Genomic DNA, 55,903 nt, shown 5'->3' with positions numbered 1-55,903 from the left:
ACCGCTGCGCATCTAGTGCTGACGCCGCGGCTCGGCGCCTTCGCCGCCGCCTATCCCGACATCGTGCTGGAGATCGTCATCGAGGATCGCTTCACCGATGTGGTCGAAGGCGGCTTCGACGCCGGCGTCAGGCTCGGCGAAAGCCTGCAGCGCGACATGATCGCGGTGCGGATCGGGCCTGACATCCGCGGCGCGGCGGTCGCAGCGCCCTCTTATTTCGCTTCCATGCCGAAGCCCGGTCATCCGCGCGATCTCGCAGGCCATCGCTGCATCCGCTTCCGTTTCTCCAGCGGCATTCTCTACCGCTGGGAGTTCGAGAAAGACGGCGAGGAAATCGAGATCGCGGTGGAAGGGCCGCTGATCCTCGACGAGGACCATCTTATCGCCCAGGCGGCAGTCGACGGCGCCGGGCTTGCCTTCGTCTTCGAGGATTATGTCAAGGCGCCGCTCGCCGAGGGCAGGTTGATCCGCGTGCTGGAGGATTGGTGCCCGTCCTTCGACGGCTTCTTCGTCTATTATCCGAGCCGCCGGCAGATGCGGCCAGCGCTCAGGGCGTTCGTGGATTTCTTCAAGGTGAGCGGGTAGCCACCCCCAAGTGGGCGGGCGGCAGCGCCAGCCCCATTCCGGCCGCTACGGTAGCGCAAACAACCGTCCGCCGGCCGGCACGACGTCATCGATGCCGGCAAGCCGCAGGCAGTGCCAGGCCATGGCGTGGTTGGAGGAGGTGACGGGAACGCCGATGCGCCGCTCCAGCTCGGCCACCGCTTCAGCCACGCGCAGGCTGGTGCAGGAGATGAAGATCGCTTCCACCCCCGGCACGGCGGCCATGGTCTCAGCCGCCGCCTCGATCGAGGCCAGCGAGATGCGGGCCGCCTCGCGGTCGTCGCGCCGGTCGAAAGTGGCGACGGCTGATATTTCGAGGCCGCGGCCGGTGAAATAGCGGACCAGGCCCTGGTTGATCTCCGGTGCATACGGCGTGAGCAGGCCGATGCCCCTGGCGCCGAGCGCCTTGAAGGCGGCCAAAGCGCCGGTGACCGGGGTGGTGCAGGCGACGCTCGGCCGCGCCTTCCTGATCTCGGCGAAGACGGCCTCCTCGCCGAGCGTCATGGTGGCCGAGGTGCAGCCGAAGCCGACGACATCGAGCGGGATGCTGGGCAGGATGAGGTCGACGGTGGGCGCGATGCGCGGGCCGATGGCGCGCAAAGTATCGGGCGTGATGTCGTTGTCATTGAACAGGCGCGCCTCGTAGAAGGCGACGCCCGGAATGCGGATCAGGGCGCGGAACTCATGCTCCAGCGTCTGGTCGGTGGCGAGGATCGCGAGCCCGATCGCCGCGCGCGAGGCGAGGCCGCCGTCGATCTTCGACGGCAGCACACCCAAATCGATCGGCCCTGGCGATTGAGGGCGGGTAGCGGCCGCGCTGACTGACATGGCATTCCCTTTCCTGGTCGATCCCCTCCGGGATCATGCTCTCAGTTCAAAATTCCGTCCATCGAGATCGCCGGCTTGCGGCCGGCGATCAGGTCGGCAGTGATGCGGGCCGAACCGTGCGACATGGTCCAGCCGATATGGCCGTGCCCGGTGTTGAGATAGAGATTGCTGAGGCGGCGCCGGCCGAATTCGGGCAGATTGTTGGGCGTCATCGGCCGCAGGCCCGCCCACATCTCGGCGCGGTCGTAGTCGGCGCCTTCGGGATAGAGTTCCTCGGTCACGCCCTTCATGAAGGCAAAGTCGGCCGGTTTGTGGCTGGTGTCGTAGCCGGCGAACTCGGCCGTAGCGGTGACGCGCAGCCGGTCGCCGAAGCGCGACACGGCGACCAGATTGTGCTCGTCGATCGCGGCGATGGTGGGCGGCGCCGGACGGTTGCCGATCGGAATGGTCAGCGAATAGCCCTTGATCGGATAGATCGGCAGGCTAATGCCGACCGTCTTCGCGATCAGCGGGCTGTAGGAGCCGAGCGCCAGCACATAGGCGTCGCCCTTGACGCTTCCCTTGTCGGTCAGCACCCGGGAGACATCGTCGCCGGACGTCTCGATGCCGGTGATGGTCGTGCCGGTGCGGATCTCGCCACCGCGCTCGGCCACCTTCGCGGCAAGCGCGCGGGTGAACTTCGCCGGGTCGCCGGTCTCGTCGGTCGGGCAATGAATGCCGCCGGCGATTTTTTCCTTGGCGGAAGTCAGCGCCGGGTCGAGGGCGACGATGGCGTCATGGTCGAGCACCTTGATCAGTTGGCCGTCGGATTCGAGCAGCTTCATATGCTCGACGCCTTTGTCGAGCGCCTGCTGGCTGCGATAGAAATAAAGGATGCCGCGATCATTGCGGTCATAGTCTATCGCCTCGTCGGCGACGACCTCGTGCAGCACGGATTGCGAATAGGCGGCGAGCCGATGCTTGAGCAGCGTGTTGCGCCTGGCCTTCCCGGCCGTGCATTCCATCAGGAACAGCCATGACCAGCTGTAGAGCCGCGGATCGGTCGAAAGCTTGAAGCGCAGCGCCTGGTCCTTCAGCACCAGCGATTTCAAGAGGATCATCGGCGCCTTGGGCGACGACCAGACAAAAGAATGCCCCGGCGCGATCATGCCGGCATTGCCCCAGCTGGTCTCCGCAGCGACCTGTTGCTGGCGCTCGAGGATGACGACCTGGTGCCCGTCCTTCTGCAGCTGATAGGCCGTGGTGACGCCGACCACGCCGCCACCCAACACGACCACGCGCATGGCGCCTCCAGGGATCGCAAAATGCCTACACTTTGGAGTGTAATCTGAAATTGCAAAGCCGGGAATTGTGTTCGTTGGCTTCCCAGGGGTGTCAGCTTAGGCGGCGGTGTTCTCGCAATGGTGATACTTTCGATCACGCGCTCCAGCGGGATTTCGTATCCGTGGTAAACTGAATAGTAAAAGTGATGGAGGGAGCATCCTGTGTTGGGGGTGATTGAATGGTTTCGTTACGAGCGCGACGTGAGACGCGCGGTCAGCATTCTGCTCGGCAAACGAACGGAAAGCACTGCTCTGATCGAAAAAGAGAATGAAGAGCTAAGGCATGACTTGAATAAAATATACGCTTCTGAAAGCGACATGCTTGACGTCTTGGCTGATGCTAGGAGAATGCGACACAAGTCGGCGGTAGATTACTTGGAAGAACAGGTAACTCTGTTAAAAAGAAATTTATCTGCTTTGCACACAACCTACCTAATTAAGCAATCTTCGCTCCTCGGAGTTCCTCTACCCAGCCCTGAGGACGCACCTATGTGGCTCCCGTTCTATCGGTATTGGCACTCGGGAGCCGAATCTGAGGTCGATTCGCGAACATTGTTGTCCGACATCGGAATTCACACAGTACGGGCTGCGATCCGGAAGGAAAAGAAAGAACGGTTTGAGCCCTGGAAAGATCGAGCAGGATTCCTTTTTGGCGCGGGCGGGTTCGCTGTGGCCGCGCTCGCACTTTTATTGCGCATTATTGAAGTAACTAAACAATAACGCTGCCCGAAGGTCGCTCACCCGCCCAACGCCTGCTCGAGATCCGCGATCAGATCATCGCCGTCCTCGATCCCACACGACAGCCGCACCAGCGAATCGGTGATGCCTATCGCCCCACGCTTCTCCGCCGGGATCGATCCGTGCGTCATCAGCGCCGGGTGCTCGATCAGGCTTTCGACGCCGCCGAGGCTTTCGGCCAGCGTGAAGAGCTGGGTGCGTTCGAGGAAGCGTTTTGTTCCCGCCAGATCGCGGTCGAGATCGACCGAGATCATCCCACCGAAGGCGTGCATCTGCTGGACGGCGATGGAATGCTGCGGGTGGCTGGCGAGGCCGGGATAGATGACCCGGCGGACATCTTTTCGCGTTTCCAGCCATTGCGCTATTTTCAGGCCGTTGGACGAGTGACGCTCCATCCTGAGCGCCAGCGTTTTTATGCCGCGCAGCGCCAGAAAACTATCGAACGGGCCGGAAATGGCGCCGATGGCGTTCTGCAGGAATTTCAGCTGGGCGGCGAGGTCCTTGTTGTCGCCGACGACCGCCACGCCGCCGACCATGTCGGAATGGCCGTTGAGATATTTCGTCGTCGAATGCACGACGATGTCGATGCCGAGTTCCAGCGGGCGCTGGATATAGGGACTGCAGAAGGTGTTGTCGGCGACGGTGAGCAGCCCCTTGCGCCTGGCAAGTGCTGCGATCGCTTCGAGGTCGACGATGCGCAGCAGCGGGTTGGTCGGCGTCTCGACCCAGAGCAGTTTTGTTTCCGGGCGGATCGCGGCTTCGACCGCGGCGAGGTCGGTGAAGTCGGCAAAACTCACCTCAAGGCCGGCGGAGCGCTTGCGCACCCGCTCCATCAAGCGGAACGAGCCGCCGTAGATGTCGTCGGTGGCGACGATATGGGCGCCGGCATCGAGGAGCTCGAGCACCGTGCCGATCGCCGCCAGGCCGGAGGCGAAGGCGAAGGCGGCCGAGCCGCTTTCGAGGTCGGCGACCGCACGCTCGAAGGCGAAGCGCGTCGGGTTCTGGCTGCGGGCATACTCGAAGCCCTTGTGCACGCCGGGCGACTGCTGGCCGTAGGTGGAGGTAGCGTAGATCGGCACCATCACGGCGCCGGTCAGCGGATCGTGGCTCTGGCCGCCATGGATGGCGCGGGTGGAAAAGGCCAGGCGGTTCTTGCCGTTTGAAGTCATTTTGCGCGGCGCCTCAGATGGTTGATCAGGTCGATACGGGTTATCAGGCCGATGAACTCTTCGCCATCGAAGACGATGGCGACCTCGTTGCGATCGAAGACCGGCAGCAGCGCGTCGAGCGTCTGATTGGCCTGCAGCGTGTGCAGGTTGGAGGTCATGGCCGTGCGCACCGGCGCGTTGAAACGGTCCCAGCGGCCGTCATAGGGTCCATCGACCTTGGCTAAAATATCGCTCTCGTCGACGATGCCGACCAGCCTGCCTTCGTCCAGCACCGGCAGCTGCGAAACGTCGGAGCGGCGCATGCGGCCATAGGCGTTGAGCAGGGTTTCCTCCGGGCCAACGGTCACAATGTCGCCGGTGCGCGGCGAGCGCATGACCAGGTCGCGCAAATCGCCATGCTGTTCCTGATCGGCAAGGCCCTGCTCGGCCAGCCAGATGTCGTCGAAGACCTTCGACAGATACTTGTTGCCGCTGTCGCAGACCAAGGTGACGACGCGTTTTGGCGTCGTCTGCTCGCGGCAATAGCGAAGTGCTGCCGACAGCAGCGTGCCCGAGGACGAGCCGGCCAGGATGCCTTCCCTGGACAACAGATCGCGCACCGCCAGCATGCTCTGCTTGTCGGGAATCGAATAGGCCTTTTTCACCAGCGACAGGTCGGCATTGGGCGGCACGAAATCCTCGCCGATGCCTTCGACGGTCCAGCTGCCGGCCTCCTCCATCTTGCCGGTCTTGATCAGCGGCGCCAGCACCGAGCCGACCGGATCAGCCAGCACCATCTCGGTCTTGGGCGAGTGTTTCGCAAAAAAGCGGCCGAGGCCGGTGAGCGTGCCGCCGGAGCCGACGCCGACCACTACCGCGTCGACATCGCCATCGAGCTGCGAAAAGATCTCCGGGCCGGTCGTCGTCTCATGCGCCAGGGGATTGGCCGGATTGGCGAACTGGTTGGCATAGAAGGCACCGGGGGTCTCGGCGGCGATCTTCTCGGCCATGTCCTGGTAATATTCGGGATGGCCCTTGCCGACATCGGAGCGGGTCATGCGCACCTCGGCGCCCAAAGCGCGCAGATGCTGGATCTTCTCGCGCGACATCTTGTCGGGCACGACGAGGACGATGCGGTAGCCTTTCGGGATGCCCACCTGGGCGAGGCCGAGGCCGGTATTGCCGGCGGTCGCCTCGACGATAGTGCCGCCGCGCTTCAGCGCGCCCGATGTCTCGGCCGCCGCGATCATCGACAGCGCGATGCGGTCCTTGATCGAGCCGCCGGGATTCTGGCTTTCGAGCTTGATGAACAGGCGGCATTTGCCGGTGTCGAATTTGGTCAGCTCGACGACCGGTGTCTGGCCGATCAGGTCGAGCACCGAAGCATAAGGCGGACGCAATCTCGACATGTTGATGCGCGCGCGCTGCGGCGCCACTTTTGTCTGCTCGCTCATCTTGAGTGCTCCATCGAAGCAGTTCGAGAGGGATGTCGGCAATCTCGCGCGTGGGGCCGCGGGAAACCATTCCGGTTTCGCGGATCGCGCGCCCTGTCTTGTCCAGCCCTTTTCATCAGGAAAGAAGATAGATCGTGCCAATCCGGCGGCGAGTGGAGGAATGGAATTTCACGGACGCGTAGTGTGTCCCTTCAAGCAGGAGTCTACGCAATCGCCGCCTGGCCCTCGATCTCGATCAGGAAGTCCGGATTGCCGAGGCCGACAACACGCAGTGCCTTGATGATGGGCGGCGGAGCACGGTTGGCCCAGAACGCCATCCAGGCGCCAAAGCCCGGAGCGATATCCTGGTCGCCAACGATATAGACCGACAGGCTGACGAGATTCTCCAGCGTCGCTCCGCCAGCTTCCAGAACCTTGGCGAGATTGGCCAGCGCCTGCGTCGTCTGCGCCGCGAGATCGCCCTTGCCGACGATGTTGCCTTCGACATCGACGCCGTTCTGCCCTCCGACCAGCACGATGCGCGCGGAAGCAGGCAGCGACACGCCTTGCGAATAGGCGGGGTTGCTGTGCATGCCTCGCGGGTTCAACCTTTCGATGGTCATCCTCGTTCCTCCATGCCGGCAATGACCGGCCGCATTTTGCCTCAATGAAGCGACACGGAGGCCCAGCTCGAGAGCCTGTTCAACGCACCATGTCGTTCGTTGCCGATGCCTTTTCCATCATGCTAGCCGAACGAAGCGCGAGGGTGGACAGCAAGTGCCAAGGAGCGGCCGATGAAGATTCTTGCCTATGACAATTTCAAGCCTGGCGTCACGCTCGACGATCTCAGGCCCTATCTGCGCGACGAAGTCTCGAATGTATGGCGGCTGTGGAAGCAAGGCATCGTGCGCGAGAACTATGCGCGCGCCGATGTCGGCGGCGTCATCATCGTCTTCGAGCTCGACAGCGTCGAGCAGGCCATGCGCTATACCGATGATTTCCCGCTCTCCAAGGCCGGGCTGCTGGAATGGCATTTCATCGCTTTCGACGCGCCGCTGCCGCTGGAATTCCTGTTCGACCCGACAGTCGACATCGCCAAACCCTGGGATCGGACGGCGGCATGATCCGCTCTGGCGAAGGCATCGAGATTCCGCAGCGCCTGGCCGAATGGTGCGATCCGCGCCGCATGGCGCTGGTCGTGTACGACATGCAGATCGGCATCTGCCGCCAGGTCGAAGGCGCCGCGGCGATCATCGAACGCACCGGCACGGCATTGGAAGCGGCGCGCTCGGCCGGCATGCGGGTGGCATTCACGCGTCATTTGTCGCTGCCGAAAAAATGGATGGGCGCCACGCAGCTGCGCACCGCCATGGCCTGGCAGCGGCGCGATAGCCCCGACGCGGTCCAGCCATGGTTCCCGCGCGATGCCGAAGCGACGCGGATCGTGCCGGAACTCGCCCCGCGCGCGGACGAGGCGGTGTTCGACAAGCTGACCCTGTCGGCCTTCGATTCCACCTCGCTCGGCTTTGCGCTGCGTGACTGCGGCGTTCGCGCGGTGGCGCTCGCTGGCATCGCCATGGAGATCGGCATCGAGCCGACCGCGCGCCAGGCGACCGACAACGGTTTCGTCGCCGTCGTAATCGAGGACGCCTGCGGCTTCGGCAACAGCGAAGCGCGCGACCGCTCGATGGCGACGCTGCGCTTTCTTGGCGAAGCCGTCGTCACCGATGTCGCGGGCTTCTGCGGCGCGCTTGCCGATGCCGCTTGATCTCAGGCCAGAGGCCTTGTTTCTACGCAATTGCGGACGGAAGGCTACGGCGAAGTCGCCGAGCCTAACCGCTACGCGCTTTCCTGGAATTGCGCTAGGCCGCTGCTTCGATGTCGGTGCGGAAGCGCACGCCCTCGGCGCGGCCATGCAGGATGCCCCAGTCGTAGAGTGCCTGCAGCGCCGCTGCGAGGTCGCGGCCGCGCTCGGTCAGCGCGTAGCGCGCCTTGCCATCCGGCGAGGTTTCGAGCGTGACGAAGCCGATCTCGACAAGATCGGCCAGGCGCTGCGTCAGCATCTTGTCGGAAAGCGAAGGGATCAGCCGGCGCAATTCGGAATAGCGCAGCGGACCTTGCTTGATCCGCGCGATGATCACCGTCTTCCATTTGCCGCCGAGCGCGTCGAGCGCGAACTCGACCGGACAGCCATAGAGTCTACCACGTTGTGTCATGCGCCGATCCTAGGCAAGGGCCGCGCGCGGCAAAAGCGGAATTTACCCCGCCATATGGCCAGATTGCCGTGCCCGGCTTTGTCGGCGACGACTTCATAAAAGGGAGAGCAAAATGAGTGTTCGGGACCCCAATCCGGTCAATGTACGCGAGCCGAAGCGGGTGGCGATCGTGATCGCCAATCCGTCCGTCTCCACCGTAACGGGCTGGCCGGTCGGCTTCTGGTGGAGCGAGCTCACCCACCCCTGGTTCGCTTTCACCGAGCGCGGCTACGAGGTCGAGATCTTTTCGCCCGACGGCGGCAAGTGCGAAGCTGATGCGCTGAGCGATCCGCGCGATCCGTCGGGCTATTCGGAGACTGATCTCATCTCGCTCGGTTTCATTTCAAACCCGAAGCTCCAGGCGCTGGTCGACGACACGCGGCCGGTGGCCGAGATCGATGTCGCTCGCTTCGACGCCATCGTCGTCGCCGGCGGCCAGTCGCCGATGTTCACCTATGAAAGCGCGACCGGTCTCCAGCAAACCTTCGTCGCTTTCCACGAGGCCGGCAAGGTGGCCGCCGCGCTCTGCCACGGCACCGCCATCCTGCGCTATGCCAGACGCGCCGATGGATCGCAGCTTGCCGCGGGCAAGACGGTGACCGGCTTTGCCAATGTCGAGGAGGATTTTGCCGACAACGCGACCTGGGCGATGCGGGCACTCGAACGCGGCAAGCATTTGATGCCGTGGCGGATCGAGGACGAGCTCAAGGCGATCGGCGCCAATTATATCCAGGCCGGGTTGTGGCGCGGCTTTGCCGTGCGCGATGGCAACCTGATCACCGGGCAGCAGAATTTTTCCGGCGCCGAAACCGCCCGCCTCGTCTGTGAGGCGCTTGGCGGTTAAAGCCTTATCCGAGCAGCTGCTTGCCCAGCTTCGCGCACTGCACGCGGATGTCGGGAATGGCGTCGATCTCGAAGAAGGTGCCGCGCGTCAGCGGTCCGACGGCGAGCAGCTTCGACGACACCGTGCCGTCGGCCGCGATCAGCTCGCATTTCGCGGTGACATCGAGACCGAGGCGCAGCGGATCGGGACGCGCCAGGCCGCGCTCGACCAGCGAGCGCACCACGCCGTTCGACGTCCGCGATATGTCGCGGGCGATGCCCATGCAATCATAGAGGCGGGCGACGTCCACGGTTTCGACGTCCTGCGTGCCGCGCGGCTGGATTTTTACGACGAAGCCGCCGTTCGGTTCTATGTCCACCACCCTGCCGGCGACGAGACGGATGCGGCCCGAGGCGACCGCCTCGGTGACGCGCGCAGAGACTTCCGGCGCCATGCGGTGGCGGTGGATGTCCCACCAGGCCTTGGTGTGCTCGACGAAGCGGCGCTTGGCCGAGGACGGCCAATTCTGCCAGATCGTCTGGTTGAAGGGTCTGAGACCATCGACGACGTCGCGCCAGTCGCCGCCGGCTTTCTGGGTCTCGCGGATCAGGTTGCGGAACCAGCCGACGAAATAGGAAAGCTGGGTGCCGAGCGGAATATCGGCGATATCGAGCTTGATCGGATTACCCTTGCGGTGCGGCGACGGCAGCAGGCCGCGCCGCGACACCGCGACGATCGAACCGCGATGGCCGCGCTGCTCCAGCGACAGGAAAGCGTCGACCATGCTCAGGCCGGTGCCGAGCAGCAGCACCTGGGCTTCAGGATCGAGCGCGGTGTCGGCCTCCGTCCCCATCCGGACGGCGTGGCCCTGGAAGGCGCCGGGCTGCTCGTCATGACCGGTGGCCAGGACGGCAAGATGCGCCACGACGCTGGTGCCGTTGGCAAGCGCGACCTCGACGCCCGACGAGGTCGGCGCGATCGACAGGCTCTCCTCGCGGATCAACCTGAGACGCCCGGTGTCGCGCTCGCGCTCCTCGAGGCCCTCGAGCACATCCTGCAGATAGCGGGCGTAGAGGCTGCGCGGCGCATAGAATGGTCCCTGGTCCGGCTTGGCGAGGCCGCGTTCCAGCACCCAGCGCGCGAAATGCGTCGGGTCGTCGGCATAGGCGCTCATGCCGGAGGCGTTGACGTTGAGCACATGCGCCGAAAGCAGAGTCGAATAGGCCATGCCCTGGCCGAAATGCGGCCGCTTCTCAATCAGCGTGACGCGCAGGTCCGGATTGGGCGACTTCAACAGATGCGCGGCCAGCACGACGCCACTTGCGCCGCCCCCGACAATGATGATGGAGTTGCCGCGTCCCACCATGATTGCTAGCCGAAACGTCACTTGAGCGATCAGCGCGGGGCGAGCGCCGCGGGCGGCCTCGGCCGCGAGCCACGAACGATCGCCGGAACGGTCTTTTGAAGGTCGCGCATCGTTCTCTCACTCCCAATGTTGATAAGATTACTATACTAACCGTGCCAAGCACGAAATCGCAGTCCCAATTGCCACGCCCTTTGGAGCATGGGTTTGCCGAGATGAGATGACAGGCGGATTTTTCGTTCGCTGGGGTGCTTGTGGGAGGGCGGCGACCATCTTCCTTCGTCATTCTAGGGCGGAGCGACGCGAAGCGGAGCGAAGACCCTGGAATCCATGCCGTTACATCCATGATAGGCACCCCGGTGCAGACGAAGGCCTCGCGACACCGGATAGTCTGCACCGCCGCATCGCTTCTATATCACGGAATGGATTCTAGGGTCTGCGCGCGTCGCTTCGCTCCTTGCTCCGCCCTAGAATGACGAAGAGACGCTCAGCCAATGCGCAAGGATGCTGCTTTCCGGCGAATGTGACCGCCAGCCGTCTCCGCCCGTCCGGCAAGGTCAGATGCGCGAGCGGGTCGCCCAACGGAGGCCGACCACGCCGACCAGCATGGTGACGAGGCCGATATAGAGCCATTGCGTCTGCCCGGTCATGAAACTGCCCTTGACCAGACCGAGGCCTTGCAGCGACCACAGCGCACCCAGCCCCAGCACAATCAGCGCCAGCACAAACCTGATCAATCGCATCGGCTGGACCCTCTCCGGAAGTCGATCCTGAACAGCAATGGAGACGCAACAAAAGACGTCGAGGAACCGAAGCAGTTCCGTCCCTCAGTACCTCAAATCTTGTGGGCCGATCTTGTCCAGAATGTCCCGTATGCCGGCCCGATATTCATTGAGAATACGCCTTAACGGGGCTGTGAATATCATGACAAACTGTTTCGCGGCGACTCCAAACGTGTGCTGTCGCCATGGAACCGCCAGATCAATGCCGCATTTCCCGCCTCATTCGGCACATATCGGCGGGGCATATCTCTAACGGAGCCATCCCCAAAGCATGAAGAAAACCAACCAGACTGCGCTTGTCGCGGTAACGATCGCGGCTGGCCTGATGGCCGGCGCCTCATCCGCCTCCTCCGCCGCCGCGCAATGCGGCCGCGCTTCCTGGTATGCGCTGCATTCCAGAACCGCTTCAGGGGAACGCATGAACCCCTCGGCACTGACTGCAGCCCATCGCTCCTTGCCCTTCGGCACCAAGCTTCGGGTCACCAACAAGAACAACGGCCGCAGCGTCGTCGTGCGCATCAACGATCGCGGTCCGTTCGTGAAGGGGCGCATGCTCGATCTTTCCCGCGGCGCCGCCGGCCAACTGGGCTTCATCGGTTCGGGCCATACCGCCGTCTGCATGGCGCGCGTCTGAGCCGCTCTTCGTCATTCCAGGGCGGAGCAGGAGCGAAGCTCCGCCATAGAATGACGAGATTGGACGGTTTCGACCAATCCCCGGCATGAGGGAGCCGGACACATATCCTTCACATTTCGGCAGCGCACATTGAGCCGGCTCGGCCGCTTAATGCCGGTTTTCAACAGGTTGAATGAAAGATGCATTCGTCAGACAAAATGACGTATTGCATCGCAACAATATCTTGTTAACCTCGCCAGGAGACATTCAAGGCTCGGCGCAGTTCGTCGTCCTTTTGGTCGTCGGACGGCAGCGGGGTTCGCGATGTTCTACCAGCTCTACGAAATGAACCATGCGGCGTTGCAGCCGGCCCGCTTCTATGCCGACGCGGTGCGGCTCTTCTACTCCAACCCGCTCAATCCGGTTTCCCACACCCCCTTCGGCCGCTCGGTCGCGGCGACCGCGGAGCTCTTCGAGCGGACCACCCGTCGCTACGGCAAACCGCAGTTCGGCCTGGACAAGGCCGTGGTCGACTGGAAAAGCGTCGGCGTCACCGAAAAGACGGTCTGGTCGAAGCCCTTCTGCGACCTGATCCGTTTCGAGCGCGCGCTGCCCGCCGGCCGCAAGCCCGACCCGAAGCTTTTGATCGTGGCGCCGATGTCGGGCCATTACGCGACGCTGCTGCGCGGCACGGTCGAGGCGATGCTGCCCCATGCCGACGTGCACATCACCGATTGGGTCGATGCCCGCATGGTGCCGGCAGCGCAAGGCAGCTTCGATCTCGACGACTATGTCGACTACATCATCGAGATGTTCCACGCGCTCGGCCCCGACACGCATGTGATGGCGGTATGCCAGCCTTCCGTGCCGGTGCTGGCGGCGGTGGCGCTGATGGAAAAGCGCGGCGATCCCTTCGTGCCCTCCACCATGACGCTGATGGGCGGACCGGTCGATACGCGCCGCAACCCGACCGCGGTCAATCTTCTGGCCAAGGAAAAGGGAATCGACTGGTTCCGCGACAATGTCGTCATGCCGGCGCCGTGGCCGGTGCCGGGCTTCGGCCGCCCGGTCTATCCCGGCTTCCTGCAGCTCTCGGGCTTCATGAGCATGAACCTCGACCGCCACATCATCGCGCACAAGGACTTCTTCATGCACCTTGTGAAGCATGACGGCGACAGCGCCGAAAAGCACCGCGACTTCTATGACGAGTATCTGGCGGTGATGGACCTGACGGCGGAGTTCTACCTGCAGACGGTCGACACCGTGTTCGTGCGCCACGCTCTGCCGAAGGGCGAGATGACGCATCGCGGCGAGCCGGTCGATCCGAAGGCGATCCGCAACGTCGCGCTGCTGACTATCGAGGGCGAGAACGACGATATTTCCGGTCTCGGCCAGACCCAGGCCGCGCATGATTTGTGCATCAACATCCCGGTCGACAGGCATGCGCATTACGTGCAGCCGGCCGTCGGCCATTACGGTGTCTTCAACGGCTCGCGCTTCCGCTCCGAGATCGTGCCGCGCATCGTCGACTTCATTTCCAGCTATGGCCGCCAGCACCGGGTGGCGGCGAAGCCGAAACTGGTTCGTTCCGCCAAAAGCTGAACTCCGGAGCCCGGCATCAGCCTAGCCGCCACCTGGCGGCCAGCGGTGTTGCATCCGCGCTTCTGTTGCGAAAGTGCCGCTACGGGATCGCGCAGGTAACCATCCCGCCACACTGACCGTCGTCTCCAATTGACACGGACTGTAAATCGCCTTTAACGTTTCGTTAATAAAGAACAGGGCGGGGACAATGACTTCCTCAGCGATGACGCGGCTTCTGCGCTTGTGTGCAGTCGCAGGACTGGCGATCTCTGCGCATTGGGCGGTGCCGGCCTGGGCGGCGGGCGCGATGGCCACGGGCGGCCTGACGTCGCAGCCGATCGGCCATTATGATTTCTGCAAATCGCATCCCAGCGAATGCAACATCCGCCCGGTCAATCTCGGGCCGGCCACGATGACGGACGGCCTGTGGCGCAGGCTGGTCAGCGTCAGCGCCAAGGTCAACGCCGCCGTCAAGCCGCTGAGCGATCTCGATCACTACGGCAAGGACGAAGTCTGGGCCTATCCGGACGACGGCTACGGCGACTGCGAGGACTATGTGCTGGAAAAGCGCCGCCAGCTCTACCGCCTGGGCATGTCGCTGGCCGACCTTTTGATCACTGTCGTGCGCAAGCCCGACGGCGAAGGCCATTCGGTGCTGACGGTGCGCACCGACAAGGGCGACTATGTGCTCGACAACCTGACCGACAAGGTCAAAGCCTGGGACGCGACCGGCTATCGCTTCCTCAAGCGGCAGGCGATCGACAACACCGGACGCTGGGTCTCGATCCGCGACGGCCAGCCTGTGCTTGTGGGCTCGGTGCAGTAGGCCTCGAACACCCGCTTTTCTTGGCGAGGCGCTCCACCCCCTCCGCTGTGGGTAGGAAGCGCCCCGCGCGGCGCATGCAAGGCTGGTTTCGACGCTCGGCGAAAAGGCTCTGTGGCTGGAGGTGGCGGTGGGTTGAGCGGGGCGCTTCTGGCGCCAACCTTGGAGATTGGCCGAGACCCCCGTGACGTCGTCATACTCGGGCTTGACCCGAGTATCCATGCCGTGACCCTTGCCGCAGAGTGCAACGGTGCAGAATTCTGTAACTGTTGGAACGCCTTGGCGTAACGGCATGGATTCCAGGTCTGCGCGCGTCGCTCCGCTCCTTGCTCCGCCCTGGAATGACGACCGAGCAGTCGTAGCCGCACATCGCAACGGGCGATTACAACAAAAAAGCCGGGCCGATCGCCTTGCCGAATATTTTCACGCAACTCCATGAACCGTTTCCGTCCGGCCGGCGACACATAGCCGTGGACGACAAACCGAACCATGGAGAATTTCAATGACTGCTTTCCTGCGAAACACCTTGCTTGCCGCCGCCGCGGTGTCGGCCTTGACCGGATCGGCCCTGGCGGACGAGACCACCAAAAGCTGCGCCAAGACAAATCTCAACGACCTGTGGAGCGGCCGCTGCTGCGGCGTCGACTCTTCGGCTTGTCTGGGCGGTGGTAACGGTGGCCGCGATCATCAGGGCCATCAAGGCAACGGCGGCCGGGGCAGCACCAATGGCGGCAGCGCCAACGGCGCCGGCAAGCTCTGATCTCACTGTGTGAGTGTCCGGATGTGACGGGTCGGCGCCGCCTTCATTGACCGCAGCCTCGGCGCTGTTCCAGCAACTGGTGATTGGCGAAGGCGGCGGCACAGCGCCTTTCTCCCCGTTCACCGCAGGGCAATCGCATATGGAGTTTGTTGGCGAAGGCCAACGCAACGCCGTCATCCTCGGGCTTGTCACGAGGATCCGCCGTCGCACGCGGCGACCAGTTCGGGGAGCCGGTAGATCCTCGTGACAAGCCCGAGGATGACGCCGATCAAGGCAGGCCAGCTATCCGAACTCCCATAGCTATATGCGATTGCCCCGCCGTTCACGATGATGGCGGCAGCCAGATGAGGGGCGGTGCCGACCTCGCCCGTTGACGCTTGTCAGCCACTTCGTCCGAGCGCGGCACGGATCGACGCGCTGAGGCGGCGCAGTTGCTCTTCCTCCAGCCGCTCGATGCTCTCGGCCAAAAGGTTGGCCAGCTCGGTGGCCGCCGGCGACAGGCCGGATGTGTCGATCCTGACCCTCGGACGCGAGCTTTCGGCGAGGCGGGCAAGATCTTCGGCGTCGTCCCAGATGATGTTGAAATAGCCGATGATCTTCTGGATCAGCGTCCAGGTCGGCGCGCCGCGGCGGCCGTGCTCGAGCGCCGAAAGATAGGCGGCGCTGACGCCGATGGCCTTGGCCATCGCCTTCTGGCTGACGCCGCGCTCGGTGCGCAGCGTCCTGAGCTTCTCGCCGAACGGGGTCATGTCGGCTGGCTCATTGCCGTATCCGCCGCAGCCGCACATAGAGCGCGCCCGAGCCGCCATGATTGCGGGCAGCATGATCGTGGCTGGACACCAGATGCCGGAAGGCCGGCGTCGACAGCCAGGCCGGCACGGCGCGGCGCAATATGCCGTCGCCGCCCGACGACGAACCCTTGCCGGTGATGATCAGCACGTAACGGATGCCGCCGGCATGCGCGCGGTTGAGGAAGGTGAGCAGCAGCGAATAGGCCTCGCCCTGCGTCATGCCGTGCAGGTCGACGCGGCCTTCGATCGGCAGCCGGCCTTTTTTCAGCTTGTGCAGCGTCTGGTCGTCGAGCGAGTGCGCGACATGCGGCGGCTTCGGCTTGGCGGCCACGGCCGCTACGCCATTGGCGGCGGGCCGGGGCGTCTCGGCCTTGGGCTCGACGATGTCGGGGATCTCGACGGCGGTTTTGCCCTTCAGCGGCCGCGCCGAACGCGCCACCAGGTTCCACAGGATGCGGTCGTCGTCGCTGAGATGATCGTCGCGGCGGCTCACGGGGTCGCTCCATCCAGAAGCGCACGCGGCACCAGCGCATAGAAATCGGCCGCGTTGCGGACCACGCCGGCGACCTCGCCGGCGCCGTCGCCCGAGCCGGCGAAGAGATCGCCGCGCACCGGACCGGTGATGGCCGAGCCGGTGTCCTGCGCGATCATCAGCCGCTGGAACGGTTTTTCGTCGAAGGCGGTGAGCGTCGGCGCATCGATATAGAAGGGCGTGCCGAATGTGTGAAGCAGCCGGTCGACCGCGACCGAGCGACCCGGCGTCAGCGGCACCTTGGCGGCGGCGATCGGGCCGAGCGCGGCATCATCGACCGCGGCTTCGCGGAAGAAGATATAGGAGCGGTTCCGCCACAGGATCTCGTCGACCCGATCGGGATGCGCCTTGAACCAGGCGCGGATCGACTGCATCGTTACCTTTTCCAGCGGGATCTCGCCGAGATCGCTCAAGATCTTGCCTGGGCCGGTGAAGCGCTGGCCGGACTTTGCGGCATAGGTGACGCGGGCGAGCCTGCCGTCGGTCATCTTCAGACGTGCCGCGCCCTGCACGTGGATGAAAAACGCATCGACCTTCTCGGCGAGCCAGGCGATTTCGAGATTTCGGCCGGCGAGCGCGCCGCGCTCGATTTCGCCACGATCGAAATATTCAACCGGAACACCATCGGTCCGGCGGGCGAACGCCAGATAGGAATCCATGCCGGCCGGACGGTTGCCGTCGTCGATGTCGATGAGGTCGGCGGGGCGCGACAGCAGCGGCACGGTGAACCGCCCGGTCCTGACCGGCGAGGCTTCGACCTCGGGTTCGTAGAAGCCGGTGACGAGACCCGAGCCGTTTTCGGGCTGCACCAGCATCGGCACGAAATGCCGTTCGAAGAAGGATCGCGCCTCGGACGTGCTCGGCGCCGAAACGGCACGCGCCTCGGCATAGGCATCGGCAAAAGCATTGAAATCGACGCCGAGCGATCCGGTGCGGTAAGATTTTATCGGCGCGTGGCAGGCCGAGCGGCGAAATGCGGCGAAGGCCGCAGCATGGTCATCTTCGCCCCAGCCCGGAAGGTCGCTGAAGGATTTTATGCCGAATGCGGAAGAGAGCGGCACGACTGGGGCCCCGCCGCTTGATCTCAATCTTCTTCTTCGGTGGCGACAAGCTTCCAATTCGGGTCGCGCGAGCGGGTGTCGCGGGCGAAGGTCCAGACATCCTTGACCTCGGCCACCGTTTCAGGGTCGCCGTCGATGACGGCGCCGGCCTTGTCGCGGGTCGCCGAGATCAGCTCGGAGACGACGCGCAGCGTGATATGCGCTTCCGAGCCCTTCATTTCGGCGGCGACGATGTCGGCCTTGTCGATGCCGACGAAGGAGGACTGGATCTTCTCCGATTTGGCCTCGCGGTCGCCGATCGCGGCGACGAAACCGTCATAGACTTCGCGCGACAAAAGGTTCTTCAGCGTCTTACGGTCGCCGTCGGCATAGGCCATGACGATCATCTCATAGGCCATCTTGGCGCCGTCGACGAAGCCCTTCGGCTCGAAGGACGCATCATTGTCCTTGATGGAGCGCAGGCCCTTGTTGAGATCGGTGTCGGGTTTGGCGAAGGCGTCGATATCGGCATAGATCTCGGGCGCGGTTTCGCCCGGCGCGCGCTTGCGCGGCAGCGACACCACATTTTCAGGTTTTTGCGCCGCATCGGCCTCGCGCGTGCGGCTCGCCGAATAAGGATCGAAGGGCGGGCGCTCGTTTCCGGTGCGACGTCCAAGCACGTTGCGCAGCTGAAAAAAGATCACAACCGCCGCAATCAGAAAGAAAATCGTGCCGAAGTCGAAGAAACCCATATTTTCCGCCAACTCGATCCCTGTCCGTGCCGGACCGGCGTAACCCCTGGGGACCGCGGTCGCATAGCGTTCAACACCCAAAGCATATAGAACGGCAGGCGCAATCATTCAAATCAAAGGCAGCCATACCTATCTAAAGGCGCCAAGGCCAGCGGCGATTGTCCGCCAGCGCCGCAAAAGAAGAAAGCGATCGGTCAAGACTTGCGCATTTCGTTCATCCCGCTGTTCCTGCTCCTGCTGCCGCTTCTGGAGATCGCCGGCTTCGTCGTCGTCGGCCGCGAGATCGGGGCTTTGGCGACGGTCGGGCTGGTCATCCTTTCCAGCGTCGCGGGCAGCCTGCTGCTGAGGCTTCAGGGTTTTGGCGTCATGGCGCGGGTGCGCACGGAGATGGATGCCGGGCGCGACCCCAGCCGGCAGCTCGCGCATGGAGCGATGATCGTGCTGGCGGCGATCCTTTTGATCATCCCGGGCTTCATCACCGATTTCTTCGCCATTCTACTCCTGTTGCCGCCGGTGCGCGACTTCGCCTGGCGCCTGCTCAAGAACCGCATCGTCATGGCGACCAGCTTCAGCCGCGGCTTTTCGGCGCGCCGCCGCGATCACGTCATCGACCTCGACGACAGCGACTATTCTCGCGACGATTATCCGGACCGGCCGGACCACAATTCGCCCTGGCGGCGGCTGAAGAACGATTAGTCCCGGACGGGGATTTTGCCCGGTCGGCTCTGGCAGGCGGCATGCCTTGGAGATTGGCCGAAACGCCCCATCGCGATCGTCATTCCAGGGCGGAGCAGGAGCGAAGCTCCGTCGCGAAGACCCTGGAATCCATGCCGTTACCTTCGCCAAGGCGTGCAGCGGAGCAGAATTCTGCACCGAGGCGGCGCTTCGAAGTCACGGCATGGATTCTATGGTCTGCGCGCGTCGCTTCGCTCCTTGCTCCGCCCTGGAATGACGAGGTTAGTGTAGCTTCGAACAATCCCCGGCGGTTTGTGCCGGTTTCACGGACATGAACGGAAACCTTGCACAAGACCAACGGCAATCTTTCAAAATCCCTGTGACGGGGAACCAGTCCCGGACCTATCGCCCGACAGAGGCGGCAAAACTTGTTTTGTCCGGCCGAGCATGGTAGCGAACCCGCGATTTCAATCCGGTCAGCAATGCTGCCCAGGCAAAAGGACTTAAAGGCTCATGGCCAGCAACGATGACGCCGCGACCGGCGCCGCCAACGGTAACGGCACCCAAAACCAGCCCTCGCTCAATGTGCTTGCGCAATATGTGAAGGACCTGTCCTTCGAAAGCCCCGGCGCGCCGAATTCGCTGCGCGGCCGCGACAAGGCTCCGGGCATCGCGATCAATGTCAACGTCAACGCCAACCCGCTCTCGGACAAGCAGTTCGACGTCAATTTGACGCTGAACGCCAAGGCCTCCTTCGACCAGGAAGTGCTGTTCAATGTGGAGCTGGTCTATGGCGGCGTCTTCGCCATCAGCGGCTTCCCGCAGGAGCATATGCTGCCGCTGCTGTTCATCGAATGTCCGCGGCTTCTGTTCCCCTTCGCCCGCCAGATCGTCGCCGACGCCACCCGCAATGGCGGCTTCCCGCCGCTGATGCTCGATCCGATCGATTTCGCGCAGATGTTCCAGCAGCGCATCGCCGAGGACCAGGCTGCGGCTGACAAGGTCCAGGTGAGCTGAGGCGAACCAGCGCTACACCCTGTCGAAAGCCCGGCTTCGTGCCGGGCTTTTTTCGATGCTTGCTCCGCACTGGAATGACACCTAGAACATGGCCACGGCCAATCTCGAAGGTTTGACCGCTGCTCGCTGAGCCTGATCAACAAAAACCCCGGACAAACGATGCCGGGGTTTTTTTCGTCTTAGCAGTTCAGGAGCCGTCTATTCCGCCGGCGATGGTTTCTTGCGGAAAATCGATGTCAGATTGTCCCACAATTCGATCTTGGCGCCCTGGCGCTTCATGATCACGCCCTGCTGCAGGATCGACAGCGTGTTGTTCCAGGCCCAGTAGATGACGAGGCCGGCCGGGAAGCTGCCCATCATGAAGGTGAAGATCACCGGCATCCAGGTGAAGATCGCCGCCTGCGTCGGGTCCGGCGGCGCCGGGTTCATGCGCATCTGCAGGAACATGGTGATGCCCATCACCACCGCCCAGGCGCCCATATGCGGCAGGAAGGCGGGCGCCGCGAAGGGCAGCAGGCCGAACAGGTTGAAGATCGATGTCGGATCGGGCGCCGCGAGGTCGTGGATCCAGCCGAAGAACGGCGCGTGCCGCATCTCGATGGTGATGTAGAGCACCTTGTAGAGCGAGAAGAAGACCGGGATCTGCAGCGCCACCGGCCAGCAGCCGGCCAGCGGATTGATCTTCTCGGTCTTGTAGAGCTCCATCATCGCCTGCTGCTGCTTCATCTTGTCGTCCGCGTATTTCTCGCGGATCTCGACCATCTTCGGCTGCACCTTCTTCATGTTCGCCATCGAGGCATAGGACTTGTTGGCCAGGGGGAAGAAGATGGCCTTGACGACGACGGTGGTGGCGAGGATCGCCAAGCCGAAATTGCCGAAGAATTTGTAGAGCGTGTCGATGAGCCAGAACATCGGCTTGGTGATGAAATAGAACCAGCCCCAGTCGATCAAAAGGTCGAACTGGCGAATCTGCCGGTCCTTGGCATAGGCATTGATGGTCGAGACTTCCTTGGCGCCGGCGAAGATTTCGGATTCGACCGTCGTCGACTGGCCGGGCGCGACGCTGATCGCGTCGGACAGGTAGTCGGACTGGTAGCTGTGGCTGTGCGGCCCGTCCTTGAACTCGAAATAGGAGAATTTCGGCTGGAAGGGCTGCTTCTCCGTCGGGATGAGCGTCACGGCCCAGTATTTGTCGGTGATGCCGAGCCAGCCGTTGGTCGACTTGCTGGGCGTGTATTCCTTGTCCTTCTCGATCTTGGCGTATTTGTATTCCTGCAGCCCCTCGCTGCCGGTCACGCCGATCAGGCCCTCATGCAGCACATAGGTGCTGGCGACGGCCGGCTTGTCGAAACGGGTGACGCGTCCGTAATTGTAGAGCGAGACGGCGGCCGTTCCCGAATTCTGCACCGTGTCGGAAACGGTGAACATGTATTCGTTGTCGATCGAGATGGTGCGCTTGAACGTCAGGCCCTTGTCGTTGGTGAAGGTCAGCGTCACCGGCGTCGTGGGCGTCAGCGTCGGATTGCCGTCGACGCTCCACACCGTATCCGCGCCGGGCACAGTGCCGGTGGTGTCGTTGCCGACGAAGCCGATCTCGGCGAAATAGCCATTGGGCAGCGACGACGGGTTGAGCAGCTCGATCTCGGGCGAGTTCTTGTCGACCGTCTCGGTGTAGTGCTTGAGCCTCAGGTCGTCGAGGCGCGCGCCGCTCAGGTTGATCGAGCCCTCGAGGCTGGGCGTGTCGATCTTGACGCGCTTGGTGGCGGCAATCGCCTGGTCGCGGCTGGCCGCGGTCGCGCTATCGCTACCGGGCGCGCTGGGGATGGCGCCGGCGGTCGGGGCCGGCGTTCCGGCCGCGCTTGGATTGGTGCCCTGCGCTTCCTTCTTTTGCGCCTCGGCGCGCTGTTGCTCGACGCGGGCCTGCTCGCGCTGCTGTTCCATGCGCGGGTTCATGTAGAACACCTGCCAGAGCGTCAGGATCAGCACCGACAGCGCGATGGTGATGAAGAAATTGCGGTTGTTTTCCATCGAAGCCCTTGGCCTATCGTGTTCCGCGCAGCCGGCGGGAGAGCTCGGCCTTCAACTGGCCGAACGGAATGGCAAGCACGTCTTCACGCCCGACGATGACATAGTCATTGCCGGGCGCCATGTCATCGGCGGCATGAACGCGCACGGCTTCCCTCAGCCGCCGCCGGACGCGGTTGCGCACCACGGCGTTGCCGACCTTCTTGGTGACGGTGTAGCCGACGCGCGGCGCAAGGTCATCGCCGCGGTCGAGAACTTCAACGAGAAAAAGCCGTCCGCGGCGTTTCTCGCCGACGCGCACAGCAAGGAATTCCGCGCGTTTCAGAAGCCGCCCGGGAGTTTTCCCCTGTGGCTTGCCGGGTGCGGGCAACGATCTCGTCTTTCGTTCAGGCGCTGAGCCGCTTGCGGCCGCGGTTGCGGCGGGCGGCAACGACGCCACGGCCACCCTTGGTGGCCATGCGGGCACGGAAACCATGCCGGCGCTTACGCACGAGCTTGGACGGTTGGTAGGTACGCTTCATTTGTTTTAATACCGCGGGGTGCGGCCCTTCTTGATTCTGTCACCGTGTAACAGGAGCTTTGCCGGGCCGGCCTAGGCGCGATCGAAACCGCGCCGGGACGAATGGCCCGAGCGTGAGCGGGCTTATAGAAAGAAGGTCTTTGGAAGTCAATCCGCCCCGCCGCGAGGCATTTTTCGCCGAGCCGACGATGAAATTGGCAAAAAAGCCGCAAATCGCATAATCTTGGCCGATCAAGCCTTTGTGAACGCGCGTCAATGACGAGTGAAACTCTGCCCATGAACGAGAAGGCACAGCCGGCGGCGGCGAATTCGTCGCGCCGGGTGCCGTTGTCGCGCGGTCTGTCGACCAAGCTGCTTTTACTCACCATCGCCTTCGTGCTGCTGGCTGAAATCCTGATCTTCCTCCCCTGGATCGCCAGCTACCGGGTCAACTGGCTGAAGGAGCGCCTCAGCACGGCCGCCGCCGTGTCGATCGTGCTGTTGCAGGGCGAGCCCAACTCGCTGTCGCACAACGCCCAGAACGATGTGCTGATGGCGATCGGCGCCAAGGCGATCGCCGTGCGCGATGGCGGCGTCTCGCGGCTTCTGGTGGTCGCCGACATGCCGCCACAGGTCGACGCGCACATCGACATCGCCAATGTCGGCCTGATCAACGGCATGACTGGCGCGCTCGACACGCTGTTCTTCGGCGGCAAGCGCATGCTGCGCGTCTTCGGCCCGGTCGGCGACAGCGACAAGGAATTCGAGCTGATCATGCCGGACTACCGTTTGCGCGACGCCATGCTGAGATACTCGCGCAACGTCGCCGTCGTCTCGCTGCTCATCTCGCTGTTCACCGCTATGCTGGTCTATGCGGCGATCGACCTGATCATGATCGGGCCGATCCGCACCATGACGCGTTCGATCCTGGCCTTCTCCGAGGCGCCCGACGATCCCGGCCGCGTCATCCGCCCCGCCGACCGCGCCGACGAGATCGGGGTCGCCGAACGCGAGCTGTCGCAGATGCAGGACCGGCTGCAGAAGATGCTGTCGGAGCAGAAGCATCTCGCGGACCTCGGCCTGGCCGTCTCCAAGATCAACCACGACATGCGCAACATCCTGGCGTCCGCGCAGCTGATGTCGGATCGCCTGCGCCAGGTGAAGGACCCGACCGTGCAGGCCTTCGCGCCGAAACTTCTGCGCGCCCTCGACCGCGCCGTCTCCTATTCCGAAGGTGTGCTTCACTACGGCCGCACGCAGGAGCCGGCGCCGTCGCGCCGCCGCGTGCGGCTGCGCCAACTGGTCGACGACGTGCACGGCCTGCTTGACATCGAGGACGGCATCGAGTTCATCAACGCCATCGAGCACGCCTTCGAGGTCGATGCCGATTCCGACCAGCTGTTCCGGGTGCTCACCAATCTCTGCCGCAACTCCGTTCAGGCGATGGCCGCCGACACCGAAAGCGCGGTGGTGCGCCGGCTGGCGGTCGCGGCCGAGCGCCAGGGCAGCGTCAGCCGCATCACCGTCACCGACACCGGCCCCGGCCTGCCGCCCAAGGCGCGCGAGAACCTGTTCGCCGCCTTCCGCGGCTCGGCGCGCAGCGGCGGCACCGGGCTTGGCCTGGCGATCGCGCACGAGCTGATCCGCGCGCATGGCGGCACGGTTGAATTGGTCGAATCGATCGGCGGCCGCACCGTCTTCGCCGTCACCATTCCCGACCAGCCGGTGCGGCTCGACCAGGCCCGCAACGGTTTGCGCCGCCCGGCTTGAGCCCACCACCGCCTGCGGAGCCGCTTGTCGGTAGCGCGCCTCGATCAAAGCCGGCAAAACCACCTGCGACAAAACTTTTGCCGGATCGGCTTGCTTTTCGCAAATTCAGTCGTTAGGGAACACTCCACATCGCGGCCGGCCTTCTCGACCGGATCGCGGGGCCTGTGTCATGCACGGCCTGTTGCGCGCCCGTAGCTCAGCTGGATAGAGCACCAGACTACGAATCTGGGGGTCAGGAGTTCGAATCTCTTCGGGCGCGCCATTCCTATCAAGTTTCATCTCCCGCTTCCCGGATGTGTTGCCGAACGACCGGCTCTTGATCGCAGCTGGATGAATTTCCCGATTTATCCGCAGCTTGGCCATAGATTGTCTTAGACGGGCAACGCTCGATCACTGCCTGGGTGCGCCAGCGCCATACCTCTCGGCATGACAAGCCACAAATCTATCCTTTCCCATCCGGCGGCACGGACGATCCATCGCTGGCCAGGTTCTCGACATTGAGGGGACAGTTGACGATCTTCAACGAGTCATCGGCGTTGCGCGGCCATTCCTTCTCGGGCCTATCCCAGTAGAGCTCGACGCCGTTATCGTCCGGATCGCGGAGATAGATCGCCTCCGCACCACCGTGATCGCTGGCGCCGATGAGTTGCACGCCCGCGGCGCGAAGGCGGCGGAGCGCGCGGCTCGCGTCGGATAGACGAAGGCAATGTGATGGAGGCCGGGTCGATCCTTCGGGCGGTGGCGAACCGCCCCGGCTTTCCCAAGTGTTGATCGCGAGGTGATGGTGATAGCCGCCGGCCGCGAGGAGGGCGGCAGATCGCGAGGTGCGCGACACAGGCGGAAAGCGGAAATACAACCACACCGCACGGGCGATGACGTCAGGCAGGCGACGCTGCGAAGGCAGAGCGGATCACGATGAAGACCCTTCACGCCGCATGCTCAGATATTCTGTCAGCAGCCGGTCAATTTTGCGATTCCCCGGGAACACCTACGCGTCTGCCCCGTTTGCTTTGAGCAATGTTGCCCCCAAACAGGAGTGACAGCCATGGCCTATCGGGAACACATCCACACGCCCATGACACCACGCGACATGCGTTGGGGCCTTCGGCAGGGCGCAATCGCAGGCGTGGTCGCAGGTATCGTGTTTGCTGCCTTCGAAATGATCGTCACCGCGATGATGATGGGGGCAGGGGCGTTCTTCATGCCTTTGCGCATGATCGGTGCTATCGCGCTGGGACCGGGCGCGCTCGATCCCGGCTATTCGCTCGTGACGGCAAGTGTCGCCGGCGTCATTGTCCATATGGTGCTCGCGATCATCTACGGGATGATCTTCGGTGAAATTGCAGCAATGTTGCGAGGGCCGGTCGCCATTATCGGCGCAGCCAGCCTCTTCGGCCTCGCCCTCTGGCTGATCAACTTCTATGTGATAGCGCCGACCTTATTCCCCTGGTTCCTGCAATCGAGTCCGCTGGTGCAGTTCATCGCACATACTTTCTTTTTCGGTTCAGTGCTCGGCTATTATCTTTGGAAGTCGCACCAGAGAAGCGGGTTGGAAGAACCTGCGGTTTAGCGGGTCGCCTTGGGCTGGACTAGGCCCCGGGAGGGTCTCTTGAGCAACGGCATATATCTCGGCCGCCGGCGCGAAATAACGGCAGTCCCAGTCATTTCGGTGCCGGGCGCTGACTTTCCGGTATTTTCCGATCCGGTGAACGCGCCGCGTCTCCCGAGTGAATATGCTGGTTAGCTCCTCCATCCGCTGGGGCATCCAAAGCTGGAAGTCGCCGATGTTGACCAGTCCCGCTCACGGACGTGACACGATCAGGCACTCGCCTGCAGGAGTGGCCTCAAACTTGCGCCCGGCGTATCACGGCTTTCGATGGAGATGATGGACAGCCATCTCCGGCGCGCCGTGCTGATCGTGGCGCTCCTCAATCTTGCGTATTTCGGAGTCGAGTTCGCAGTTGCGCTGTCGATCGGTTCCGTCTCCCTGTTCGCCGACAGCATCGATTTCCTTGAGGATACGTCGGTCAACCTCCTGATCTTCCTCGGCATGGCCTGGAGCCTCAGGTCCCGCGCGCGCCTTGGCATGGGTCTGGCCATCGTGCTGATGATACCCGCGCTGGCGACGCTCTGGGCGATCTGGCTCAAATTCTCGCATCCCGTTCCGCCCGAGCCCGTGCCCCTCTCGCTTGCCGGCTCGGGCGCTCTTATCGTCAATCTGGCATGCGCGTTCATTCTTGTCCGTTTCCGCCATCACAAGGGGAGTCTCACCAAGGCGGCGTTCCTTTCCGCCCGCAACGACGCGGTCGCCAATGTCGCTATCATCATCACCGGGTTTGTTACGGCGTGGACGGGCTCCGTCTGGCCCGACGCGATCGTCGGGCTCGCGATCGGCGTCATGAACGCGGATGCCGCCCGCGAGGTCTGGGAGGCTGCGCGCGAGGAACACGCGGCCGAGGCCTAGCGATGGCTGAGCAGGTTCTGCAACTCGCATCAGGGCGACGCGTGGGAGTTTTCGAGACAGGGAAGCCCAACGGTTCAGCCGTGTTCTACATGCACGGGTTTCCCTCGAGTCGCCTGGAAGTGAAGCTGATCGAGGATCAGGCCGCCGAAGCAGGCGTGCGGCTCATCGCGCTCGACCGGCCCGGTATCGGCAAGTCCTCGCCTGTGCACCGCTTCGGGATCATGCAATGGCCGGCAACAGTCGACGAGGTTGCCGATATGATGGCGATCCGGCGCTATTCGGTTCTTGGGTTTTCCGCCGGCGCGGCATTTGCACTCGCTTGCGCCGCAGCGACACCCGACCAGGTGGTCCGCTGTGTGCTGATCTCGCCGGTGGCGCCGGCGACCGTTCTTGCAACTGCCAATACCGGCATCACGCGGCTCGCATGGCAGATCCTTCAGATTACGCCTGATGCTCTCTTGTGCCCGCTTCTTTCGTTCAGCCTGCGTGGCATCGCTCATGCGCGTCCTGCTCAACTGGCGGACATGCTCGCCCACAATGCCGAGCGACTCGGCGTCGGCGAACGCGCTGCGCTGCAGGATGAGGCGGTGCGCCGGGCCTTTGCCGCTGCCGTCGCCGAAGGCTACATTCAGGGGCCACGCGCCAACCAGGACCAGGCCATCGCCCTGGCGCATCCGTGGGGCTTTGACCTGGACCAAATCGACCTTCCCGTCCGCATTTATCACGGCGCGCACGACCAGATTATGCCTGCCGAGGCCGCGCGGGCTCTTGCCGCGGGCCTACGTCACGGAACATTGTTCATGCAGCCCGAAGGACACATATCCGCGCTCGTCCGGTGTGCTGCACCTGCGTTGGAGAGCCTGAGAGCCGAGTTACGATAACCGCTCGTGGCGGCGCAAAGCGGACCTTCGTTGCGCCAGCGCCATACCTCTCGGCACGACAAGCCGCAGACTTATCTTTCCCCATCCGGCGGCACGGACGATCCCTCGCTGGCCAGATTCTCGACATCGAGGGAATTGCTGACGATCTTCAACGAGCCATCGGCGTTGCGCGGCCATTCCTTCTCGGGTCTATCCCAGTAGAGCTCGACGCCGTTATCGTCCGGATCGCGGAGATAGATCGCCTCCGTGCCACCGTGGTCGCTGGCGCCGATGAGTTGCACGCCCGCGGCGCGAAGGCGGCGGAACGCGCGGCCGAGCGCGGCTCGCGTCGGATAGACGAAGGCAATGTGATGGAGGCCGGTCGATCCTTCGGGCGGCGGCGAACCGCCCCGGCTTTCCCAAGTGTTGATCGCGAGGTGATGGTGATAGCCGCCGGCCGCGAGGAACGCGGCCTCGTCTTCAAGCAGCCCTTGCAGGCCAAAGCCAAGCACACCGCAATAGGAAGCGAGCGATCGCTCAAGATCGGCGACCTTCAGATGAACATGCCCGACGCGGACGCGCGGGTCGATCGGTTCGCTGTCGGCATTGATCGGCGGTCTCATTGTTCAGCTCCCTGGCGCTGTCTTCCGATATCGAAAGCAGATTGCGGAAACTGTTTCGCCACAAGACGGTACAATCTAGAATCATCATGCATGATTCTGCATAATAGTTGGCATGCGCGTCGACGAGATCAGCGTCTTTGTCCAGGTGCTGGAGGCAGGCAGTTTTGCCGCGGCTGCCCGAAGGCTCCGCATGCCCGCTAGCACCGTGAGCGCGAAGGTGGCGGCGCTGGAACAGCGCCTCGGCACCGGCCTGATCCAGCGGACGACCCGTAAGCTCCGCGTCACGCCTGCGGGCCAGGCCTATTTTGAACGATGCCGCGCCGGGCTTCGTGAGATCGAGGCAGCCGAGGCCGCGATCATGTCGGGGGCAAGAAGCCTGAACGGCCTGCTTCGGCTCACGGCGGCCGTCGACATCGCGCAAAGCCTGCTGCCGCCCATCATCGGCGCGTTTCGCGAAACGTTCCCGATGGTGAAAATCGAGCTGATCGTGACGGACCGGATCGTCGACATGATCGCGGAAGGCGTCGACCTCGCCATCCGCGTCGGCCCGCTGCGCGATTCGAGTCTGGTGACCAGGTCTTTCGTCACGGGGCCGTCGGGATTGTTCGCAAGCCAGCACTATCTCGACCGGCGCGGCGTCCCCGTTCATGTCGACGATCTCAAGCACCACGACCTGATTGGATTCGGCAAGCCTTGGGCCCACCCGCTGCCGCTGCTGATGGGCAGCCGGAAGATCGGCGTTGATCTATCGGGCGAGCTGACCTGCGATGACCTGTTGACGGTCAGAACCTTTGTCGCCATGGGGCTCGGCATCGGGTTCCTGCCGGCTTTTTTCGCGGACCAGCAACGGCTGGTGCGCGTGTTGCCGGCCCTGCATTCGCCCCTGACCGGACTCTATTTCGCCTACCCCGCCCAGAAGTTCGTGGCGGCGCGTGTCAAAAAGTTCATCACCTTCGCGGCAGCCAGCGTGAAGCGCCTGCACCTGCATCCGTGATCTTGGCGTCGTTCGGGCTCGGCGCGCCTATGCCGGGTAAGCCAGCGCCAGGATTCTGGGCGAGATGGTGAAGCGCACGGTCAACCGATTGCCGGATGGAGTGACCGCCTCGCCGGAGGTGAGATCGACGGCGATGTCCTCAAAGCCCAGCACCCGGCCGTCGAGCGGAAACGAGGCCTTGTAGACCGCCTCCTTGATCGCAAACAGAATGCGGCTGCCTATACCGGAATCAAGATCGCCCAGGCGGTCTTGCGGCGTTGCCACCATGTCTCGGAGGTCGTGCGGCAGGGGCAGGGCAGGCTCGATGTCGACGCCCACGCTTCTCATCGCGTCGGATCGCGCGGCGACCGCCACGGCAAGCTCGTCGTCATGCGCGATTGAACCGACGATACCTCCAGGCCAGATCGGGTTTCCCAATTGGCCCCGCAAGACGGCGAGATCCGCACATCTCAGCCGCCGCAGCAATTCGTGCGCGACCCGACGGCCCGCTCCAGTGGCGGCACGCGCCCTTTGTTCGCGCGTGGCGATGGAAGCGCCTTCCGCCGGCAGTAGGTATTGTTCGTCGCCGGCACGAACGAGACGGCAGCCGGTGACGAGGCCGGGCGGCGCGAGGCCGGCCAGCACCTGCTCGACGGCGCTCTCGATGTCCGGTCGCGCGTCGTCCGGCCGTGTGATCACTTGCTGCTCAATTCGAGCACGGCAATCATCTCGCCATCCTCGTCCAGTCCCGTCTCGACGAAACCGAAGCCGGCATAGAGCCGGCGCGCCGCCTCGTTGTCCGGTTCGTAGCAGATCGAGACGCGGCGTATGTGGCCGAGCTGCGCGATCTCCTCCAGTGCCCCGGCAACCGCGGCACTGCCGAGGCCCTTGCCCTGTTCGCGGCGGTCGATCATGAAACGATAGATGATCGCCTCGTCATCGTCCTCCGGAGCGCTGTACATCAGGAATCCGACGACGCGCCCGGCCGCGACTACAGCGCGTGCGAGAGCCTCGTCATCCTCCCCGGCCTCTTGCAGCGAGTCTGCATTCGAGGCGACGAGGCCCTGCTGCTCGGGCGTCAGCTCGAGCGCCAGGATCGCCGCCCGGTTATCTTCGCCGACGGGCCGCAGGACAACCAGGCGGTCGCCAGTCCACGCTTGGGCGGAACGTTTCACTGTTTCTGCCCGATCTTGATTGCGCGCGCGTCGATCGGCGTCACCACGCCATAGAGCTTCGCCGGGTTGCCGCGCCACACGGTGTTGGGCTCCAGCACTTCGCCCTTCATGACGAAGCAATCGAGGTCCGCCACGGATCCCTCGCCCATTGCCACGGCGTAGTGGACGAAGGCGGCGGGGGCGAGCGTGCAGCCATTGCCGATGCGGATGTAGTCGGACTTGAACGCGCCTTCCTCCAGCGAATGCGCTTGGATGACGCAGCCCTCGTTGAGCGTCGCATCGTCGCCGATCTCCACCAGCGACCGCTCGGTGATGATGCTTCCCCCATCATAGACGCGCCGCCCGACCTTCACGCCCACCAGACGCAGGATCAGCGGCCTGAACGGGGTGCCGGTGAACAGGCCCATGATCGGCGAATCGGACAGTTTCCAATGGCGTTCGTGCCGCCAGAAGACCGGGTCGTAGATCGTGGCCATCCTGGGCTTCAGCCGGCGGAAACCGAGGCTGACACGCTCCAGGAAGACGTAGAACGGAATGCCGATCGCCGTGGTCAGCACCACCGCCACGAACAGCGCCGTCTGCTCCCAATCGTTATAGTAGTTGAGCGCCCTGTCCCAGATGGCGAGCGTCAGGAACAGGATCAGCCACTGCGCAGCCAAGAACAGCAATGCGGTGACCAGATTGTGGAGGTTCTTCAGCGGCAGCCGGCGGTGGCGCTCCTTGTCGGAGATCAATCCGAGAAGCTCCTTGTCGCGGTTGACCATGCGCGGGATTTCGAAGGGCGGCGACCCAAGCAGCCCGACATTCTCGCGCACGGGACCATCGACCGGTACATGCACCTTGGTTCCGAGCAGGCAATTGTCGCCGGTGCGGGAATCCGGCGAATAGATGATGTTGTTGCCGAAGAAGTTGCGCTCGCCGATCCGCGTGTGCTCGAGGCGGAAGGAATTGGCGGACTTCTGCATGTTGACCATGAACAGGCCGTCGGACACCATCGTTTCCGAACCGATCTCGCTGAGCTGCGGGTTTTCATGCCGCTGGTTGGTGCCGAAATTCGACCCGGTCTGGTTCACCTTGTTTAGCCGCCAGCCGATGGCGCGCAGATAGTAGACGATGGCCGAGCTGTCGCCGAACAGCACGTTCAGCAGTCGCACGTTGCTGACCAGCTCCAGCATCGATTGCAGCCAGTAGTGGAAGCCGTAGAGCGAATAGTCTCGGCCGGGCTTCAGCATGAGGTTGAACAGCCGCGGCACGATGGCCGCCAGCAGCACGCCGCCGATGATGAAGCCCGCCAGCGTCACCGTGGTGCCGATCGCCACGATGCCGATGGTCTCCTGATAGTCGTCGCCGACATTCTCCCAGTAGGTGTGGAACAGAAGCGGGAACGGCGTGACGATGGCGAAGAGGATGAAGAGCTGGATCGCCTCGTAGATGATCCGGCGCGCGTGCGACAGCGGCACGTTGGGAACCGTGCAATAGTCCGCCTCGGTCGGAATCGCCGGCGATCCGTGCCAGCGCTCGCCGGCAGGGATCGCCTGTCCGCGATGCAGCGACGAAGCGTGGCCCAGCTGGGCGCCGTCGCCGATGCGGGTGTCGATGTCCAACGTTGAGCCGACGCCGACGAAAGCGTTGTGGCCGATGTCGAGCGGACCGGTGTGGATGTAGCCCGCCTGGGCGCGGAAGCCCAGGATCATGGTATCCTTGCGCAGGATCGAGTTGTCGCCGATGCTGATCAGGTCGGTGCAGACCGGAACGGAGCGGCACTCGATGACGGTGCGGTTGCCGAGCCGGGCACCGAGCAGGCGCAAATAGAGGCTGTATAGCGGGCTGCCGCGGAACAGCACCACCGGTGCGCTGCGGACCAGCGTCTTGACGACCCAGAAGCGATAATAACGCCAGCCCCAGATCGGGAACGTCTCGGCCTTCCAGCGGCCGACCAGCAGCCATTTGGCGATGATGGCAAAGCCGCTGAGCCCGAAGAAGACGCTGGCGGACAAGAGAACGCAGCGCAGATAGAGCTGCACCGGGTCGTCCAGCGCGTCATAGACCCAGTTGAGCCCGTCATTGATCGCCCAGAGCGAGCCATAGCTGTAGAGCGCGTAGAACATGAGCTGCCCAAATCCCGTGCTCCAATAGGCAAAGCTGGAAGCCCGATGCGTCAGCATCGGCTCGCTCGCCGCAACCGCGGCCATATGCGGCGCACGCAGGTGCTCGGCGAGCTTCGCGACCGTGGGATGCAGGTAGACGTCGCGCATCGAGGTCGTCGACCAGGCCTTACGGGAGCGGATGCGCGCGCAGAACCTCGCCATCAACAGCGAGTTCGCGCCGAGGTCGTCGAAGAAGTGGTCTTCGATGGAGATGTCCTCGAATTTCAGCACATCCTGCAGCGTGTCGACCAGGAACCTCTCGTCCTCGTTGCGCGGGTCGATCATCGCATGGCCGGCCGCGACGCGCGCGCTGGTCGGCTTTGGCAGCTTCCTCAGGTCGACCTTGTTGGAGACGGTCATCGGGATCGCGGGCAGCTGCTCCAGATAGGCCGGAACCATATAGTCGGGCAGCCGCTGCTTGAGTTCGCGCACGAGCATGGTGCGATCCACACTGTCGCCTCCGCTCCTGGGGGCGTAATAGGCGACCAGTTCCGTGCGCTCGGGCTCGATCTCCCACGTCGTGACCGCCGCCTGCGCGATGCCCGGCTGTTCCAGCAGCACGGCCTCGATCTCGCCCAGCTCGATGCGGTAGCCGCGGATTTTCACCTGCGTGTCGATGCGGCCGTGATATTCGATCTCGCCCTTGTCGTTGATGCGGCCGAGGTCGCCCGTCCGGTAGATGCGGCCGCCGGGATTGTTCGGCAGGCCGATGAAATCCTTGATGAATCGCTGCTCGGTGAGCTCCGGCCGGTTGAGATAGCCTACTGCCACGCCCATGCCGCCGATGCAGACCTCGCCCAGCTGGTCGCCGGTCAGCACCTTCGGCTTTTCGGGGTCGAGAATGGCTATCGAATAGGTGGGCAGCGGCCTGCCGATGGTCACCGGTTCGTCCGGTGTCAGCAAGCCCATGGTGGCGGTGACCGTCGCCTCGGTCGGGCCATAGGTGTTCAGGATCTGGCGGCCGGGCTTCGCCCAGCGCACCACGAGCTTTTGCGAGCAGGCTTCGCCGCCGACCAGGATCGTGCGCAGGCTGGGCGCGTCGCTCTCGATCGACGACAAAAGCGTCGGGCTGCAGGCCATGCAGGTGATGTGATGCTCGCGCAGGAAGCTGGCCAGCTCCTCGCCCACGAGGGGCTGCTGGCCGGGCGCCGGCACGACGGTGGCGCCGGCGGCAAAGGGCACCCAGATCTCCTCCGAGGAGAAGTCGAAGGCGATGGTCATGCCCTGGTACACGCGGTCGCCCGGCTGATAGCCGTAGGATGCCGCGGCGACGCGGATGAAGTTGCAGAAGCTCTGATGCGTGATGACCACGCCTTTCGGCTTGCCCGTGGTGCCGGAGGTGTAGAGAATGTAGCAGGTCTGGTCCTGGCTGCCTTCCGGCAGGGGCGCCGTTTCCGGCTTGAGAGCGATTTCGGATTCCGCCGAGTCGATCGAGATATGCGGAACCGGCAGGCGCGCCACGCGCGCGGCATAACCGGAGACGCTGATCACCATCGTGACATTGGCGTCCTCGATAATCATCACCATGCGATCTTCGGGGAAGGCGGTGGCTAAAGGGACGAAGGCCGCCCCGGCCTTCATCACGGCAAGGATAGCGATATAGGTCTCGGCCGAGCGGTCCAGCAAAAGGCCCACCCTGTCGCCTGGCCTCACGCCGCGCTCGATCAGCAGATGCGCGAACTGGTTGGCCCGGCTGTTCAGCTCGCGGTACGACCAGGGCCGGCCGCCGGAAATCACCGCCGGTGCTGCGTCGAAGCGGCTCGCCAGATCGCCGAAGAAGCGGTCGAGCCTCTCATGCGGCTCGCCCTTATGGATGAAATCGGGGCCGATCAGGATCTGGTCGCGCGGTGGCGGTTCCGTCACTGTTTTGGCTTTGGGCGCGTTTTTCTTGGCGGGCTTGCTTGCTTCATTCAGAGACATTGGAGGACCCACGAGCTCGTGACGGCTCGCACTATGCCGTGATTGGCGAAAAGACAATTGGCTGACGATGATGGGCCAGTTGATTTGCCTTTGCGGCGGATTTGAGATGCGCCGCACTTTGATGCCGCCGCTTGGAGGCGTGCCGCCTTTTTCAAGGCGCCGCTGCCGTGACAAGCCCGAACGTTCTCGCTAGCCGATGATTGGCGCCGCGCCTGCCGAACTGAGCGATGTCAGCGCGCATGGCTCCAGGCCGTTGCATAAAGATCGCGTAGTGCTGACGGGTCGCCTCGTCGAATTCTGCCGGCGTCCCCGCGAATCCGTTCCAGAATCTGTCGAGGTCAACGCGTTCGCCGCCAAGCACGGGGATCGCCTGACAGACGTGAGCTCTCGTTCCGCCACTCGAAGTCATGGTTCTTGGCGTGAGAGATTGTGATGATCTCCGTAAAAATGGCCCTCCCCTGGCCTGCTATTGTTACGCCTGTGTTGCCGATCTTGGCGGAGACAGCAGCACAACTCCTGTTCTCAGGCTGGGGCCGGCGCGTATCTTGCCGGCCTGAGCCTGATGCTTTGTCTCGGCATTAAAATCGACTACTTACTCGCGCGATGCGGTTCAACGATCCGTGTCCTCTTCTCGGGTTGAAGTCTTGGTGGACACTAGGAAATCTTTAAAGACTCCCTGATAGCTATACGCTCTATAGAATCGTTACGGACCTGGACCTCGGCATGTGCCGCCACATCTGCAGTCCAGCCAGGTCTTGGAGGATTGCATGCGGCGCGCCCCGTTACCGATGCATTTCAAGGTCTTGCTGAACATTTCAGCATTCGTCGCGTTGCTTGCAATCCTAGGCACGGTCACCATCTGGCGTCTGGTCCATCATTGGAAGGACTGCCCGTGAACGATCCGGCCGGAGCAGAAAGGCGGCGATGGGCCAGGCGGAGCATCAGTCTCGCGGTCCGGATGGTTTTCCCGACACACGGGCTAAAGGAGGTGACGGAAGCGACTTTCGATTTGCGCGATATTTCCGAGGGCGGGGCATCCCTCTTTGTGGGTAGTATCGCGACGCCGGATTTTTTTTACCTCCAGTTGGGACAAGATGCGGCGGAACTAATCGGTTGTTACACCGTGAATCGTACGTCGGACACTGTCAGCTGTCGCTTCAATCGGCTTCTCGACGCGCGGGAAATCGAGCGCTTGATCGAGGAAAGCCGTATGGTTCGTGAAACGCTTGATACACTGTTCGATTCGCAGGCGTCGGACGAGCTCGATTCGCTGTTCGAGAAGGCCGGCGAACTCTTCTCGTGAGATCGGCACCTGTCCGATCCAAACGCGGATGGGCAAGCTTGCGCACAATGCGTAACGCGGCCTCGCTTCCTGCTTCTCAGCTCTTGGCGAGGCCCGCCCCTCCGTTCGCTCCGTCAAGCAAGGCGATCAATCCCTTGAGGATATCGATCGGCGGCGGCGGGCAGCCTGGAATGTGCAGGTCGACAGGCACCACGTCCGACACGCCGCCGACGACCGCGTAGCTGCCGGCAAAACAGCCGCCGTCCTTGGCGCAGCCGCCCAGCGCTACCACCCATTTCGGGCTCGGCATTGCGTCGAAGGTCCGCTTCAGCGCCTCGCGCATGTTCTTGGTGACCGGCCCGGTAACCATCAGCACGTCGGCATGGCGCGGCGAGGCGACGAAGCGGAAGCCGAAGCGCTCGATGTCGTAGAAGGCATTGTTGAGCGCATGCATCTCGAGCTCGCAGCCATTGCAGGAACCGGCGTCGACCGCGCGGATCGACAGGCTCCGGCCGAGCCGCCTGCGGGCAACTGCATCGAGCGAGCGCGCCAGTTCGTCCACCGCCGCGTCGCTGACTTGCGGCGGTCGCTCAGTCAGGGGCGGACGGATCAGGCTTTCGAAAAGCAGCTTGCGCATGGTTCTAGAGGTCGTGGCCGGAATAGGAGCAGTTGAACGATTTGTTGCAGATCGGGAAGTCGGCGACGATGTTGCCCTCGATCGCCGCTTCAAGCAGCGGCCACTGGAACCAAGAAGGGTCGCGCAGGTGGCAGCGCTCGACCAAGCCGCCCTCGCCGATGCGCAGCCAGACCAGGATATCGCCGCGGAAACCCTCGACCAGCGTCATGCCCTCGCGCGGCCCATCCGCAACATCGCCCGCTGTGGCGACGCCGATCGGCCCGGCGGGCAGGCGCGCCAGGATTTGCTCGACCAGCGACACGCTCTGCTCGACTTCGCGCACGCGGATCCAGACGCGCGCGTTGACGTCGCCCTCCTGCAGCACCGGCACATCGAAGGCGAGTTGGTCGTAGGGCGCATAGCCCGGCGTGCGCCGTGCATCGAAATCGCGGCCGGAGGCGCGCCCGACATAGCCGCCGGCGGCATATTGGCGGGCAAGCTCGACCGTGAGCCGGCCGGTCGCCACCGTGCGGTCCTGCAGCGAGGCGGTGTTGTCGTAGAGCTCGACCAGATGCGGGAAGCGCTGCCCGATCTCCGCGACCAGCGACCGGATGGCGCTCGCTCCCGCCTCGCTCAGATCGCTTGCCGTGCCGCCGGGCAGGATGCGGTCGCGCATCAGGCGATGGCCGAAGGCGGCGTCGGCGGCGCGCAGCACGCGTTCGCGCAGCAAGCCGCAATGCGCATGCATGATCGCGAAGGCGGCGTCGTTGCAGATCGCGCCGATGTCGCCGAGATGGTTGGCAAGGCGCTCCAGCTCGGCCATCAGCGCGCGCAGCCATATCGCGCGCGGCGGCGGCGTGATGCCGAGCGCGGCTTCGACGGCCCGGGCGAAGGCCAGCGAGTAGGCCACCGTGCTGTCGCCCGAGGTCCGGCCCGCCAGCCCGGCCGCGCGATCCGCCGATGCGCCGGCCATCAGGCCTTCGATGCCCTTGTGCGCATAGCCCAGCCGCTCCTCCAGCCGCACCACCGTTTCGCCGCCGGCCGTGAAGCGGAAATGCCCCGGCTCGATGATGCCGGCATGCACCGGGCCGACCGCGATCTGGTGCAGGCTCTCGCCTTCCGCCGCGAGGAACCGGTAGGAGGCGGCGGCTGCCGGCCCGCCGGGCTGCGCAGCCAGCGGATGCGAGACTCCCCATTGGCCGTGGTCGAGCCAGCGGCGGGTATCGGGCAGGCCCTGCGGCGCCAGCCCGAACAGGTCCGCGGCGGCGCGTTCCAGCCGCAAGGCGGGCGGATGATATTGGCCGACCGACGGGTAGCGGCCGCCGCGGCAATCCAGGCTGATGACGCCGACGTCGAGTGCCTCGTCGAGAAGCGCCATGTGCATCTTCTCCGGCTCTCCCCACAGGCCGAGCAGGCTCCAGTGGCCATTGGCGAGTTGCTCGACGGCAAGGTTCCAGACTTTCGGGGCAACCACGGCGCGCGGCCAGGGGACGTGATGCTCGATCAGGCGGCCGGCTCCGATGAGATCGGCGAGCGCGGGCATGTTCTTCCTCGCCATGCGCATCACCCCAATATCCCGGCGACGTGCTGGAACCATGCCACCAGCGGCCCCGGCAGATAGATGCCGGCAGCGAACACCAGGGCGAGGTGCGAGTACATCGGCACGTAGGATGCCTCGACCGGTGCCATGCCCCCGCGCGGCTCGCCGAAGGCAAGCCCTGTCAGCCGCAGCAGCAGCGCCCCGAAGGCGATCAGCAGCCCGAACACCAGCGGGATAGCCAGCCACGGATGCCTGGCGAAGGTCGAGCTGACGACCAGGAACTCGCTCATGAAGATGCCGAGCGGCGGCAGGCCGGCTATCGCTACGACGCCGATGACGAGCGCCCAGCCAAGCCCCGGATGGCTTTCGGTCAAGCCCCTGATCTCGGAGATACGCTGCGTGCCCTTGACCTGCGCGATATGGCCGACGGCGAAGAAGATCGCCGACTTGGTCAGGCTGTGCATGACCATGTGCAGCAGGCCGGCGAAGTTGGCGAGCGGGCCGCCCATGCCGAAGGCGAAGACGATGATGCCCATATGCTCGATCGAGGAATAGGCGAACAGGCGTTTGATGTCGCGGCGGCGGTAGAGCATGAAGGCCGCGAAGATCAGCGAGGTCAGCCCCATCGTGACCATCAGCGGTCCGGGGCCGATCGCCTGCGGGCTCGCCGCGAGCAGGAGCTTGAAGCGCAGCACGGCATAGAGCGCGACGTTGAGCAGCAGGCCCGACAGCACCGCCGAGATCGGCGTCGGGCCCTCGGCATGCGCGTCGGGCAGCCAGGCATGCAAGGGGGCAAGGCCGACCTTGGTGCCGTAGCCGAGCAGCAGGAAGATGAAGGCGACGCTGAGCAGGGCCGGATCGAAATGCGCCGCCTTTTCGATCAGCACCGACCAGCCCATGGCGTTGGTGCCCTCGCCGACGACCGGCTGGGCGGCCATGTAGACGAGGATGGTGCCGAACAGCGCAAGCGCGATGCCGACGCTGCCGAGGATGAAATATTTCCACGCCGCTTCCAGCGCCTCATGCGTGCGATAGATGCCGACCATCAGCACGGTGGTCAGCGTGGCGAGCTCCACCGCGACCCACATCAGGCCGATATTGTTCGACACGAAGGCGAGATTCATGCCGAACATCATGATCTGGTACATCGCGTGGTAGAATCTGAGGTTCGGCGCGGTCAGCCGGCCGGTCTCCAGCTCATGCGCGATATAGGACGCGCTGAACACGCTGGTGGTGAAGCCGACGAATGTGTTGAGCACGATGAAGACGATGTTGAGATCGTCGACGATAAGATATTGCCCCGGCGCCGGCCGGTCGGTGACGAACAGCGACAGCGCGGCGAGCAAGGTGAGCAGGCTCGCGATCACGTTGACGATCGCCGCCATTCGGTAGTTCGGAAATGCCGCCAGAATGGCCGCGGCGCCCGCCGGAATGAAAAGGATCGCGGCCACGGCGTCGAAGGAAAACCCGCTCACCGGCGTTCTCCCCGGTAGTCGTCGAGCGCGCCGACATCGACCGTATCGAACCGCTCGCGGATGCGGAACAGGAAGACGCCGATGACGATGAAGGCGATCAGGATCGAGAAAGCGACGCTGATCTCGACCACCAGCGGCATGCCCTTGGCGCCGGTGGCGGCCAGCACCAGACCGTTCTCCAGCGACATGAAGCCGACGACCTGGCTGACGGCGTTGCGCCTCGTCACCATCACCAGCAGCCCCAGCAGGATGATCGACAGCGCGAAGGCGAGATCCTCGCGGGCGAGCGGGTCGGCCTCGGGCGTCACCCTCAGCATCAGCACCATGGAAAGCGTCACCAGCCCGATGCCGGCGAGCATGGTCGGGCCGATGCCGACGGCGGTCTCGATGTCGCGATGGATGCCGAGCCGCTGGATGATGCGATGCAGACCGACGGGAATGACAATCGCCTTGAAGACCAGCGCGATCGCCGCGGTGATGTAGAGGTGGTGCGCGTCCTGGATATAGGCCTGCCATGCCACCGACAGCGCGAGCACGACCGCGTGCAGGGCAAAGACGTTGATCAGCGCGAACAACCGGTCCTGGTAGAGCATCATGAAAGAGATCAGCACCAGGCTGCCGGCGAGCAGATGGGCGATGTCGAAGGTGATCCCGTTCATCACAGGCTCCGCGAGACGAACAGCAGGAGCGTGCCGAGCAGCGCCAGCATCAGTGCTGCGCCCAGGAAATCCGGCACGCGGAAGACGCGCATCTTGGCGACGGCCGTCTCGAACACGGCAAGCAGGACGGCGAGCACGGCGAGCTTGCCGAGATAGGCGGCGGCGCCGATGGCCAGCGATTGCGGCCCCGCCCCGGCGCTCGCCAACCCCCAGGGCAGGAAGACGCAGGAGATCAGCGACATGTAGAGCAGCAGCTTGATGAAGCTGGCGAGCTCGATCATCGCCAGATGGCGGCCGGAATATTCCAGGATCATCGCCTCATGCACCATGGTGAGCTCCAGATGCGTGGCGGGATTGTCGACCGGTATGCGCGCATTCTCGGCGATCGCCACCATCACCAGTGCGATCAGCGACATGCCGAGCGACACCCGCAGTCCGACCTCAGGCGAACCCATGAAGGCGGCGACCGTCGAAAGCTGCGTGGCGCCGGCCACCAGCGCCAGGCTGAACACGATGAGCAGCATCGCCGGTTCGGCGAGCGAGGCGATCATCACCTCGCGACTCGCGCCGATGCCGCCGAAGCTGGTGCCGACATCCATTCCAGCCAGCGCCTGGAAGAAGCGCGCGCTGCCGAGCAGCGCCACGATGACGATGAGATCGGCGGCCCAGCTGAACTCAAGGCCGGAGGCGAAGGTTGGAACCAGCGCCGCCGCGACCCAGGTGGCGGCGAAGATCAGATAGGGCGTCACGCGAAACAGCCAGGACGCGTTGTCGGCCAGCACGACCTCCTTGCGCATCAGCCTGACGAGATCGCGATAGGGCTGGACCACCGGCGGCCCCTGCCGCCGCACAAGCCTCGCCTTCACCTTGCGCACGAAGCCGATCAGCAGCGGCGCCAGCAACAGCACCGAAAACATCTGCACGCCCTGCACGGCCAGCTCGAGCATCAAGGCCATAGCGCAAGCACCAGGAGCAGAATGACGAGGTAGAGGAAGACCAGCGTCAGGTAGCGGCGGATGGTCAGGAACTGCAGGTGGTTCAGCCGCTCGGTGGCGAAATCGATCGCGCCGGCGATCGGCTGGTAGAATATCTCCCAGGCCACGTCATGCATATCCACCTTGAGGCGCGCCGGATCGAGCGAGCCCGGCGCCGGCATGTCCACCGTCTCGCGGGCGCGGAACGCGAAGCTGCCGAAGACGCGGCGAATAGGCTGCGCGAAGCTGACGGCGGTGTATTGTGCCGCCGGCACCGCGTCCGCGAAACCGCACCCCCATGCAATGCCCCGGCGCAGCGCATGCGAGGCGAAGCGGTGAACGAAGAAGGCCGCGAGTGACGCCGACATGGCGATGAAGCCGAACACCAGCAGGCCGTTATAGGAGCTGCGGCTCTCGGCGATCGGCACGATCGACAGCCAGGGCTCAGCCATCTGCACCGGCATGCGGTCGCCGATAAGCGACAGCGTCACCGGCGACAGGCCGTCGATGACGAGGCCTGGCAGGATGCCTGCGAGCAGGCAGAAAGCGGCAAGCACGGCCATCGCCGCCAGCGACCAGCGGTCGACCTCATGCGCCCGTTCCACCGCCGCCGACCGCGCCCGGCCAAGGAAGGTGATGCCGAATGCCTTGACGAAGCAGGCCGCGGCCAAAGCCGCCGAAAGCGCCAGCAGGCCGCCGACCGCGGGAACGATGACCTTCAGCCCCCACTGCGGCAGCTCGGGGCTGCGCAATATGGCCTGGAAGACCAGCCATTCGGAGGCGAAGCCGTTGAAGGGCGGCAGCGCCGAGATCGAGACGCAGCCGATGAGGAAGACGAAGCTGGTGACCGGCAGGCGATGGATGAGGCCGCCGAGCTTTTCCATGTCGCGTTCGCCGGTCGCCGTCAGCACCGCGCCTGCGCCGAAGAACAGCAGGCTCTTGAAGAAGGAATGGTTGAGCACATGGAAAAGCGCCGCCGTGAGGGCCAGCGCCGCCGCCGACGGCATGGCGTTCGCCTTGAAGGCGAGCGCGAGCCCGAGACCGGCGAAGATGACGCCGATATTTTCGATGGTCGAATAGGCGAGCAGCCGCTTCAGGTCGTTTTCCATCAGCGCGTGCAGGATGCCGAGCACCGCCGTCACACCGCCGATGAGAAGCACAACAATGCCCGACCACCATGCCGGTTCGCCAAGCAGGTCGAACACCACGCGGATGAAGCCGTAGATGGCGACCTTGGTCATGATGCCGCTCATCAGCGCCGATACGTGGCTGGGTGCTGCCGGATGGGCAAGCGGCAGCCAGGCATGCAGCGGCACGAGGCCGGCCTTGGAGCCGGCGCCGAGCAGCATGAGACCCAGCACCGCGCCTGCCGCGAGCGGGCCTGGGTGCGCAGCCCGCATCGCGTCGAACGCATAGGTCCCCGCCGGTCCTGCCAGCAGGCCGAAGGCAAGCAGCAGCGCCATCGTGCCGAAGCTCGCCATCACCAGGTAGATGGTGCCGGCGCGCCGGTTGGCGTCGTCGCGATGATGCGCCATGACCAGCGCCCAGGAGGCGAGCGACATGAACTCCCAGGACAGAAGGAAGCTGAAGGCGTCGTCGGCCAGCACGACGAGGTTCATGCCGGCCAGGAACGCCGGATAGAACGGCAGCACGCGATGCGGCGCGGATTCGTGCCGGCCGTAGCCAAGAGCATAAAGGCTGGTGACGGCGCCGCCCAGATTGACAACGACGAGGAAGAACGCCGACAGGCTGTCGAGGCGGAACCGGGCGCCCGTCCACGGCAGGCCGAGCGGCAAAGCGATGGCGGGCGCCTCGCCGGGGTTGCTGGCGAGATGGCCGGCGACGATCGCTAGCACGGCAGCTGAAATGACAAACGCGGCGCCATAGACCAGCCGCGTCGCGGCAGTGTGCCGGCCGGCGGCTGCGCCCAGTATAGCTGTTGTCAGAAGCGCGGCAGGGCCGCACAGCAGAAGCGCGACCGTCGAATTCACGGCTGGCTCCCGCTTCGTTCGGCCCCGTCGCCATGGGCTTCGGATGCCTTGGCCGGATCGAACCCGGCCTTCAGCCGCACGCCGCGTCCGCCGCCCTGGCTGACCGCGCCTTCCCCAATCAGCTCGATGCCGGCGATCTCGAGCGCCGCGATCAGCTTCATCAGCGAATCGACATTGCCGCGGATGATCGAGCCGCTCGCTTCCATGCGCTGGATCGTCGGCACCGACAGTCCGCACAATTCGGCAAGCCGGCGCTGATCGATGCCGAGCAGCGACCGAGCGGCGCGCAATTGCGGTGCGGTTATCACCGACGACTCTCTCGTTCAGTTCTGAGATATGAGGTGTCGGTGCTGTAGCCTACATTAAAATGTTCTATCGTCAAGGATTGATGTTTGAAACATCTATGTTGACGGTAGCTGGCCTGCCACAGCGCGGCATGAGGTCGGCCACAGTCCGAGCGGCGCGGCGAAGGTCGGGATTTCCGGCGGGCGAAGCTCCGGCACGGTGATGAGAACGGCGAACACGCGGTTCGAGAACGCGTACAGCCGCTCGAGCCGGAGGGAAACTCGGTCCGGTCGTGGGAACAGAAAAGCAGTGTTAGCGCGGTGTCGGCGTCATGCCCGCTCGCTTGGGACGAACAGGATGTCAGCCTCGGCGACACAATAAGGGACGTGCCGGAAATCGCGGATGCGCACGACCTCATCGCCGCGCCAGTCGATCAGCATGAAGCCGCGTACCGCATCGTGCGCCTGCGGGTTGCGGATCAGTATCGCCGGCTGGCCGTCGACGAAGCCGAGCGACACGGCCCAGTCGCCGAGGCGGTCGTAATTGCCGAAATAGGTCGAGGCTTCCTTCTTGCCGTTGAGGCGGGCGCAATTGAGGACGTCGACCTGGATGTCCTCGGCGATCAGCGTCCTGACCCCGTCGAAGTCGCGTTCATTGAACAGGTCGATGTAGCGGCGCAGCCGGCGCTCTTCTTCGGGATCGAGCATCGGCACCGCCACGTCGTCCGGTGCCGATGCCAGCGCCTTCAGTTCCGCCCGGCCGCGATGCAGTGCCGCCTTGGTGGCGGCTAAAGTCGCGCCCGTCACCTCGCAGGTCTCATGCAAGCTGAGGCCGAGCACATCGACCAGGATCACGGCGCTGCGCTGCGCCAGCGTGAGCCGCATGAAGCTGCGCAGGCTCGCCGCCGCCGCCAGTCTCGCCCCGGCGTCGGCGGAGAGATCTTCTATTTCGGTCATGTCGGCCTCGGTCATGCGTGAGCGCTCCCGCTGGCGGCGGCGCAGATGATCCTGCGCCGCATTATGGGCGATGCGGAACAGCCACTGCTCGGGACGCTCGACCGTGGCGCCGCCATCGTGAGCAGCAAGCGCCTTCACCACCGCCTCCTGCACGATGTCCTCGCCCTCGATTGCCGAGCTGGCCATGCGGGCGGCATAGCGGTGCAATTTCGGCCGCAGGCCGACAAGCATGGCCTCAAGCGCCGCGCGGTCGAATTTCGCTGTGATCATCGTCCTCGTTCCCTCAGTCGGCGGCTCGCCGGGCGATACCGTGCCCCGGTCAGGCCGGCACGGTCTCGTCGGTGTTCGCCAGCATATGATAGTTGCCGACGATCTTCGCCGGCGACCGGACCAGCGGTGTCGAGCGCCGCTCGGCGTGATCGGCGCCGAAGGCCTTGAAAGCGTCGAGTCCGGTCAGTGCCGAACTGTCTTTTTCATAACCGACGATGTGGACGAATTCGCCGTTGTCGAGCTCAAGCACGAGATAGCGCACGAATTGCTGCTGCGTTTCATCCAGTGCCTCGAACACCTTTGCCACCAGCGCCCGGTTCTCGGCGATGCTGGCGTCCTTCACGCTGTAGCGGATGAGATTGTAGGTCATGGTCGTCTCCTTCGGTTGGTCAAAGGAAGACGTTTCGGATGGGCGAAAAGGATTCGCAGGTCGCGAAAAATCTTTTTGAACGCGCGGGCAAAATACGCGTGCGGCGCGATCCTTCGCGCCCCCTCTGTCCTGCCGGCATCTCAATTATGGCATAGCTTCTTCTCAGGCGACCGCCTTCGCCGCGGCCCGTCCCGCGCTGCGCCCCGAAAAAATGCAGCCGCCGAGGAAGGTGCCTTCCAGCGCCGCATAGCCATGCACGCCGCCGCCGCCGAAGCCAGCGACCTCGCCCACCGCATAAAGCCCTGGCACCGGTTGCCCATCGGCGTCCAGCACGCGGCTGTCGAGATCGGTCTCCAGCCCGCCCAGCGTCTTGCGGGTCAGGATGTTGAGGCGCACCGCGATCAGCGGGCCGTTCGCCGGATCGAGCATCTTGTGCGGCCTCGCCGTGCGGATCAGCCTGTCGCCGAGATAGGCGCGCGCGCCGCGCAGCGCGGTGACCTGGGCGTCCTTGGAGAACGGATTGTCGAGCTGCATGTCGCGGGCGCGAATCTCGCGCTCGACCTGGGCGACGTCCAGCAGCGGCTCGCCGCCGGCCAGCGCGTTCATGCGCGCCACCAGTTTCGCAAGATCGGCCTCGACGATGAAATCCTCGCCCTTTTCCATGAACGCCTTCACCGGGCCGGGAATGCCTGAGGTCGCGCGGCCCAGCACCTGCCGCCAGCTTTTGCCGGTGAGATCGGGATTCTGCTCGGAGCCCGACAGCGCGAACTCCTTCTGGATGATCTTCTTGGTCAGGATGAACCAGGAATAGTCGAAACCGGTGCTCATGATGTGGCTGAGCGTGCCCAGCGTGTCGAAGCCCGGATAGAGCGGCGCCGGCAGCCTTCTGCCGCGCGCATCGAGCCAGATCGAGGAGGGGCCGGGCAGGATGCGGATCGCGTGCTCGGTCCAGATCGGCGCCCAGTTCCTGATGCCCTCGACATAGTGCCACATGCGGTCGCGATTGATGATCGACCCGCCGGCCGCCTCGGTGATCGCCAGCATGCGGCCGTCGACATGGTCCGGCACGCCGGTGATCATCCGCTTCGGCGGCGCACCCAGCCGCTGCGGCCAGTTCTGGCGCACCAGCTCGTGGTTGCCGCCGATGCCGCCGGAGGCGACGATCACCGCTTGTGCATGGAGCTCGAAATCGCCGGCCATGTCACGAGAACTCTTGCGACCGCGCTCGGCGTTGCTCGGTTCCAACACATCGCCGCGCACGCCCGTCACCGTATCGCCGCTGCGGACAATCTCGGTGACCCGGTGACGGAACCTGAACTCGACCAGCCCGCGCTTCTGCGCCTCGCGCACGCGCAGCACGAAAGGCTCGAGCACGCCGGGCCCGGTGCCCCAGGTGATGTGGAAGCGCGGCACCGAATTGCCGTGGCCGACGGCATTGCCGCCGCCGCGCTCGGCCCAGCCGACGACGGGGAAGAATTTCAGGCCCCGCTCGATCAGCCAGGAGCGCTTCTCGCCGGCGGCGAAACCGACATAGGCTTCCGCCCATTTGCGCGGCCAGAAATCCTCCGGCCGATCGAAGGCGGCCGTGCCCATCCAGTCCTCGAGCGCGAGGTCGTGCGAATCGCGGATGCGCATGCGCCGCTGCTCGGGCGTATCGACCAGGAACAACCCGCCGAACGACCAGAAAGCCTGGCCGCCCAGCGACTGTTCCGGCTCCTGGTCGACGATGATGATTTTCTGGCCGGCCTCCGCCAACTCCGTCGCGGCGACGAGGCCGGCCAGCCCCGCGCCGACAATGATCACGTCCGCGTCAGCCATTTTTCCTCCCAGAACTAGCCGGCAACTTATTGCAAAACCTCAGACGGGCTCCCAGCCGCCGTTGTCACCGGCGCGGAAGATGGCGTCGATGACTTTCTGGTTGAGCACCGATTCCTCCAGCGTGAAGACGCGGTCCTTGCCGCCTTGCGCGGCACGCACGAAGGCCTCGCATTCCAGCCGGTATTGCTGCGTGCCCGGGAAGCGGAATACCTGCGCCTCGCTGTGGTTCTGGTTGTGCAGCTCGATGCGGTGGTGGTCGTAGAGACCGGCATTGAACGGGGCGAAAACCTCGATGAAGCCCTTCTCGCCGTGGAACACCATCACCTGCCGCGCCGCCATCTGCGTCGACAGGTAGAAGGACAGCTCGAAATCGCCGAAATCGGCTCGGATCGAGGAATAGATGTCGGTGCCGAAAGTCTTGTCGCGCTCGATCGTCGCCTGCACCCGCAGCGGCTCCTTGCCGGTCGAAAAGCGCGTCGACACGGTCGGATAGACGCCGATGTCAGGCAGCGCGCCGCCGCCGAGATCGAGCTGGTTGCGCATGTTGTTGGGGTCGACATTGTAATAGGAAAACGCGCCCTGCACATGGCGCAGCCGGCCGATGGCGCCGCTTGCGATCAGGTCGCGCACCTTGATCCATTGCGGGTGATAGACGACCATGAAGGCCTCGCAGACCAGCACCTTCTTCTCATCGCGCAGCTTGATCAGCGGCGGAATGTCCTTGGCGTCGAGCGCCAGCGGCTTCTCGACCAGCACATGTTTTCCGGCCTCGATTGCTTTTGCCGTCCATTCGACATGCTGGGAGGTGGGCAGCGGGATGTAGACGCCGTCGACCTCCTTGGAGGCGAGCAGTTCTTCATAGGAGCCGAAGGCATGACGGGCGCCGAAACGCTCGCCCAGCGCCTTGGCCTTCGACAGGTCGCGGCTGGCGATCGTCGACAGGACGCCGTTCTCCGACTCCACGATTGCCGGCAAAAGCTGCTCGCGGCCGATCTTCGCCGTCGACAGAACGCCCCATCGGAACATCACGCTTCTCCGTGTCGGTTTACAGGCGACGAGGTTTGCCTGAAATCGGCGGAAAAGCCAATGCGTGAGGCAGCGCGCCGCTCCTCGCCCCACGCAGTGGGCTACGGCACGCACACATTTCCAAGCGGCTAGCCTTTGGCGATAGCCTGCTTGTCAGCTTGGCGCATGCGTTGTCTTGCGTAGCGCAGGTCGACCCCACTCCGTCTCGGCTTCGCCGAGCCACCTCTCCCCCGATCGACGGGATAGAGGAAGGCGCCAAGCTTCTTGCCGTCAATGCTCGTCCAGCAAGGCTCCCTTCCTTTCCCTCCGGAGGGGGGAAAGGTGGCGCTGCGAAGCAGCGACGGATTGGGGGAACCACGTGGCAATCAAGCCTCAGGTCGATCAGTCACGCCAGTCACAGAAGATGTGTGTGCATAGCGTAGACAAAGTGGGGAGAGCTGACCGCGCAGCGGACGAGAGGGGATAGCGCTGCCCTTTGCGATTGCAGCAGATCGTCCCGCGTTAACCGAATCGGAAGGAGATGTTTAACGCTTCGTCTCTATGTCCCCTCCCCGGGAGGCACAACAGAGCGAGCATGATGAACGACGAAAAGCGAAACGAATGGCGCGCCATCTTTTACGTGCAGGCGCGCGTCGCCATCCTGTTTGTGCCGGTTGTGCTCAGCCTTCTCCTCATCGGCATCTTGGCCGGCAATGAGCGCAAATCCGTGCCCGATGCCGTCGATCCAACCGTGACGAGCTCGGTGCGCTGAACAAGGCGTCGCCCGGCCGGCTTGCCCTTCACCGTCAAACAAACTTCGGGATCGGCCCGTTCTGCGGCGTCGTGTCGTCGCCGAGATCGATGAACACCTCGTCGACGAAGCACCAGCCCCAGCCTTCCGGCGGGTCGTAGCCCTCGATGATCGGATGCTGCGTGGCATGGAAATGTTTCGTCGCGTGGCGGTTGGGCGAGTCGTCGCAGCAGCCGACATGGCCGCAGGTGCGGCAGAGCCTCAGATGCACCCACCAGGAACCGCTCTTCAGGCATTCCTCGCAGCCGAGCGCGCTCGGCGTGACCTTTTTGATGTCCTTCGTATGCCTGCATTCGTCCATCGTGGTCTCCCGGCCGGTTTGGCCTATTGGTTCTAGAGCATGATCCCGAAAAGTGGGAACCGGTTTTCGGAGAAAGATCATGCTCCAACAAAGAGTTGCACCGTGATGACGATTCAACGAACCGCCATCACGGTCTAGCGGCGCCGTCCCGCGCCAGATAGGCATGCAGCGCCGCAACCACCTGCGCGCCTTCGCCGACGGCGGCAGCGACGCGCTTGGTCGAGCCGCAGCGCACGTCGCCGATGGCGAACACCCCGCTGCGGCTGGTCTCCATCAGCCCGTGCCCCGGTGTCGTGTCCGGCCCGGTGCGCACGAAACCCTTGGCATCCAGCGCCACGTTGCAGTTCGCAAGCCAATCGGTGTTCGGGTCGGCGCCGATGAACAGGAAGAGGTGGCGGATGGCGCGCATCGTCTCTTCGCCGGTCGTCCGGTTGCGCCAGCGCAGCGTTTCGAGATTGCCTTCGCTGCCCGCGAGTGCCGCGACCTCGGTCTCGGTCAGCACCTCGATGTTGGGCTGCGCCGCGATGCGCTCGACCAGATAGCGCGACATGGTGGCGTCGAGGCTGTCGCGGCGCGCCAGCAGCGTCACCTTGCGCACCTGGCTCGCCAGATAGACGGCCGCCTGTCCCGCCGAATTGCCGGCGCCTACCAGCGCCACCTCCTGATCCTGGCAAAGCCTGGCCTCGATCGGCGAAGCCCAGTAATGCACCGAGGTCCCCTCGAATTGCGCGAGGTTGGCGATATCGAGGCGGCGGTAGCGCGCGCCGCTGGCGATCACTACCGCGCGCGAGCGCACCGTTTCACCATCGCCGATGGCAAGCTGGTAGCGGGCGCCGTCGCCGTCGAGCAGCTTCGCCTCGTCGGGGATCACCATCTCGACCCCGAATTTCTGCGCCTGGTTGTAAGCGCGCGCCATCAGCGCCATGCCGGTGATGCCGGTCGGGAAGCCGAGATAGTTTTCGATGCGGGCCGAGGCGCCCGCCTGTCCGCCGAAGGCGCGGCAATCGAGCACGATGGTCGACAGCCCTTCCGAGGCGGCATAGACCGCCGCCGCCAGCCCCGCCGGCCCGGCGCCGACGATCGCCACGTCATAGATCTTGTCGGCATCGATCGGCCGCAGCAGGCCGACGCAGCGGGCAAGCTCGGTCTCGCCCGGATTGTGCATGAGCTTGCCGTTGGGGCAGAGCACGATCGGCAGATGGTGCGGGTCGACATGAAACCGCTCGATCAGCGTTTTCGCGCAAGGATCGGTGTCGGAATCGAGAGCGCGATGGGGAAGTCCGCTGCGCCGCAGAAAGCCCTGCAGCCGCAGTACGTCGCCACTGCCGGGCGGACCGATGACGACCGGCCCGCTGGCGCCGCTTTCGAGCAGGCCGACACGGCGCAGGATCAGCGCCCGCATGACGCGCTCACCGAGATTGGCCTCCTGCACCATCAGATCGCGCAGCCGCTGCGAGGGGATGACGATCGCCTCGACTGGTCCATTCGCCTCGGCATTGACCAGCGACGGCCGGTTCGACAATTGCGCCAACTCGCCGACGAAATTGCCAGCGCCATGGCTGATGATCGCCTCGCGCGGGCCAAGCCCGCCGGCCTGAGTGATATCGACCTTGCCCGACAGGATGAGGATCAGCCCGGGGGACACGGTGCCGGCCGTCACGATGTGGTCGCCGGCGGCATAGGCTGTGGCCTCGCCGAAGCGGCGCATGCGCTCGATATCCGCGTCGGTGAGCACGGGAAACATCTGGTCGCGGCGCGCGGCGATGGTCGGGCTGACGGAAGGGGCCATGGGCGGACCGTAGCGTCAGGGGCGGCTGGTTTGAAGTGGTTTGTTGGGGACTGGCCGGAAGGGGAGGTTGGGCTCTAGGAGTTCGTTACGCCCGGGCTTGACCCGCGGAACTGGTTTGGAGCGGCTTGTTCGGGGACGGACCGGAAGGGGAGATTGGGCCAACGGCCACATGTCGTCGTTCTCGGGCTCGACCCGAGAATCCATGCCGAGACGCGGGTCATATAGTGCAACGGAGCAGAATTCTGTAACCGCTGCAACGCCTCGACGTCACGGCATGGATTCCAGGGTCTGCGCGCGTCGCTTCGCTCCTTGCTCCGCCCTGGAATGACGAAGTTCGGAAGCTTACGGCTAATCGCGAACGTTGAGACTTGCACCCCGTTGGCAGTCGGGCTCAAATGGCGACCCCTTCGCTCTCGGAGCTCCGGGATGGCCTGCCATCCGAAGCTCGAAGAGCGAAGGATGGTGCCCAGAAGAGGACTCGAACCTCCACTCCTTGCGGAACACGGACCTGAACCGTGCGCGTCTACCAATTCCGCCATCTGGGCTGGTGGGCGCTCATGTAAGCGGGCAAACGATATGTGTCAACGCGCTTTTTTCGCGGGCAGCCTTGGCTGGCCCAACAGCCTCACCCCTCCAGCACGTCCTTCTTCGCCACGGTGGAATCGGCGTTGAGCTTGTAGATGACCGGCACGCCGGTGCCGAGCTCGAGCTTGACGATCTCCTCGCCGCTCTTGCCGTCCAGCGCCATGATCAGCGCGCGCAACGAATTGCCGTGCGCGGCGACCAGCACGGTCTCGCCGCGCAGCACATGTGGCTGCACCTCGTGCAGGTAATAGGGCCATACGCGCGCGCCGGTATCCTTCAGGCTTTCGCCGCCGGGAGGCGCGATGTCGTAGGAGCGGCGCCAGATATGCACCTGCTCCTCGCCCCATTTCTTGCGCGCGTCATCCTTGTTGAGGCCGGAGAGGTCGCCATAGTCGCGCTCGTTGAGCGCCTGGTCGCGGATCGTCGTGAGCTCGCTCTGGCCGACGATGTCGAGGATGTGCTGGCAGGTCACCTGCGCCCGCTTCAAGGCAGACGTGTAGGCGATGTCGAATTTCAGACCGCGCGCCTTGAGCTTCTCGCCGGCGGCAAGCGCCTCGGCTGTGCCCTGCTCGGTCAGCCCGACGTCGCGCCAACCGGTGAACAGGTTCTTCAGGTTCCATTCGCTCTGGCCGTGGCGCACGAGCACGAGAGTTCCCGACATGTTTGCTCCTATGGAATATTTGGATAATGATCAGCTCAGACCGAGCACGTCCCGCATGGAATAAAGCCCCGGCTTCTTCGCGCGGGCCCAAAGCGCGGCCTTCACCGCGCCGCGGGCGAAGATCGCCCGGTCCTCGGCATAATGCGAAAGCGTGATGCGCTCGCCGGTGCCGGCCAGGATCACGCTGTGGTCGCCGACGACGGAGCCGCCGCGCAGCGTGGCGAAGCCGATGGACCCGGCCTTGCGCAGGCCGGTATGGCCGTCGCGCACCCGCACGCTGTTGCCGGCAAGATCGATGCCGCGTCCTTTGGCAGCAGCCTCGCCGAGCAGCAGCGCCGTGCCGGACGGCGCGTCGACCTTGTGCCGGTGATGCATTTCCAGGATCTCGATGTCGAAATCGTCGGCGTCGAGCGCCTTCGCAGCCTGCTCGACCAGCACCGCCAGAAGATTGACGCCGAGGCTCATATTGCCGGATTTGACGATGGTGGCATGGCGCGCGGCGGCGGCGATCTTCGCATCGTCGTCGGCCGAGCAGCCGGTGGTGCCGATGATATGGACGATGCGCGCCTGCGCGGCATAGCCGGCGAATTCGACGCTTGCCGCGGGTGCCGTGAAATCGAGCACGCCGTCGGCCTTGGCGAAGGCCGGCAGCGGATCGTCGACGATCGGCACGTTGATGATGCCGATGCCGGCGAGCTCGCCGGCATCCTTGCCGAGATGGGCCGAGTCCGGCCGCTCGACCGCCGCGGCGACGCGCGCGCCGGGCATTGTGTGGATGGCGCGGATCAGCGTCTGGCCCATGCGGCCGGCGGCGCCCACCACCACCAGGCCCATATCGCCGGCTTCACTCATGCGCTCCTCCTGACGGTCTTCTTGGCGCGGCTGCGCGATGCGGGAGTTTGGGCCGAAGTCTGGGTTGCCTTGACGTCGTCGACAAGCCCCAGCCCCTTCTTGCCCTGTATCCGGTGGAAGCGGGCATAGATGCTGTGCGGGTCGGCCATCAGCGTCGCATGCGTGCCTTCCTCGACCAGCCGCCCTTCCTCCAGCACGATGATGCGGTCGGCATTGACCACCGTCGACAGCCGGTGCGCGATCACGATGGTGGTGCGCCCTTCCATGACATGGGTCAGCGCTTCCTGCACGCGCGCTTCCGCCTCGTTGTCGAGCGCCGAGGTCGCCTCGTCGAGCAGAAGGATGGGCGCCTGGCGCACGATGGCGCGGGCGATCGAGACGCGCTGGCGCTGGCCGCCCGATAGCGTCGCGCCGTTCTCGCCGACCGGCGTGTCGTAGCCTTGCGGCTGCTGGCGGATGAAATCGTCGGCGGCCGCCTGTTTCGCCGCCTGCTCGATCTCGGCGTCGGTGGCGGAGAGCCGGCCGTAGCGGATGTTGTCGCGGATCGTGCCTTCGAACAGATAGGGCGCCTGCGAGACATAGGCGATCGATTGGCGCAGCGACCGCTTCGTCACCTTCGAGATGTCCTGGCCGTCGACTTCGATCGAGCCCTGGTCGACGTCGTAGAAGCGCTGCAGCAGCGCCACCAGCGTCGACTTGCCTGCGCCCGAGGCGCCGACGATCGCCGTCACCTTGCCGGCGGCGGCGGTGAAGCTCAGGTCCCGCAGCACCGGCATGTCGGCGCTGTAGCCGAACGTCACATTGTCGAAGCGCACCTCGCCGGTGGTGATCCTGGCCTCGACCGCGTCGGGCGCGTCGCTCTGCTTCGGCTCGAGGTCGAGCAGCTCGTAGATCATGCGCGCATTGACCAGCGCGCGCTCCATCGTGACCTGCATGCGGGCCAGGCGCCGCGCCGGGTCATAGGCAAGGATCAGCGCGGTGATGAAGGAAAACACCGCGCCCGGCGGCTGGCCCAGCACCAGCGCCCGGTAGCCGGAATAAGCGATGACGGCGGTAACCGCGAGGCCGGCCAGCATGTCCGAAATCGGCGACAGCCGTTCGGAGACGCGGGCGATCTTGTTGCTGCGCTGCTCGGCGGTGTCGGCCATGACGCCGATGCGGCGCGCCAGCTCGTCCTCCATGGTGAAGGCCTTGACGATGGCGATGCCTTGCGTGGCCTCCTGCACCGACCCGCTCAGTCGCGAGTTGATCAGCACGGATTCGCGGTTGATCTTGCGCACCCGCCGCGTGATGTAGACGACCGCCCAGATCAGCGGCGGCCCGATCAGCAGCGAGCTGAGCGACAGCACCGGATCCTGGTAGACCATCAGCCCGACGAGGCCGACCAGGGTCACCGCGTCGCGGGTGATGGAAATCAACGTCAGCGACAAGAGATCGCGAATGCCGCCGACATTCTCGTCCACCTGCGCCGCCAGGCGGCCGGAGCGCGTGTCGTTGAAGAAATCGACGCCGAGCTTCATCAGATGGTCGAAGATGCGCTTCTGGTAGCGGGCCACCAGATTGTTGCCGATCGTCGCCAGGGCTATCGCCTGGCCGTAGCCGGCGAAGCCGCGCACCAGAAAGGCTCCCATGAAGCCGGCGCAGATCCACACGATCGCGTCGCCGCGCCGTTCGTAGAAGATCTCGTTGACCATCGGAGCCATGACCCAGGCCGAGAAGGCGGTCGCGCCCGACACCAGCAGCGAGCAGACGATGACGACCGCGTAGGACCAGCGATGGTCATAGCCGTTTTCAGCGACGATACGGCGCAGCACCGCCGTGACCTCGGCGGGCCGGCTTTTTGGCTTGTTTGGATTTTGAAGTGTCAAATCGGAAGCGCTTCGTGGGTTCTCGTAAACGTCAGGACGCCTTTTTCGCACCCTCTTAGCGCCCCGGCTACGGCTTGCCTATGGCGAAACTTCGTCGCGCCGTCCCGAGCGCCGGCGCGATTACGTCCGCCAATGCCGCCCCGCCGTCCGCACGCCGAACAGCGAAGGCGTCCTGGCATAGGCGGCAAGCCCGAGCAGCGCCGCCAACGGATGGGTGATGACATAGACCGGCATCTCGCGCATCAGCGCGCGGTGCGGCGCCTTGTCCTCGAACGCAGCGCGGAAATTGCCCGCTTTGAGCGCCGGCACGATCTTTTGCGCGATGCCGCCGGTCAGGAACACGCCGCCGCGACCCATGAACACCAGCGCCAGGTCGCCCGCCGTGCGGCCAAGGCAGGTGACGAACAGCGCCAGCGCCTCCTCGGCGGCCGGATCGGACTTCGAAAGCGCCGCCGCGGTGACCTCGGCCGGCGTGGTCAAGGGAGTCGGCTTGCCGTCCGTCCTGGCCACGGCGCGATAGACATTGACCAGGCCGCGTCCGCACAGGATCTGCTCGCCGGATATGCGGCCCTCGAGCTTGTCGATATGCGGGAACACTTCGAAGTCGCGCGGCGTGCGCGGGCCAATGTCCATATGCCCGCCCTCGCCCGGCACCGGTATCCAATGGTCGAGCGCATAAATCAGCCCGGCGACGCCGAGACCAGTTCCGGGACCGAGCACGACCCGGCTCGCATTGGGTTCCGGCGTGCCGCCGCCGATCTTTTCCATATGCTCTTCGCCGAGCGCCACCACGGCCAGCGCCTGCGCCTCGAAATCGTTGAGCACGACGACCTCGCCCAGGCCCAGATTGGCAAGCATCTGCCGGGGCCTCACGACCCAGGGGCAGTTGGTGAGCGGGATCTCGTCGCCGTCAACCGGCCCGGCGACCGCCAGCACCGCCGAGTTCGGCTGGATGGACGAGCGGTCGAGCACCGCCGCCTGGATCGCCTCGTCGATGGTCTTGAAATTCGCGGTCTGGACGATCTGCGGCTCGGTGGCTTCCGAATTGGCGTCGAGCACGATCGAAAAGCGCGCATTGGTGCCGCCAATGTCGCCGATCAGGACCGGAAACCGCAGTCCCTTCTCGTCTTCGCCTGCCATGCTCTTGATCGTCCTCGCTGCGGCGCCGCTGCGCCGTTTCAATCGATTGACTAGCGCATGACCCCGCAAAGGGGAAGCCCGCTTGCGCCTTAGCGCAATTCCAGGAAAAGTGTGAGCGGTTAGGCTCGGCGCCCGCGCCGTGGTTTTCCGTCCGGAATTGCGTCAAAGCGAAGAGATAGGGCGTTTCGCCGCTTCGTGAAACGGTGGAACGCGTTAGTTCTCCGACACAGGGATTTTGAAAGGTTGCCGTTTGTCTTGGTGCAAGATTTTCCGTTCATTTCCGTGAAACCAGCACAAACCGCCGGGGATTGGTTGAAGCC

The 55,903-nt window shown here is 64.3% G+C and carries 55 protein-coding genes and 2 tRNA genes; 19 read left to right on the top strand and 38 right to left on the bottom strand.

Annotation, left to right across the window (positions count from 1 at the left end):
- Nucleotides 1-585 (top strand): LysR substrate-binding domain-containing protein (locus FJ980_RS11370; protein WP_140542975.1); only part of this gene is annotated, 585 nt, incomplete at its 5' end.
- Nucleotides 586-630: 45 nt separating this feature from the next.
- Here FJ980_RS11370 and FJ980_RS11365 read toward each other — a convergent pair.
- Nucleotides 631-1,431: an aspartate/glutamate racemase family protein gene (locus FJ980_RS11365; RefSeq protein ID WP_140542974.1), complete on the bottom strand. Its 801-nt coding sequence runs from the start codon at nt 1,429-1,431 to the stop codon at nt 631-633.
- A 41-nt stretch (nt 1,432-1,472) separates the two neighbouring features.
- Nucleotides 1,473-2,714: a D-amino acid dehydrogenase gene (locus tag FJ980_RS11360; protein ID WP_140542973.1), complete on the bottom strand. Its 1,242-nt coding sequence runs from the start codon at nt 2,712-2,714 to the stop codon at nt 1,473-1,475.
- A gap of 204 nt (nt 2,715-2,918) precedes the next feature.
- Between FJ980_RS11360 and FJ980_RS11355 the strand changes: the two genes are divergently transcribed.
- On the top strand, nt 2,919-3,473 hold the full coding sequence (locus FJ980_RS11355) for a hypothetical protein (RefSeq protein WP_140542972.1): 555 nt from the start codon (nt 2,919-2,921) through the stop codon (nt 3,471-3,473).
- A 17-nt stretch (nt 3,474-3,490) separates the two neighbouring features.
- Here FJ980_RS11355 and FJ980_RS11350 read toward each other — a convergent pair whose 3' ends face one another.
- The 3 genes from FJ980_RS11350 to FJ980_RS11340 all read right to left on the bottom strand — a co-directional run bounded on the left by FJ980_RS11350 (nt 3,491) and on the right by FJ980_RS11340 (nt 6,695).
- On the bottom strand, nt 3,491-4,660 hold the full coding sequence (locus FJ980_RS11350) for a cystathionine gamma-synthase (RefSeq protein ID WP_140542971.1): 1,170 nt from the start codon (nt 4,658-4,660) through the stop codon (nt 3,491-3,493).
- Nucleotides 4,657-6,048 (bottom strand): pyridoxal-phosphate dependent enzyme, encoded by a 1,392-nt coding sequence (locus tag FJ980_RS11345; RefSeq protein ID WP_140542980.1) that lies wholly within the window; start codon nt 6,046-6,048, stop codon nt 4,657-4,659. Before FJ980_RS11345 ends, FJ980_RS11350 begins: the two co-directional genes overlap by 4 nt.
- 248 nt (nt 6,049-6,296) lie before the next feature.
- The gene (locus tag FJ980_RS11340; protein ID WP_140542970.1) at nt 6,297-6,695 is read right to left on the bottom strand and encodes a RidA family protein; all 399 of its coding nucleotides are present in this window, start codon (nt 6,693-6,695) and stop codon (nt 6,297-6,299) included.
- 171 nt (nt 6,696-6,866) lie between these two features.
- Between FJ980_RS11340 and FJ980_RS11335 the strand changes: the two genes are divergently transcribed.
- Together FJ980_RS11335 and FJ980_RS11330 are read left to right on the top strand one after the other, a co-directional pair.
- The gene (locus FJ980_RS11335; protein WP_140542969.1) at nt 6,867-7,196 is read left to right on the top strand and encodes a hypothetical protein; all 330 of its coding nucleotides are present in this window, start codon (nt 6,867-6,869) and stop codon (nt 7,194-7,196) included.
- On the top strand, nt 7,193-7,840 hold the full coding sequence (locus tag FJ980_RS11330; protein WP_140542968.1) for a cysteine hydrolase: 648 nt from the start codon (nt 7,193-7,195) through the stop codon (nt 7,838-7,840). Before FJ980_RS11335 ends, FJ980_RS11330 begins: the two co-directional genes overlap by 4 nt.
- A 94-nt stretch (nt 7,841-7,934) precedes the next feature.
- On the opposite strand, the gene FJ980_RS11325 is transcribed toward FJ980_RS11330, so the two are convergent.
- Entirely contained in the window at nt 7,935-8,288 is a 354-nt protein-coding gene (locus tag FJ980_RS11325; RefSeq protein WP_140542967.1) for a helix-turn-helix domain-containing protein, read from the bottom strand.
- Between the two features lie 112 nt (nt 8,289-8,400).
- Here FJ980_RS11325 and FJ980_RS11320 point away from each other — a divergent pair, with 112 nt between their 5' ends.
- On the top strand, nt 8,401-9,171 hold the full coding sequence (locus FJ980_RS11320; protein ID WP_140542966.1) for a type 1 glutamine amidotransferase domain-containing protein: 771 nt from the start codon (nt 8,401-8,403) through the stop codon (nt 9,169-9,171).
- Between the two features lie 4 nt (nt 9,172-9,175).
- On the opposite strand, the gene FJ980_RS11315 is transcribed toward FJ980_RS11320, so the two are convergent.
- Nucleotides 9,176-10,516: an FAD/NAD(P)-binding protein gene (locus FJ980_RS11315; RefSeq protein WP_140542965.1), complete on the bottom strand. Its 1,341-nt coding sequence runs from the start codon at nt 10,514-10,516 to the stop codon at nt 9,176-9,178.
- Nucleotides 10,517-11,070: 554 nt separating this feature from the next.
- Nucleotides 11,071-11,256 carry a hypothetical protein gene (locus tag FJ980_RS11310; protein ID WP_140542964.1) on the bottom strand — a complete coding sequence of 62 codons (186 nt, stop codon included), beginning with the start codon at nt 11,254-11,256 and terminating at the stop codon, nt 11,071-11,073.
- 310 nt (nt 11,257-11,566) lie between these two features.
- On the opposite strand from FJ980_RS11310, the gene FJ980_RS11305 reads away from it, so the two are divergent.
- The 4 genes from FJ980_RS11305 to FJ980_RS11290 all read left to right on the top strand — a co-directional run bounded on the left by FJ980_RS11305 (nt 11,567) and on the right by FJ980_RS11290 (nt 15,072).
- The gene (locus tag FJ980_RS11305) at nt 11,567-11,929 is read left to right on the top strand and encodes a septal ring lytic transglycosylase RlpA family protein (protein WP_095767965.1); all 363 of its coding nucleotides are present in this window, start codon (nt 11,567-11,569) and stop codon (nt 11,927-11,929) included.
- Nucleotides 11,930-12,232: 303 nt separating this feature from the next.
- Nucleotides 12,233-13,510 carry a polyhydroxyalkanoate depolymerase gene (locus FJ980_RS11300; protein ID WP_140542963.1) on the top strand — a complete coding sequence of 426 codons (1,278 nt, stop codon included), beginning with the start codon at nt 12,233-12,235 and terminating at the stop codon, nt 13,508-13,510.
- 187 nt (nt 13,511-13,697) lie between these two features.
- Nucleotides 13,698-14,315, top strand: a complete 618-nt coding sequence (locus FJ980_RS11295; protein WP_140542962.1) for a transglutaminase-like cysteine peptidase — start codon at nt 13,698-13,700, stop codon at nt 14,313-14,315.
- Nucleotides 14,316-14,814: 499 nt separating this feature from the next.
- Nucleotides 14,815-15,072, top strand: a complete 258-nt coding sequence (locus FJ980_RS11290) for a hypothetical protein (protein WP_140542961.1) — start codon at nt 14,815-14,817, stop codon at nt 15,070-15,072.
- A gap of 380 nt (nt 15,073-15,452) precedes the next feature.
- Here the strand turns inward: FJ980_RS11290 and FJ980_RS11285 are convergent, their stop codons facing one another.
- The 4 genes from FJ980_RS11285 to FJ980_RS11270 are packed head-to-tail and all read right to left on the bottom strand — an operon-like array spanning nt 15,453 to nt 18,187.
- Complete coding sequence (locus FJ980_RS11285; protein WP_140542960.1) at nt 15,453-15,821, bottom strand: helix-turn-helix transcriptional regulator; 369 nt, start codon at nt 15,819-15,821, stop codon at nt 15,453-15,455.
- A gap of 10 nt (nt 15,822-15,831) precedes the next feature.
- Nucleotides 15,832-16,356 (bottom strand): Smr/MutS family protein, encoded by a 525-nt coding sequence (locus tag FJ980_RS11280; protein WP_140542959.1) that lies wholly within the window; start codon nt 16,354-16,356, stop codon nt 15,832-15,834.
- On the bottom strand, nt 16,353-17,456 hold the full coding sequence (locus tag FJ980_RS11275) for a murein transglycosylase A (protein WP_140542958.1): 1,104 nt from the start codon (nt 17,454-17,456) through the stop codon (nt 16,353-16,355). The genes FJ980_RS11280 and FJ980_RS11275 overlap by 4 nt, the downstream gene beginning before the upstream one ends.
- A gap of 23 nt (nt 17,457-17,479) precedes the next feature.
- Nucleotides 17,480-18,187: a Tim44/TimA family putative adaptor protein gene (locus FJ980_RS11270; protein ID WP_095767958.1), complete on the bottom strand. Its 708-nt coding sequence runs from the start codon at nt 18,185-18,187 to the stop codon at nt 17,480-17,482.
- A gap of 201 nt (nt 18,188-18,388) precedes the next feature.
- Here FJ980_RS11270 and FJ980_RS11265 point away from each other — a divergent pair, with 201 nt between their 5' ends.
- The gene (locus FJ980_RS11265) at nt 18,389-18,883 is read left to right on the top strand and encodes an FxsA family protein (RefSeq protein ID WP_140542957.1); all 495 of its coding nucleotides are present in this window, start codon (nt 18,389-18,391) and stop codon (nt 18,881-18,883) included.
- Between the two features lie 492 nt (nt 18,884-19,375).
- Complete coding sequence (gene secB / locus FJ980_RS11260; protein WP_140542956.1) at nt 19,376-19,879, top strand: protein-export chaperone SecB; 504 nt, start codon at nt 19,376-19,378, stop codon at nt 19,877-19,879.
- Between the two features lie 198 nt (nt 19,880-20,077).
- On the opposite strand, the gene yidC is transcribed toward secB, so the two are convergent.
- Genes yidC through rpmH form a run of 3 tightly spaced genes read right to left on the bottom strand, consistent with a single transcriptional unit; the run spans nt 20,078 to nt 22,425 of the window.
- Nucleotides 20,078-21,907, bottom strand: coding sequence for a membrane protein insertase YidC (yidC, locus tag FJ980_RS11255; RefSeq protein WP_140542955.1), 1,830 nt, complete (start codon nt 21,905-21,907; stop codon nt 20,078-20,080).
- Nucleotides 21,908-21,920: 13 nt separating this feature from the next.
- Nucleotides 21,921-22,274: a ribonuclease P protein component gene (rnpA, locus tag FJ980_RS11250; RefSeq protein ID WP_140542954.1), complete on the bottom strand. Its 354-nt coding sequence runs from the start codon at nt 22,272-22,274 to the stop codon at nt 21,921-21,923.
- Nucleotides 22,275-22,290: 16 nt separating this feature from the next.
- Nucleotides 22,291-22,425, bottom strand: coding sequence for a 50S ribosomal protein L34 (gene rpmH, locus FJ980_RS11245; protein ID WP_008833937.1), 135 nt, complete (start codon nt 22,423-22,425; stop codon nt 22,291-22,293).
- A gap of 275 nt (nt 22,426-22,700) precedes the next feature.
- Here rpmH and FJ980_RS11240 point away from each other — a divergent pair, with 275 nt between their 5' ends.
- Entirely contained in the window at nt 22,701-24,173 is a 1,473-nt protein-coding gene (locus tag FJ980_RS11240) for a HAMP domain-containing sensor histidine kinase (RefSeq protein ID WP_246673448.1), read from the top strand.
- A gap of 185 nt (nt 24,174-24,358) precedes the next feature.
- Nucleotides 24,359-24,435, top strand: a tRNA-Arg gene (locus FJ980_RS11235).
- Nucleotides 24,436-24,615: 180 nt separating this feature from the next.
- On the opposite strand, the gene FJ980_RS11230 is transcribed toward FJ980_RS11235, so the two are convergent.
- The gene (locus FJ980_RS11230; RefSeq protein WP_181181171.1) at nt 24,616-25,029 is read right to left on the bottom strand and encodes a VOC family protein; all 414 of its coding nucleotides are present in this window, start codon (nt 25,027-25,029) and stop codon (nt 24,616-24,618) included.
- A 189-nt stretch (nt 25,030-25,218) separates the two neighbouring features.
- On the opposite strand from FJ980_RS11230, the gene FJ980_RS11225 reads away from it, so the two are divergent.
- From FJ980_RS11225 to FJ980_RS11215, 3 genes are all read left to right on the top strand, one after another.
- On the top strand, nt 25,219-25,743 hold the full coding sequence (locus FJ980_RS11225) for a hypothetical protein (protein ID WP_140542952.1): 525 nt from the start codon (nt 25,219-25,221) through the stop codon (nt 25,741-25,743).
- Nucleotides 25,744-26,055: 312 nt separating this feature from the next.
- Nucleotides 26,056-26,637 (top strand): cation transporter, encoded by a 582-nt coding sequence (locus FJ980_RS11220; protein ID WP_140542951.1) that lies wholly within the window; start codon nt 26,056-26,058, stop codon nt 26,635-26,637.
- Nucleotides 26,638-26,639: 2 nt separating this feature from the next.
- The gene (locus tag FJ980_RS11215) at nt 26,640-27,518 is read left to right on the top strand and encodes an alpha/beta hydrolase (protein WP_140542950.1); all 879 of its coding nucleotides are present in this window, start codon (nt 26,640-26,642) and stop codon (nt 27,516-27,518) included.
- Nucleotides 27,519-27,589: 71 nt separating this feature from the next.
- Here the strand turns inward: FJ980_RS11215 and FJ980_RS11210 are convergent, their stop codons facing one another.
- Nucleotides 27,590-28,120 (bottom strand): VOC family protein, encoded by a 531-nt coding sequence (locus FJ980_RS11210; RefSeq protein WP_140542949.1) that lies wholly within the window; start codon nt 28,118-28,120, stop codon nt 27,590-27,592.
- 112 nt (nt 28,121-28,232) lie between these two features.
- Here FJ980_RS11210 and FJ980_RS11205 point away from each other — a divergent pair, with 112 nt between their 5' ends.
- Entirely contained in the window at nt 28,233-29,114 is an 882-nt protein-coding gene (locus FJ980_RS11205) for a LysR family transcriptional regulator (protein WP_140542948.1), read from the top strand.
- Between the two features lie 27 nt (nt 29,115-29,141).
- Here FJ980_RS11205 and FJ980_RS11200 read toward each other — a convergent pair whose 3' ends face one another.
- Genes FJ980_RS11200 through FJ980_RS11190 form a run of 3 tightly spaced genes read right to left on the bottom strand, consistent with a single transcriptional unit; the run spans nt 29,142 to nt 34,278 of the window.
- Nucleotides 29,142-29,792, bottom strand: coding sequence for a 4'-phosphopantetheinyl transferase superfamily protein (locus FJ980_RS11200; protein WP_246676396.1), 651 nt, complete (start codon nt 29,790-29,792; stop codon nt 29,142-29,144).
- The gene (locus FJ980_RS11195; protein ID WP_246676395.1) at nt 29,789-30,268 is read right to left on the bottom strand and encodes a GNAT family N-acetyltransferase; all 480 of its coding nucleotides are present in this window, start codon (nt 30,266-30,268) and stop codon (nt 29,789-29,791) included. Before FJ980_RS11195 ends, FJ980_RS11200 begins: the two co-directional genes overlap by 4 nt.
- Nucleotides 30,265-34,278, bottom strand: a complete 4,014-nt coding sequence (locus tag FJ980_RS11190; protein ID WP_246676394.1) for a Pls/PosA family non-ribosomal peptide synthetase — start codon at nt 34,276-34,278, stop codon at nt 30,265-30,267. The genes FJ980_RS11195 and FJ980_RS11190 overlap by 4 nt, the downstream gene beginning before the upstream one ends.
- Nucleotides 34,279-35,227: 949 nt before the next feature.
- Here FJ980_RS11190 and FJ980_RS11185 point away from each other — a divergent pair.
- Nucleotides 35,228-35,638: a hypothetical protein gene (locus FJ980_RS11185; RefSeq protein ID WP_140542946.1), complete on the top strand. Its 411-nt coding sequence runs from the start codon at nt 35,228-35,230 to the stop codon at nt 35,636-35,638.
- A 76-nt stretch (nt 35,639-35,714) separates the two neighbouring features.
- Here the strand turns inward: FJ980_RS11185 and nuoB are convergent, their stop codons facing one another.
- The 11 genes from nuoB to FJ980_RS11130 form a co-directional block, all read right to left on the bottom strand.
- Complete coding sequence (gene nuoB / locus FJ980_RS11180) at nt 35,715-36,254, bottom strand: NADH-quinone oxidoreductase subunit NuoB (RefSeq protein ID WP_140542945.1); 540 nt, start codon at nt 36,252-36,254, stop codon at nt 35,715-35,717.
- Between the two features lie 4 nt (nt 36,255-36,258).
- Nucleotides 36,259-37,776, bottom strand: a complete 1,518-nt coding sequence (locus tag FJ980_RS11175; protein ID WP_140542977.1) for an NADH-quinone oxidoreductase subunit C — start codon at nt 37,774-37,776, stop codon at nt 36,259-36,261.
- 20 nt (nt 37,777-37,796) lie between these two features.
- Nucleotides 37,797-39,248 carry a hydrogenase 4 subunit F gene (locus FJ980_RS11170; RefSeq protein ID WP_140542944.1) on the bottom strand — a complete coding sequence of 484 codons (1,452 nt, stop codon included), beginning with the start codon at nt 39,246-39,248 and terminating at the stop codon, nt 37,797-37,799.
- Complete coding sequence (locus tag FJ980_RS11165) at nt 39,245-39,907, bottom strand: hydrogenase-4 component E (RefSeq protein ID WP_140542943.1); 663 nt, start codon at nt 39,905-39,907, stop codon at nt 39,245-39,247. The genes FJ980_RS11170 and FJ980_RS11165 overlap by 4 nt, the downstream gene beginning before the upstream one ends.
- Nucleotides 39,907-40,863 (bottom strand): NADH-quinone oxidoreductase subunit H, encoded by a 957-nt coding sequence (locus FJ980_RS11160; RefSeq protein ID WP_140542942.1) that lies wholly within the window; start codon nt 40,861-40,863, stop codon nt 39,907-39,909. Before FJ980_RS11160 ends, FJ980_RS11165 begins: the two co-directional genes overlap by 1 nt.
- The gene (gene hyfB / locus FJ980_RS11155) at nt 40,854-42,872 is read right to left on the bottom strand and encodes a hydrogenase 4 subunit B (RefSeq protein ID WP_140542941.1); all 2,019 of its coding nucleotides are present in this window, start codon (nt 42,870-42,872) and stop codon (nt 40,854-40,856) included. Before hyfB ends, FJ980_RS11160 begins: the two co-directional genes overlap by 10 nt.
- The gene (locus FJ980_RS11150) at nt 42,869-43,180 is read right to left on the bottom strand and encodes a helix-turn-helix transcriptional regulator (RefSeq protein WP_140542940.1); all 312 of its coding nucleotides are present in this window, start codon (nt 43,178-43,180) and stop codon (nt 42,869-42,871) included. Before FJ980_RS11150 ends, hyfB begins: the two co-directional genes overlap by 4 nt.
- 306 nt (nt 43,181-43,486) lie before the next feature.
- Nucleotides 43,487-44,383, bottom strand: a complete 897-nt coding sequence (locus tag FJ980_RS11145; protein WP_140542939.1) for an RNA polymerase sigma factor — start codon at nt 44,381-44,383, stop codon at nt 43,487-43,489.
- A gap of 49 nt (nt 44,384-44,432) precedes the next feature.
- A complete protein-coding gene (locus FJ980_RS11140) occupies nt 44,433-44,753 on the bottom strand; it encodes a hypothetical protein (RefSeq protein ID WP_246676393.1) in 321 nt (106 codons plus the stop codon).
- 162 nt (nt 44,754-44,915) lie between these two features.
- Nucleotides 44,916-46,571 carry an FAD-binding dehydrogenase gene (locus tag FJ980_RS11135; protein WP_140542938.1) on the bottom strand — a complete coding sequence of 552 codons (1,656 nt, stop codon included), beginning with the start codon at nt 46,569-46,571 and terminating at the stop codon, nt 44,916-44,918.
- Nucleotides 46,572-46,610: 39 nt separating this feature from the next.
- Nucleotides 46,611-47,597, bottom strand: a complete 987-nt coding sequence (locus FJ980_RS11130) for a Gfo/Idh/MocA family oxidoreductase (protein ID WP_140542937.1) — start codon at nt 47,595-47,597, stop codon at nt 46,611-46,613.
- Nucleotides 47,598-48,171: 574 nt separating this feature from the next.
- Between FJ980_RS11130 and FJ980_RS11125 the strand changes: the two genes are divergently transcribed.
- Entirely contained in the window at nt 48,172-48,348 is a 177-nt protein-coding gene (locus FJ980_RS11125) for a hypothetical protein (protein ID WP_140542936.1), read from the top strand.
- A gap of 34 nt (nt 48,349-48,382) precedes the next feature.
- Here the strand turns inward: FJ980_RS11125 and FJ980_RS11120 are convergent, their stop codons facing one another.
- From FJ980_RS11120 to FJ980_RS11090, 7 genes are all read right to left on the bottom strand, one after another.
- Nucleotides 48,383-48,688 (bottom strand): UBP-type zinc finger domain-containing protein, encoded by a 306-nt coding sequence (locus FJ980_RS11120; RefSeq protein ID WP_140542935.1) that lies wholly within the window; start codon nt 48,686-48,688, stop codon nt 48,383-48,385.
- Between the two features lie 127 nt (nt 48,689-48,815).
- Nucleotides 48,816-50,477: a cyclic nucleotide-binding domain-containing thioredoxin-disulfide reductase gene (locus FJ980_RS11115; RefSeq protein ID WP_140542934.1), complete on the bottom strand. Its 1,662-nt coding sequence runs from the start codon at nt 50,475-50,477 to the stop codon at nt 48,816-48,818.
- Between the two features lie 460 nt (nt 50,478-50,937).
- Nucleotides 50,938-51,022 (bottom strand) — tRNA-Leu (locus tag FJ980_RS11110).
- Between the two features lie 80 nt (nt 51,023-51,102).
- Nucleotides 51,103-51,723, bottom strand: a complete 621-nt coding sequence (locus tag FJ980_RS11105) for a 2,3-bisphosphoglycerate-dependent phosphoglycerate mutase (protein ID WP_140542933.1) — start codon at nt 51,721-51,723, stop codon at nt 51,103-51,105.
- A gap of 30 nt (nt 51,724-51,753) precedes the next feature.
- Nucleotides 51,754-52,575 carry a 4-hydroxy-tetrahydrodipicolinate reductase gene (dapB, locus tag FJ980_RS11100; protein ID WP_140542932.1) on the bottom strand — a complete coding sequence of 274 codons (822 nt, stop codon included), beginning with the start codon at nt 52,573-52,575 and terminating at the stop codon, nt 51,754-51,756.
- Nucleotides 52,572-54,443, bottom strand: a complete 1,872-nt coding sequence (locus FJ980_RS11095) for an ABC transporter ATP-binding protein (RefSeq protein WP_140542931.1) — start codon at nt 54,441-54,443, stop codon at nt 52,572-52,574. Before FJ980_RS11095 ends, dapB begins: the two co-directional genes overlap by 4 nt.
- 120 nt (nt 54,444-54,563) lie before the next feature.
- Nucleotides 54,564-55,583: a glucokinase gene (locus FJ980_RS11090; protein ID WP_140542930.1), complete on the bottom strand. Its 1,020-nt coding sequence runs from the start codon at nt 55,581-55,583 to the stop codon at nt 54,564-54,566.
- Between the last annotated feature and the right edge of the window lie 320 nt (nt 55,584-55,903).

Origin of the sequence: Mesorhizobium sp. B1-1-5 (assembly GCF_006443065.1) — a bacterium.
Classification (GTDB): domain Bacteria; phylum Pseudomonadota; class Alphaproteobacteria; order Rhizobiales; family Rhizobiaceae; genus Mesorhizobium.
Note: the sequence above shows the minus strand (reverse complement) of the source record. Positions and strands in the feature narration are given on the sequence as shown.

Coding starts and splice junctions, on each gene's coding strand:
- FJ980_RS11365 (WP_140542974.1), bottom strand. CDS start 1,431: ATGTCAGTCAGCGCGGCCGCTACCCGCCCTCAATCGCCAGGGCCGATC.
- FJ980_RS11360 (WP_140542973.1), bottom strand. CDS start 2,714: ATGCGCGTGGTCGTGTTGGGTGGCGGCGTGGTCGGCGTCACCACGGCC.
- FJ980_RS11350 (WP_140542971.1), bottom strand. CDS start 4,660: ATGACTTCAAACGGCAAGAACCGCCTGGCCTTTTCCACCCGCGCCATC.
- FJ980_RS11345 (WP_140542980.1), bottom strand. CDS start 6,048: ATGTCGAGATTGCGTCCGCCTTATGCTTCGGTGCTCGACCTGATCGGC.
- FJ980_RS11340 (WP_140542970.1), bottom strand. CDS start 6,695: ATGACCATCGAAAGGTTGAACCCGCGAGGCATGCACAGCAACCCCGCC.
- FJ980_RS11335 (WP_140542969.1), top strand. CDS start 6,867: ATGAAGATTCTTGCCTATGACAATTTCAAGCCTGGCGTCACGCTCGAC.
- FJ980_RS11330 (WP_140542968.1), top strand. CDS start 7,193: ATGATCCGCTCTGGCGAAGGCATCGAGATTCCGCAGCGCCTGGCCGAA.
- FJ980_RS11325 (WP_140542967.1), bottom strand. CDS start 8,288: ATGACACAACGTGGTAGACTCTATGGCTGTCCGGTCGAGTTCGCGCTC.
- FJ980_RS11320 (WP_140542966.1), top strand. CDS start 8,401: ATGAGTGTTCGGGACCCCAATCCGGTCAATGTACGCGAGCCGAAGCGG.
- FJ980_RS11315 (WP_140542965.1), bottom strand. CDS start 10,516: ATGGTGGGACGCGGCAACTCCATCATCATTGTCGGGGGCGGCGCAAGT.
- FJ980_RS11310 (WP_140542964.1), bottom strand. CDS start 11,256: ATGCGATTGATCAGGTTTGTGCTGGCGCTGATTGTGCTGGGGCTGGGT.
- FJ980_RS11305 (WP_095767965.1), top strand. CDS start 11,567: ATGAAGAAAACCAACCAGACTGCGCTTGTCGCGGTAACGATCGCGGCT.
- FJ980_RS11300 (WP_140542963.1), top strand. CDS start 12,233: ATGTTCTACCAGCTCTACGAAATGAACCATGCGGCGTTGCAGCCGGCC.
- FJ980_RS11295 (WP_140542962.1), top strand. CDS start 13,698: ATGACTTCCTCAGCGATGACGCGGCTTCTGCGCTTGTGTGCAGTCGCA.
- FJ980_RS11290 (WP_140542961.1), top strand. CDS start 14,815: ATGACTGCTTTCCTGCGAAACACCTTGCTTGCCGCCGCCGCGGTGTCG.
- FJ980_RS11285 (WP_140542960.1), bottom strand. CDS start 15,821: ATGACCCCGTTCGGCGAGAAGCTCAGGACGCTGCGCACCGAGCGCGGC.
- FJ980_RS11270 (WP_095767958.1), bottom strand. CDS start 18,187: ATGGGTTTCTTCGACTTCGGCACGATTTTCTTTCTGATTGCGGCGGTT.
- secB (WP_140542956.1), top strand. CDS start 19,376: ATGGCCAGCAACGATGACGCCGCGACCGGCGCCGCCAACGGTAACGGC.
- yidC (WP_140542955.1), bottom strand. CDS start 21,907: ATGGAAAACAACCGCAATTTCTTCATCACCATCGCGCTGTCGGTGCTG.
- rpmH (WP_008833937.1), bottom strand. CDS start 22,425: ATGAAGCGTACCTACCAACCGTCCAAGCTCGTGCGTAAGCGCCGGCAT.
- FJ980_RS11240 (WP_246673448.1), top strand. CDS start 22,701: ATGAACGAGAAGGCACAGCCGGCGGCGGCGAATTCGTCGCGCCGGGTG.
- FJ980_RS11225 (WP_140542952.1), top strand. CDS start 25,219: ATGGCCTATCGGGAACACATCCACACGCCCATGACACCACGCGACATG.
- FJ980_RS11220 (WP_140542951.1), top strand. CDS start 26,056: ATGATGGACAGCCATCTCCGGCGCGCCGTGCTGATCGTGGCGCTCCTC.
- FJ980_RS11215 (WP_140542950.1), top strand. CDS start 26,640: ATGGCTGAGCAGGTTCTGCAACTCGCATCAGGGCGACGCGTGGGAGTT.
- FJ980_RS11210 (WP_140542949.1), bottom strand. CDS start 28,120: ATGAGACCGCCGATCAATGCCGACAGCGAACCGATCGACCCGCGCGTC.
- FJ980_RS11205 (WP_140542948.1), top strand. CDS start 28,233: ATGCGCGTCGACGAGATCAGCGTCTTTGTCCAGGTGCTGGAGGCAGGC.
- nuoB (WP_140542945.1), bottom strand. CDS start 36,254: ATGCGCAAGCTGCTTTTCGAAAGCCTGATCCGTCCGCCCCTGACTGAG.
- FJ980_RS11175 (WP_140542977.1), bottom strand. CDS start 37,776: ATGCCCGCGCTCGCCGATCTCATCGGAGCCGGCCGCCTGATCGAGCAT.
- FJ980_RS11165 (WP_140542943.1), bottom strand. CDS start 39,907: ATGAACGGGATCACCTTCGACATCGCCCATCTGCTCGCCGGCAGCCTG.
- FJ980_RS11160 (WP_140542942.1), bottom strand. CDS start 40,863: ATGGCCTTGATGCTCGAGCTGGCCGTGCAGGGCGTGCAGATGTTTTCG.
- FJ980_RS11145 (WP_140542939.1), bottom strand. CDS start 44,383: ATGATCACAGCGAAATTCGACCGCGCGGCGCTTGAGGCCATGCTTGTC.
- FJ980_RS11140 (WP_246676393.1), bottom strand. CDS start 44,753: ATGACCTACAATCTCATCCGCTACAGCGTGAAGGACGCCAGCATCGCC.
- FJ980_RS11135 (WP_140542938.1), bottom strand. CDS start 46,571: ATGGCTGACGCGGACGTGATCATTGTCGGCGCGGGGCTGGCCGGCCTC.
- FJ980_RS11130 (WP_140542937.1), bottom strand. CDS start 47,597: ATGTTCCGATGGGGCGTTCTGTCGACGGCGAAGATCGGCCGCGAGCAG.
- FJ980_RS11125 (WP_140542936.1), top strand. CDS start 48,172: ATGATGAACGACGAAAAGCGAAACGAATGGCGCGCCATCTTTTACGTG.
- FJ980_RS11120 (WP_140542935.1), bottom strand. CDS start 48,688: ATGGACGAATGCAGGCATACGAAGGACATCAAAAAGGTCACGCCGAGC.
- FJ980_RS11115 (WP_140542934.1), bottom strand. CDS start 50,477: ATGGCCCCTTCCGTCAGCCCGACCATCGCCGCGCGCCGCGACCAGATG.
- FJ980_RS11105 (WP_140542933.1), bottom strand. CDS start 51,723: ATGTCGGGAACTCTCGTGCTCGTGCGCCACGGCCAGAGCGAATGGAAC.
- dapB (WP_140542932.1), bottom strand. CDS start 52,575: ATGAGTGAAGCCGGCGATATGGGCCTGGTGGTGGTGGGCGCCGCCGGC.
- FJ980_RS11090 (WP_140542930.1), bottom strand. CDS start 55,583: ATGGCAGGCGAAGACGAGAAGGGACTGCGGTTTCCGGTCCTGATCGGC.